This window comes from Rossellomorea sp. FM04394 (genome assembly GCF_041889765.1).
Lineage (GTDB): Bacteria > Bacillota > Bacilli > Bacillales > Bacillaceae_B > Rossellomorea > Rossellomorea aquimaris_B.
On the sequence record NZ_CP168654.1, the window covers coordinates 4,260,687 to 4,318,357 of the forward strand.

55 protein-coding genes and 1 riboswitch (2 of these 56 cut by a window edge) are annotated in these 57,671 nt (G+C 44.4%); of the genes, 2 read left to right on the top strand and 53 right to left on the bottom strand.

Features of this window, described 5'->3' with window-relative positions:
- From ACCB35_RS21280 to ACCB35_RS21300, 5 genes are all read right to left on the bottom strand, one after another.
- Nucleotides 1–792, bottom strand: the 5' end (the start) of a protein-coding gene (locus ACCB35_RS21280; RefSeq protein ID WP_374055224.1) for a DUF294 nucleotidyltransferase-like domain-containing protein. The gene continues 1,104 nt to the left of window position 1, outside the view; 792 of the gene's 1,896 nt are visible here — the first part of the coding sequence; it begins with the start codon at nucleotides 790–792; its stop codon lies off the left edge, out of view.
- A complete protein-coding gene (locus ACCB35_RS21285; RefSeq protein WP_044339976.1) occupies nucleotides 773–2,440 on the bottom strand; it encodes a sodium:solute symporter family protein in 1,668 nt (555 codons plus the stop codon). Before ACCB35_RS21285 ends, ACCB35_RS21280 begins: the two co-directional genes overlap by 20 nt.
- A gap of 45 nt (nucleotides 2,441–2,485) precedes the next feature.
- Nucleotides 2,486–2,788 carry a DUF4212 domain-containing protein gene (locus ACCB35_RS21290; protein WP_044339977.1) on the bottom strand — a complete coding sequence of 101 codons (303 nt, stop codon included), beginning with the start codon at nucleotides 2,786–2,788 and terminating at the stop codon, nucleotides 2,486–2,488.
- A 24-nt stretch (nucleotides 2,789–2,812) separates the two neighbouring features.
- Entirely contained in the window at nucleotides 2,813–2,995 is a 183-nt protein-coding gene (locus tag ACCB35_RS21295; protein ID WP_374055225.1) for a hypothetical protein, read from the bottom strand.
- Nucleotides 2,996–3,374: 379 nt separating this feature from the next.
- A complete protein-coding gene (locus ACCB35_RS21300; RefSeq protein ID WP_374055226.1) occupies nucleotides 3,375–4,307 on the bottom strand; it encodes a peptidoglycan DD-metalloendopeptidase family protein in 933 nt (310 codons plus the stop codon).
- 222 nt (nucleotides 4,308–4,529) lie between these two features.
- Here ACCB35_RS21300 and ACCB35_RS21305 point away from each other — a divergent pair, with 222 nt between their 5' ends.
- Nucleotides 4,530–4,967: a VanZ family protein gene (locus ACCB35_RS21305; RefSeq protein ID WP_374055227.1), complete on the top strand. Its 438-nt coding sequence runs from the start codon at nucleotides 4,530–4,532 to the stop codon at nucleotides 4,965–4,967.
- A gap of 42 nt (nucleotides 4,968–5,009) precedes the next feature.
- Here ACCB35_RS21305 and spoIID read toward each other — a convergent pair whose 3' ends face one another.
- The 35 genes from spoIID to ACCB35_RS21480 all read right to left on the bottom strand — a co-directional run bounded on the left by spoIID (nucleotide 5,010) and on the right by ACCB35_RS21480 (nucleotide 37,995).
- A complete protein-coding gene (spoIID, locus tag ACCB35_RS21310; RefSeq protein WP_374055228.1) occupies nucleotides 5,010–6,023 on the bottom strand; it encodes a stage II sporulation protein D in 1,014 nt (337 codons plus the stop codon).
- A gap of 563 nt (nucleotides 6,024–6,586) precedes the next feature.
- Nucleotides 6,587–7,894, bottom strand: coding sequence for a UDP-N-acetylglucosamine 1-carboxyvinyltransferase (murA, locus tag ACCB35_RS21315; protein ID WP_044339982.1), 1,308 nt, complete (start codon nucleotides 7,892–7,894; stop codon nucleotides 6,587–6,589).
- A 32-nt stretch (nucleotides 7,895–7,926) separates the two neighbouring features.
- Nucleotides 7,927–8,676: a YwmB family TATA-box binding protein gene (locus tag ACCB35_RS21320; RefSeq protein WP_374055229.1), complete on the bottom strand. Its 750-nt coding sequence runs from the start codon at nucleotides 8,674–8,676 to the stop codon at nucleotides 7,927–7,929.
- 220 nt (nucleotides 8,677–8,896) lie between these two features.
- Nucleotides 8,897–9,133, bottom strand: coding sequence for a DUF1146 family protein (locus ACCB35_RS21325; protein WP_044339983.1), 237 nt, complete (start codon nucleotides 9,131–9,133; stop codon nucleotides 8,897–8,899).
- A 229-nt stretch (nucleotides 9,134–9,362) separates the two neighbouring features.
- Nucleotides 9,363–9,767, bottom strand: coding sequence for a F0F1 ATP synthase subunit epsilon (locus tag ACCB35_RS21330; protein WP_044339984.1), 405 nt, complete (start codon nucleotides 9,765–9,767; stop codon nucleotides 9,363–9,365).
- 22 nt (nucleotides 9,768–9,789) lie between these two features.
- A complete protein-coding gene (gene atpD / locus ACCB35_RS21335; RefSeq protein ID WP_374055230.1) occupies nucleotides 9,790–11,193 on the bottom strand; it encodes a F0F1 ATP synthase subunit beta in 1,404 nt (467 codons plus the stop codon).
- 71 nt (nucleotides 11,194–11,264) lie between these two features.
- Nucleotides 11,265–12,125 (bottom strand): F0F1 ATP synthase subunit gamma, encoded by an 861-nt coding sequence (locus tag ACCB35_RS21340; RefSeq protein WP_044339986.1) that lies wholly within the window; start codon nucleotides 12,123–12,125, stop codon nucleotides 11,265–11,267.
- A 105-nt stretch (nucleotides 12,126–12,230) separates the two neighbouring features.
- The gene (atpA, locus tag ACCB35_RS21345) at nucleotides 12,231–13,739 is read right to left on the bottom strand and encodes a F0F1 ATP synthase subunit alpha (protein ID WP_044339987.1); all 1,509 of its coding nucleotides are present in this window, start codon (nucleotides 13,737–13,739) and stop codon (nucleotides 12,231–12,233) included.
- A gap of 27 nt (nucleotides 13,740–13,766) precedes the next feature.
- A complete protein-coding gene (locus ACCB35_RS21350) occupies nucleotides 13,767–14,303 on the bottom strand; it encodes a F0F1 ATP synthase subunit delta (protein WP_044339988.1) in 537 nt (178 codons plus the stop codon).
- Nucleotides 14,300–14,818 carry a F0F1 ATP synthase subunit B gene (locus ACCB35_RS21355; RefSeq protein WP_044339989.1) on the bottom strand — a complete coding sequence of 173 codons (519 nt, stop codon included), beginning with the start codon at nucleotides 14,816–14,818 and terminating at the stop codon, nucleotides 14,300–14,302. Before ACCB35_RS21355 ends, ACCB35_RS21350 begins: the two co-directional genes overlap by 4 nt.
- Nucleotides 14,819–14,981: 163 nt before the next feature.
- Nucleotides 14,982–15,194 carry a F0F1 ATP synthase subunit C gene (atpE, locus tag ACCB35_RS21360; RefSeq protein WP_044339990.1) on the bottom strand — a complete coding sequence of 71 codons (213 nt, stop codon included), beginning with the start codon at nucleotides 15,192–15,194 and terminating at the stop codon, nucleotides 14,982–14,984.
- A 72-nt stretch (nucleotides 15,195–15,266) separates the two neighbouring features.
- Nucleotides 15,267–15,980 (bottom strand): F0F1 ATP synthase subunit A, encoded by a 714-nt coding sequence (gene atpB / locus ACCB35_RS21365; protein WP_044339991.1) that lies wholly within the window; start codon nucleotides 15,978–15,980, stop codon nucleotides 15,267–15,269.
- Between the two features lie 22 nt (nucleotides 15,981–16,002).
- A complete protein-coding gene (locus ACCB35_RS21370) occupies nucleotides 16,003–16,377 on the bottom strand; it encodes an ATP synthase subunit I (RefSeq protein ID WP_044339992.1) in 375 nt (124 codons plus the stop codon).
- A 5-nt stretch (nucleotides 16,378–16,382) separates the two neighbouring features.
- Nucleotides 16,383–16,604, bottom strand: a complete 222-nt coding sequence (locus tag ACCB35_RS21375) for an AtpZ/AtpI family protein (protein ID WP_044339993.1) — start codon at nucleotides 16,602–16,604, stop codon at nucleotides 16,383–16,385.
- Between the two features lie 868 nt (nucleotides 16,605–17,472).
- Nucleotides 17,473–18,102 carry a uracil phosphoribosyltransferase gene (gene upp / locus ACCB35_RS21380; RefSeq protein WP_044339995.1) on the bottom strand — a complete coding sequence of 210 codons (630 nt, stop codon included), beginning with the start codon at nucleotides 18,100–18,102 and terminating at the stop codon, nucleotides 17,473–17,475.
- 374 nt (nucleotides 18,103–18,476) lie between these two features.
- Nucleotides 18,477–19,718 carry a serine hydroxymethyltransferase gene (glyA, locus tag ACCB35_RS21385; protein WP_374055231.1) on the bottom strand — a complete coding sequence of 414 codons (1,242 nt, stop codon included), beginning with the start codon at nucleotides 19,716–19,718 and terminating at the stop codon, nucleotides 18,477–18,479.
- 416 nt (nucleotides 19,719–20,134) lie between these two features.
- Nucleotides 20,135–20,677, bottom strand: coding sequence for a TIGR01440 family protein (locus tag ACCB35_RS21390; protein ID WP_374055232.1), 543 nt, complete (start codon nucleotides 20,675–20,677; stop codon nucleotides 20,135–20,137).
- 12 nt (nucleotides 20,678–20,689) lie between these two features.
- Nucleotides 20,690–21,133 (bottom strand): ribose 5-phosphate isomerase B, encoded by a 444-nt coding sequence (rpiB, locus tag ACCB35_RS21395; protein ID WP_044340552.1) that lies wholly within the window; start codon nucleotides 21,131–21,133, stop codon nucleotides 20,690–20,692.
- Between the two features lie 158 nt (nucleotides 21,134–21,291).
- Entirely contained in the window at nucleotides 21,292–22,584 is a 1,293-nt protein-coding gene (locus tag ACCB35_RS21400; RefSeq protein WP_374055233.1) for a methyl-accepting chemotaxis protein, read from the bottom strand.
- 24 nt (nucleotides 22,585–22,608) lie between these two features.
- The gene (locus ACCB35_RS21405; RefSeq protein ID WP_374055234.1) at nucleotides 22,609–23,046 is read right to left on the bottom strand and encodes a low molecular weight protein arginine phosphatase; all 438 of its coding nucleotides are present in this window, start codon (nucleotides 23,044–23,046) and stop codon (nucleotides 22,609–22,611) included.
- Nucleotides 23,047–23,237: 191 nt separating this feature from the next.
- Nucleotides 23,238–23,792, bottom strand: a complete 555-nt coding sequence (locus ACCB35_RS21410) for a manganese efflux pump MntP family protein (RefSeq protein ID WP_044340555.1) — start codon at nucleotides 23,790–23,792, stop codon at nucleotides 23,238–23,240.
- 171 nt (nucleotides 23,793–23,963) lie between these two features.
- Nucleotides 23,964–25,004: an L-threonylcarbamoyladenylate synthase gene (locus ACCB35_RS21415; RefSeq protein ID WP_374055235.1), complete on the bottom strand. Its 1,041-nt coding sequence runs from the start codon at nucleotides 25,002–25,004 to the stop codon at nucleotides 23,964–23,966.
- 353 nt (nucleotides 25,005–25,357) lie between these two features.
- Complete coding sequence (locus ACCB35_RS21420; RefSeq protein ID WP_044340556.1) at nucleotides 25,358–25,801, bottom strand: GNAT family N-acetyltransferase; 444 nt, start codon at nucleotides 25,799–25,801, stop codon at nucleotides 25,358–25,360.
- A 133-nt stretch (nucleotides 25,802–25,934) separates the two neighbouring features.
- Nucleotides 25,935–26,783, bottom strand: coding sequence for a stage II sporulation protein R (spoIIR, locus tag ACCB35_RS21425; protein ID WP_374055236.1), 849 nt, complete (start codon nucleotides 26,781–26,783; stop codon nucleotides 25,935–25,937).
- A 417-nt stretch (nucleotides 26,784–27,200) separates the two neighbouring features.
- The gene (gene prmC, locus ACCB35_RS21430) at nucleotides 27,201–28,079 is read right to left on the bottom strand and encodes a peptide chain release factor N(5)-glutamine methyltransferase (protein ID WP_374055237.1); all 879 of its coding nucleotides are present in this window, start codon (nucleotides 28,077–28,079) and stop codon (nucleotides 27,201–27,203) included.
- Nucleotides 28,079–29,149: a peptide chain release factor 1 gene (prfA, locus tag ACCB35_RS21435; protein ID WP_044340559.1), complete on the bottom strand. Its 1,071-nt coding sequence runs from the start codon at nucleotides 29,147–29,149 to the stop codon at nucleotides 28,079–28,081. Before prfA ends, prmC begins: the two co-directional genes overlap by 1 nt.
- 151 nt (nucleotides 29,150–29,300) lie before the next feature.
- Nucleotides 29,301–29,750, bottom strand: a complete 450-nt coding sequence (locus ACCB35_RS21440) for a hypothetical protein (protein WP_374055238.1) — start codon at nucleotides 29,748–29,750, stop codon at nucleotides 29,301–29,303.
- Between the two features lie 203 nt (nucleotides 29,751–29,953).
- Complete coding sequence (locus ACCB35_RS21445) at nucleotides 29,954–30,565, bottom strand: thymidine kinase (protein ID WP_374055239.1); 612 nt, start codon at nucleotides 30,563–30,565, stop codon at nucleotides 29,954–29,956.
- 312 nt (nucleotides 30,566–30,877) lie between these two features.
- Complete coding sequence (gene rpmE / locus ACCB35_RS21450; RefSeq protein WP_034765123.1) at nucleotides 30,878–31,090, bottom strand: 50S ribosomal protein L31; 213 nt, start codon at nucleotides 31,088–31,090, stop codon at nucleotides 30,878–30,880.
- 220 nt (nucleotides 31,091–31,310) lie between these two features.
- Nucleotides 31,311–32,573 (bottom strand): transcription termination factor Rho, encoded by a 1,263-nt coding sequence (rho, locus tag ACCB35_RS21455; RefSeq protein ID WP_044340561.1) that lies wholly within the window; start codon nucleotides 32,571–32,573, stop codon nucleotides 31,311–31,313.
- A 332-nt stretch (nucleotides 32,574–32,905) separates the two neighbouring features.
- On the bottom strand, nucleotides 32,906–33,868 hold the full coding sequence (gene glpX / locus ACCB35_RS21460; protein ID WP_044340562.1) for a class II fructose-bisphosphatase: 963 nt from the start codon (nucleotides 33,866–33,868) through the stop codon (nucleotides 32,906–32,908).
- Between the two features lie 430 nt (nucleotides 33,869–34,298).
- Entirely contained in the window at nucleotides 34,299–35,582 is a 1,284-nt protein-coding gene (locus tag ACCB35_RS21465) for a UDP-N-acetylglucosamine 1-carboxyvinyltransferase (protein ID WP_044340563.1), read from the bottom strand.
- Nucleotides 35,583–35,773: 191 nt separating this feature from the next.
- Nucleotides 35,774–36,415: a fructose-6-phosphate aldolase gene (fsa, locus tag ACCB35_RS21470; RefSeq protein WP_374055240.1), complete on the bottom strand. Its 642-nt coding sequence runs from the start codon at nucleotides 36,413–36,415 to the stop codon at nucleotides 35,774–35,776.
- Between the two features lie 179 nt (nucleotides 36,416–36,594).
- On the bottom strand, nucleotides 36,595–37,452 hold the full coding sequence (fdaB, locus tag ACCB35_RS21475; protein ID WP_044340565.1) for a class IIb fructose-bisphosphate aldolase FdaB: 858 nt from the start codon (nucleotides 37,450–37,452) through the stop codon (nucleotides 36,595–36,597).
- A 180-nt stretch (nucleotides 37,453–37,632) separates the two neighbouring features.
- Nucleotides 37,633–37,995: a response regulator gene (locus ACCB35_RS21480; RefSeq protein WP_044340566.1), complete on the bottom strand. Its 363-nt coding sequence runs from the start codon at nucleotides 37,993–37,995 to the stop codon at nucleotides 37,633–37,635.
- Between the two features lie 204 nt (nucleotides 37,996–38,199).
- Between ACCB35_RS21480 and ACCB35_RS21485 the strand changes: the two genes are divergently transcribed.
- Nucleotides 38,200–38,724: a DUF2529 domain-containing protein gene (locus ACCB35_RS21485; RefSeq protein ID WP_374055241.1), complete on the top strand. Its 525-nt coding sequence runs from the start codon at nucleotides 38,200–38,202 to the stop codon at nucleotides 38,722–38,724.
- A gap of 290 nt (nucleotides 38,725–39,014) precedes the next feature.
- Here the strand turns inward: ACCB35_RS21485 and ACCB35_RS21490 are convergent, their stop codons facing one another.
- The 13 genes from ACCB35_RS21490 to ACCB35_RS21550 form a co-directional block, all read right to left on the bottom strand.
- Nucleotides 39,015–40,001 (bottom strand): ABC transporter permease, encoded by a 987-nt coding sequence (locus ACCB35_RS21490; protein ID WP_044340568.1) that lies wholly within the window; start codon nucleotides 39,999–40,001, stop codon nucleotides 39,015–39,017.
- Complete coding sequence (locus tag ACCB35_RS21495; RefSeq protein ID WP_374055242.1) at nucleotides 39,970–41,505, bottom strand: sugar ABC transporter ATP-binding protein; 1,536 nt, start codon at nucleotides 41,503–41,505, stop codon at nucleotides 39,970–39,972. Before ACCB35_RS21495 ends, ACCB35_RS21490 begins: the two co-directional genes overlap by 32 nt.
- 16 nt (nucleotides 41,506–41,521) lie before the next feature.
- Nucleotides 41,522–42,607 carry a sugar ABC transporter substrate-binding protein gene (locus tag ACCB35_RS21500; protein ID WP_374055243.1) on the bottom strand — a complete coding sequence of 362 codons (1,086 nt, stop codon included), beginning with the start codon at nucleotides 42,605–42,607 and terminating at the stop codon, nucleotides 41,522–41,524.
- A 95-nt stretch (nucleotides 42,608–42,702) separates the two neighbouring features.
- Nucleotides 42,703–42,809: riboswitch (SAM riboswitch) on the bottom strand.
- A gap of 338 nt (nucleotides 42,810–43,147) precedes the next feature.
- The gene (locus ACCB35_RS21505) at nucleotides 43,148–44,752 is read right to left on the bottom strand and encodes a CTP synthase (RefSeq protein ID WP_044340571.1); all 1,605 of its coding nucleotides are present in this window, start codon (nucleotides 44,750–44,752) and stop codon (nucleotides 43,148–43,150) included.
- A gap of 458 nt (nucleotides 44,753–45,210) precedes the next feature.
- The gene (gene rpoE, locus ACCB35_RS21510) at nucleotides 45,211–45,777 is read right to left on the bottom strand and encodes a DNA-directed RNA polymerase subunit delta (RefSeq protein WP_374055244.1); all 567 of its coding nucleotides are present in this window, start codon (nucleotides 45,775–45,777) and stop codon (nucleotides 45,211–45,213) included.
- A gap of 160 nt (nucleotides 45,778–45,937) precedes the next feature.
- Entirely contained in the window at nucleotides 45,938–46,291 is a 354-nt protein-coding gene (locus ACCB35_RS21515) for a hypothetical protein (RefSeq protein WP_374055245.1), read from the bottom strand.
- Between the two features lie 341 nt (nucleotides 46,292–46,632).
- Complete coding sequence (icmF, locus tag ACCB35_RS21520) at nucleotides 46,633–49,899, bottom strand: fused isobutyryl-CoA mutase/GTPase IcmF (RefSeq protein ID WP_374055246.1); 3,267 nt, start codon at nucleotides 49,897–49,899, stop codon at nucleotides 46,633–46,635.
- Nucleotides 49,896–50,549 carry a TetR/AcrR family transcriptional regulator gene (locus tag ACCB35_RS21525; RefSeq protein WP_044340575.1) on the bottom strand — a complete coding sequence of 218 codons (654 nt, stop codon included), beginning with the start codon at nucleotides 50,547–50,549 and terminating at the stop codon, nucleotides 49,896–49,898. The genes icmF and ACCB35_RS21525 overlap by 4 nt, the downstream gene beginning before the upstream one ends.
- Before the next feature lie 251 nt (nucleotides 50,550–50,800).
- A complete protein-coding gene (locus ACCB35_RS21530) occupies nucleotides 50,801–51,940 on the bottom strand; it encodes an acyl-CoA dehydrogenase (protein WP_044340576.1) in 1,140 nt (379 codons plus the stop codon).
- A 181-nt stretch (nucleotides 51,941–52,121) separates the two neighbouring features.
- A complete protein-coding gene (locus ACCB35_RS21535; RefSeq protein WP_044340577.1) occupies nucleotides 52,122–53,258 on the bottom strand; it encodes an acyl-CoA dehydrogenase in 1,137 nt (378 codons plus the stop codon).
- Nucleotides 53,259–53,287: 29 nt separating this feature from the next.
- Complete coding sequence (locus ACCB35_RS21540; protein ID WP_374055247.1) at nucleotides 53,288–54,139, bottom strand: 3-hydroxybutyryl-CoA dehydrogenase; 852 nt, start codon at nucleotides 54,137–54,139, stop codon at nucleotides 53,288–53,290.
- Nucleotides 54,140–54,416: 277 nt separating this feature from the next.
- On the bottom strand, nucleotides 54,417–55,604 hold the full coding sequence (locus ACCB35_RS21545) for an acetyl-CoA C-acetyltransferase (protein WP_374055248.1): 1,188 nt from the start codon (nucleotides 55,602–55,604) through the stop codon (nucleotides 54,417–54,419).
- Between the two features lie 346 nt (nucleotides 55,605–55,950).
- A protein-coding gene (locus tag ACCB35_RS21550; RefSeq protein WP_044340580.1) for a 4Fe-4S dicluster domain-containing protein crosses the window boundary here: on the bottom strand, nucleotides 55,951–57,671 show its 3' portion. Its footprint extends 397 nt past the window's final position; only the last 1,721 of its 2,118 coding nucleotides appear in the window; the start codon falls outside the window, past its right edge — the gene reads right to left on this strand; it ends in the stop codon at nucleotides 55,951–55,953.

The window sequence follows — 57,671 nt, forward strand, 5'->3', positions numbered from 1 at the left end:
GGAGTGGTCGATCATGGCAGCGAGGGCTTCGTACAGATAGGCGTGCTGGGTGATGACGATTGGAGTGGGGGTCATGGTCCCTTTTACTGGTTGGGCGAGAGGGACGGACCTTGCAAGGCATCTGGAGACGAGGTCTCTTTCTGTCAGGATTCCTGCGATGCGATTGTTTTCCAGAACGATGACAGAGCTGACCCGGTTTTCTCCCATCTCTTTGGCGGCATCATTTAAGGAGTCCTCGCTATTGATTGTAATGACCGATTTCGTCATCACGTCACTCACCCGCTTCAGAATCGTTGTCCGCTCTTCAAGCCCGTGCGTCACTCCCACTTGCTGCGATAAGGAATAATAAACATCCTGAAGTCGTTTCGAGGTTTCTTCCAATAAAAAGTTCTTCAAATATGGTTCGTTCCAATAAGCCCGCAAACTGGTATACGGAACGAGGCAGAGCTGGCAGTCCTCCTTCGCCTTGACCTCAACCGAGGAATAAACACTCTCCTCTACCGCTGTATTCAGAACAGAGTAAAGACTCGATAAGCCGACGATTCCGTCCTTCGAAATCATTTCGAGAATCTCTTCTTTTTCCTTAGTCACAACGACTTCTACTTCTCCCTTCACAACAAGATAGAGTCCGAGACGATGTTCATAGCTTTTAAGGATGGTATGGTGTTTTCCCACTTCCAGCCGCTTACACTCAGTAAAAAGGGAAAGAGCCGTACTCCTCTCCATCCCCTTGAAGAAGGGATGAAGGAGTACAGCTTCTTGAAATGATCCGTCAGGCTTTGAAGTCGACATCGTCGTTCACCCAAACTTCTCCGTCTTTGAAGGTCATTTGTTCAGGGTAACGGAGGTCCATTACCTCTTCTTGAATCTTTTGAGAAGGTGCTTTCGTCATCAGTGATACGACGATATTGGCAATAGTGGCTGCTGTTGCACCGAACACCCCTGCACCAGTATCAATGATGCCGAATAGTGTAACACCCGATCTTGCCAGGAAGATATACGTAAGGGTTACCCCTAACCCTACAAGCATCCCTGCAATGACCCCTTGGGCGTTAGAGCGTTTCCACCATACCCCGAGCAAGAGGGCAGGGAAGAACGTTCCGGACGCCAGTGCAAAGGCCCAGGCGACGATCTGAGTGATAACCCCTGGAGGATTGAGTGCCACAATCCCGGCGAGGACCGTCGCGATGACGATCGACCAACGGGCAACGGCCAGACGATTCTTCTCTGTCGCGTTCGGTTTGAATACACGGTAGTAAATATCATGAGCAAAGGAGGATGATATCGCGATCATCAATCCGCCTGCTGTCGATAACGCCGCTGCCATGGCACCAGCCGCTACGAGACCGATGACGAATACGCCTAAATTTGCAATTTCCGGTGTTGCCATGACCACGATATCATTGGAGATGATAATTTCCTTCCACTGCAGGATTCCATCTCCATTTGCGTCTGCAACCTGTAATTTCCCTGTATCCACCCAGGATTTCGTCCAGGAAGGCAAGTCACTGATTTGGCTGCCCGCTACCTTTGTCATTAAAATAAAGCGGGAAAATGCTGCATATGCAGGTGCTGATAAATAGAGAAGTCCGATGAAAAGAAGGGCCCATGCTCCTGACCAGCGAGCTGCCTTCATCGTAGAAACCGTATAGAATCGAACGATTACGTGTGGAAGTCCCGCGGTCCCTGCCATCAACGTAAACATCAGAGCCATGAACTGCCACTTCGTACCGTTTGTGAAAGGAGCGAAGTATTCCGAGACTCCAAGCTCACGATCGAGCTCACCGATTTTCCCTACCAGTTCCCCATAGGAAATCCAGGGTGCGGGGTTTCCGGTAATTTGTAAGGACATAAAAATAACAGGTATTAAATAAGCGATAATAAGGACAACATACTGAGCAACCTGCGTCCACGTAATCCCCTTCATCCCCCCGAAAGCTGCGTAGAATGCGATGAGGACCACCCCGATCATCGTACCGACTTTGGCATCGATTTCGAACAAACGACCGATTACCACCCCTGAACCTGATAGCTGTCCAATGGAATACGTAAAACTGATAATGATCGTGCAGATGGCGGCAATGACGCGGGCCGTGTGGCTGTTATACCGGTCCCCGATGAATTCCGGTACCGTATAGCGCCCATATTTCCTAAGCTGTGGGGCAAGTAAGAAGGTTAACAGTAAATATCCTCCCGTCCACCCCATTATGTAGGCAAGTCCATCATAGCCGAGTATCATGACGGTACCAGCCAGTCCAATGAATGATGCCGCGCTCATCCAGTCGGCCCCGATGGCCATCCCATTAAAGATCGGCGGCACTCCCCGGCCTGCTACATAGAAGTCCGATGTCGCTTTTGCTTTGTTATAAACAGCTATTCCGATATATAACGCAAACGTCAACAGAATAATCGACGTTGATACTAAAAACTGAGTATCCATTTATCGTTTCCCCCTGATCTGTTCTATATATTTGGTTGAATCCATTTAATGATCTAATGTTTTCCCATAGCTGATCTGTTCATTTTTACTTTCATCAATGCCATATTTTCTATCGATTCCATCGCTTACCTTCGCATTTACATAGAGTAATATGATGAAAATGACAATGGATCCTTGAGCCCCCATAAAGTAGTGAAATGGAAAGCCATTGAGGGTGATCGTTGACAGGCTCTCGGCAAACAGGACGACTCCAAAGGAGGATACGAGCCAAATCACTAAATACAGCGCCATATAACGGTTTTTTTCTTTAAAATACTGATCCGCTTTTGCTCTATCAATCTTCTTCATTTATGTAACCCCTTTTCAAGCTCATTATTTTAAACTGAAAATAAATTTCACGGTCTCAAAGAACGGAACAGGGACCATGGCAATCTGAAAAATAAAGTAAATAAATAAAGACAAGAATGGAATGGTTAAGAAGAAAGCCCGTTTCTTTCTCAGTGCAAGAAAAACACTTCCCCCTGTTATGAGTAAAATCGCGATGAAGTAAAGCAATGTTTCACCTCCTGGTATGGTAAGCGCTCTCCAAATATCCCTTGATCATCCGACCTCCCGCCTAATAAAGATTTAATTTTCTGAAATTTTATTCATGCCCCCATTATCTTTTTTGGAAAAAGCCTGGTCAATAAAGAAAAAACGACAATTGTCCATTTAATTTTTCTATTTGAATAAAATCATTTTAGTAAGATAAAGATATTGAAAAATGAGATAGCATTAATAGATTCGTATGGCATGGAAATGCTTTTCCAGTAAAATAACGCCTTTGTCGAATTTCCGAGGAAATCTTTTATATTGATGAGGAGACAATTGGAATACACCTGAAAACAAAAAAACTGACTGGAAATCACCAGTCAGTTTTTCTTCATCTATATGATTATTCTTCGTCTTTTACGTCAGAGCCATTATTGGCTGCGTCGTCTTTTTGATCAGCATTTTCTTGTTTCGGCTTTTGCTCAGCTTCCGGTTTTTCTTCTGCTTCCGGCTTTTCTTCAGCTGCATCGTCAGTACCGTTTTCTTCAGTTGCTTTATCTTCAGTAGCTTTGTCTTCGCTAGCTTGCTCTTCTACGGCATTTTCTTCTGCTGCTTCAGCATTCGGCTGTTCACCTGAAACCTTCTTATCTTCTAATTGCGCTTCTTGAAGTGTTGCAAGGGACTTATTGAAGTACTCCAGTGGATTCACTGCTACATTTGCTTTACGAATTTCAAAGTGTACGTGAACGCCAGCTTCTTCATTAAATAAGCTCTTACCTGCTTTAGCGATAGCTTGTCCTTGATCTACTACATCTCCAACCGCGACTTCAAAGTCTTTCACTGATTGATAACGAGTAACGATTCCTTTGCTGTGCTCGATTTCAATCGTGTTTCCGAGTAGGGAATCTTCTTGAACCTTTGTGACTGTACCGCTCATGGCAGCAAGAACATCGAATTCTTTTCCATCTTTAGAGATGTCGATTCCTTGGTTCGGATAGTACATGTTACCATAAACAACAAGGGCTGCTTCCTGTTCTTCCGCTGAAGCTTCAGTATCGTAGAATTGTTTTTCGATCACTGTATCTTCTGGACTTGCAACAGGCATTACAAAGTTTTCCAATGAACGATTGACTTCTTCTGCAGGCTGGTTAAATTCATTGTCAGTAGGAACTCCATCATAGCTGTAATCCTTGGCATTCTCGTTTACATCATTTCCTGCTTGGTACCACAGAATCCCCGTGATAATGATTGCTGCACTTGCTAAATAGATTGCTGGGTATGCCCAACGTCTTTTCAAAAAGTTTTGAGAAGGTTGTTTCTTTTCTTCCTCTCTCATTTTCATCACCTCAGCAATCATTCTGAACAGAATTCAGAAAATATATACACATTGGGAGAAAAATTTTTAATTTCTTATCTTTCGACAAATGGATGGAAAGTATGTATGATTTTTAAAATAAGATGAAATTTTCTTGTTGAGAGCACGAATTACTTGAGCCCGTACTCTATCTCACCATGATACAATGATAAAATAACACCATACAGAAAGGACGAGCTGCATATGAAGAATCTTCTTAGGTATGTGCTGACAGCCGCGCCTTTTCTCTATATGATTCTTATCTGGATTATGTCGAGTAATCCGGATGATGCCGTCATTCGTTTTCCTGATAATCAGTTGGATCGTTTCATTAAGGAATCTCTCCATTTAGTCGAATTCGGTATTTTATATGGGTTATTTGTAGTCGCTCTGTTGGCACACGGAAAGCTTCGGTTCACCTTGAATTTCACGGTTGCCCTTATTAGCATCTTTTATGGATTTGTGGATGAGATTCATCAGTCCTTTGTTCCGTATCGGTCTGCAACACTGATTGATGCCGCGAAGGATTTGATCGGGGTCACTATCCTTTTTTGGATTGTGAACCGGACCTATTTTAAAAAGCCCGATCATGCATTGACGAAAAAGATGAAGAAGTTCGAAGCTTATGTAAAAAAGGATTGAGCCTTTACTGGTCTACTAGACCTGAAGACTCAATCCTTTTTATTATCTTTGCGCCGTTACTTTCTGGAGGAGCTTATCGGATTCCGTTATTTTGACATCTTTATAGTAATGGGTGACGATGTCTTGATAATTCTTGCCTTCCTTCGCCATCCCGTTTGCTCCGTATTGGCTCATTCCGACTCCGTGTCCGAACCCTTTCGTGGCAATGACAATATGATCATCTTTCAGATACCATGTAAAGTCTGAAGATCTGAGTTCTAATTTCTCCCTGATCTCCCTGCCGGAGAATCCTTTACCGTTAATTTCAACACTCGCTACCCTTTTGCCTTCCGTTCTTGATGTGATCGTTCCAACCGAGCCATCCTTTGGGAGTGTTACACCCAGTTTCTGCTCAAACTCTTTGATCGGGATGATCTTTTGATCCTCGAATCTTGGTGACGCGGAGTCCCAAGGGCTTTCGACACTTCTTAAGTATGGATATTCATTTGGCCAATAAGCCTCAGAGTTTTCTGTGTAACCATTGCTCGTTGAGAAAAAGGCTGCGGTGATCGGCTTACCATCATAGGTCAGCACCTGCCCCATCGTTTCAAGGACCGCTTCGGAAATCTTTTTGATTTTCCAATCATATTCGGCTCCCCAAAGACCTGCAAGCTCCTTCTGGTTCTTATACACCTGATGGGAGACCGTATCTGTCACATCCGCGCCCTTCGGAACAGAGGAGTCCTCAAGTAGAAGCTGATTCACAATATACGTCCGTGCTGCAAGGGCTTGTGCTTTTAAGGCTTCCTTTTCAAAGTCTGCAGGCATTTCACCAGCCACTACCCCTACTACATACTGCTCCAAAGGAAGTTTCTCGATCAAATTCTGGTTGGAGCGATAGACAGCTACCTCAACTGAGTTCGCCAGTTCTTCGACGGATGGCGGATTTTTCAGCTTTTCGTCTAAGTTTGCCGTTTCCTTTTCTGATGAAAATGGGAGCACGAGAAGAGTAGGGACAATAAAGATGATGCTGATAAAGATTGAGAAGATGATCAGTACTGGTTTCAAATGCTTCATGTTCGCGGCCTCCAATGAAAGATTAAATAGGAGAATGTCCTAGCACAATTCTCCACTCTCTTTCATATGTATGGTAGTGGACAAGCAATTATGAATCTTTTAAGAGTGATTTTGATGGTGAGAGATGATCGAGATCCGTGAACATAGAAGTAAAGATGTTTCTTGCGGAGAGGATGCATTTTTGAAAATAAAATCTGAAATTTGAAAATAAATGTGCAGGATTTGAAAATAAAAGTGATTTCTTGAAAACAAATACTGCATAATTGAAAATAAACGACTTTTCCATATCGGCTAAAGCTACTTTTCTACCTATTTAACGATATTTAAAAGGTGTCCATCGCAAATCCAGCGGTTTTCGCTGATAATCCAGCCGTTTTCGGATAGAATCCGGCCAATTTAACGAAAAATCCAGCCGTTCCTGACAAAAATCCAGCCGAAATCAACAATAATCAAGCCATTTTACTTATTTTACCAAAACATACGCTCAATTCACAGATCCTCTCTGTCCAAACAAAAAAGGCAAGCTTTTCTATAAAAGAAAAGCTCACCTTTCTATCTAATACTTACGCATCCTTGATCATGTCTTGCTGCTCAGAAACAGGAGTTTCTTCCACTTCTTTCACACGCTCGATATCGGCACCCAGGCCTGCAAGCTTCTGATGGAAGTTCACATATCCACGATCTAAATGCTTTAGTTCTGTTACTCGCGTATACCCGTCTGCTACCAGACCAGCGATTGAAAGGGCTGCTGCTGCACGTAAATCCGTTGCAGCCACTTCTGCCCCTTGAAGAGGTGTTGGTCCGTTCATGATCACAGAACGGCCTTCAATCTTAATGTCTGCTCCCATACGACGGAATTCTTCAGCATGCATGAAACGGTTTTCGAAAACTGTTTCAGTGATGACGCTAGTGCCGTCAGCTGCTAATAGCAATGCCATCATTTGAGATTGCATATCTGTTGGGAAACCAGGATGAGGCATTGTTTTGATATCGACTGATTTCAGTTTCTCCGGCCCGATGACACGAAGCCCTTCTTCTTCATCGATGATCGTTACGCCCATTTCTTCCATCTTCGCAACTAAAGAAGATAAGTGTTCAGGGATTGCGCCCTTTACAAGGACATCACCTTGAGTGATGGCAGCAGCCACCATGAATGTTCCTGCTTCGATACGGTCCGGAATGATGCTGTGCTCGACACCGTATAGACGGTCAACACCTTCGATACGGATCGTTCCAGTACCTGCACCTACTACGTTTCCTCCCATTTTGTTCAGGAAGTTAGCTAAGTCGACGATTTCAGGCTCTTTTGCGACGTTTTCAAGGATTGTTGTCCCTTCTGCAAGAGCAGCAGCCATCATGATATTTTCTGTTGCCCCCACACTTGGGAAGTCCAGATAAACCTTGGCACCCTTCAATCTTCCATCTACTTCAGCTTCGATAAAACCATTTCCTACCTTCACTTTCGCTCCCATTGCCTCGAAGCCTTTTAAGTGTTGGTCAATCGGTCTTGATCCAATGGCACATCCACCAGGAAGCGCAACACGTGCCTTACCTGTACGTCCGAGTAGTGATCCCATTACAAGGACGGATGCACGCATTTTTCGAACATATTCAAACGGTGCTTCTACAAACAACTCTCTTGATGCATTCACGATGACTTCACCATTGTTAAACTCTACATCTGTATTTAAATGACGTAATACTTCATTGATCGTATATACATCGGAGAGTGGTGGTACATTTTTAATTACACTTTTTCCTTCACTTGCTAATAATGTAGCAGCGATGACTGGTAAAACGGCATTCTTTGCTCCTTCAACTTGCACTGAACCGCTTAAACGCTGACCGCCGCGGACGATAATTTTTTCCAAGAGTATTCCCCTCCGCGTCCAATTTCTCTATATTAATATTCAATCGTTAGGATGGGTGTGCCAATCACAAAGGTTGTCTTAGCGCCCATTCCGCTTTTCCGTAGACCTAGTTGTATATTCATATCATCATTTTTTGTTGGTATAGTCCGTGACATTTGTTCCGAGTAAGCTGAAATGGAATAAAAGCCTTCTTCTTTAAGTGATTCCAATTCTTTTGCGTCTAATTTCGACATTAATTCGACAGCCTGATTCGACAAAACTTTCTCAAGCTTATCATTGAATTCGCCTTTTATACAAGAGAAAATCAAAGGTTTAGTAGTAAAAATGATTTCCATATTTGGGATGAATTGAGTCTTGATATAATGCTTCGTCTTTTCTCCCAACGCTTTCTGAGTACCGCGCATTTCATACATAATATACGAAACAGACTGCTTGTTTGTGAGGGTGTGCTGGAACTTAATGGTTTCTTCCCCGTGAGACGTCTGACGTTGTCCCACAACCATTACCTCTTCAGCTGACTTTTTCGTCACCCACTCAAAATCAGAAAATCTTTCTTGCATAGTAGTACTATATTTGGCAAATCCTTTATCCGTGAAGCTTTTTTTGTTTTCTCTTGCATATAGAGACCATTCAGTTACCTGACCTTGAGAATGAACAATGGCCTGATCAAGCTTTTCAATGTCTAATAAATGATTGGCTTCGATAGTGTTGTTCCCATTAAAAACAGGAAGAAAACCTAATCCAACAAAAAAGATTAAAATAATGTAAAAATACCGACCCATTTTCCATTCCTCCCCTTACCTAAAAGTCTGTCCGAATAGGAGAAGAACATACTTGAAAATTGTCGTCATCTTTTTACAATTATTGAGGCTTTCATGCTGTTAAATGAAAAGGGTTTCACTTTGAAACTTTTTCACAAAGGCAAGAGCACAAAATTAATATTACTCAATACAGGCTTTAATGAAAACATGCAGGAAGACCTATTTTTGGCAGTAGCTCTATTTATTCAAAGAAAACAGGCAGTTGCTGGGACCATAGGTAGTAATCCAGTAAGAATTGGCTCACGGCTGAGCCGATCGCAATCGTTAGCAGAATATACAGTAGTCTCCCTTGAGCGACTCGATTTTTCTTAAGGAGCTTGTCTAACTGGATGGATTGCAAAGACCAAAATGTGATCCCGAATACGAATAGATGCACGAGCATGCTGATCAGGGCCTGCTGGCCAAAGCTTTCTACCACTTTTCTCACTCCTAATAATCATTTCGACGCACATATTCCATTTTATCACATTACGTTCGCACAACATATGATATTTATATTAAAAATATGTCCATTGCGTTAATGAATATATTCTCCTGATACGTTTTAGTTCAGGCTGGTAATAGTGTTTGAAATTCCAGCAGCTTACAAAGGTCCGTCCCTATAAAAAACCACCCTTCCACAAGGAAAGGATGGTTTTGGTGTTTCATTAGAAGTTACGTTCGGAAACGTTAATTCTGTTCATGGCACGCTTCAGAGCGAGTTCGGCACGACGGAAGTCTACGTCGTCGCGTTGTGCCTGCATGCGGTCTTCAGCGCGGCCTTTTGCTTCTTTAGCGCGTTGTACATCGATAGCTTCTGCTGTTTCAGCAGACTGTGCTAGAATTGTCACTTGTTCAGGACGTACTTCTAAGAATCCGCCACTGACAGCTACAAGCTCAGTGTTGCCACCTTTTTTCAGGCGAACCGCACCGATTTGTAGTGGAGCAACCATCGGAATGTGTCCAGGTAAGATTCCAAGCTCACCGCTTTGAGCTTTCGTGCTCACCATTTCCACTTCTGAATCGTACACTGGGCCATCGGGAGTGACAATATTGACTTTTAATGTCTTCATTTTCTTCCCTCCTGGTCCCTAATTATACCTCTACGCCCATTTCTTTAGCTGCTGCTAATACATCCTCAATCGGACCTACTAGACGGAACGCATCTTCAGGAATGTGATCGTATTTACCGTCAAGGATATCTTTGAAACCTTTAACAGTGTCTTTCACTTCAACGTAAGAACCTTTTTGTCCAGTGAACTGTTCTGCAACGTGGAAGTTTTGAGATAAGAAGAATTGTACACGACGTGCGCGGTGTACAGTCAGCTTATCATCATCAGAAAGCTCATCCATACCAAGGATCGCAATGATATCTTGAAGTTCTTTATAGCGCTGCAATGTTTGTTGAACATTACGAGCGATGCTGTAGTGTTCTTCTCCTACGATTTCAGGAGAAAGAGCACGGGAAGTTGATGCCAATGGATCTACCGCAGGATAGATACCCATCTCAGAAAGTTTACGCTCAAGGTTCGTTGTTGCATCCAAGTGAGCGAAAGTCGTTGCTGGAGCCGGATCCGTGTAGTCATCGGCAGGTACATAGATCGCTTGGATCGATGTTACAGAACCTACGTTCGTTGACGTGATACGCTCTTGCAATTGACCCATTTCAGTAGCAAGTGTCGGCTGGTAACCAACGGCAGATGGCATACGGCCTAGTAGGGCAGAAACCTCTGAACCTGCTTGCGTGAAACGGAAGATGTTATCGATGAACAGAAGTACGTCTTGACCTTGTTCATCACGGAAGTATTCAGCCATTGTAAGACCCGTCAAGGCAACACGCATACGCGCACCTGGCGGCTCGTTCATTTGTCCGAATACCATCGCTGTTTTCTTGATAACCCCAGAGTCGCTCATCTCGTGGTAAAGGTCATTTCCTTCACGAGTACGCTCTCCAACACCGGCGAATACAGAGATACCACCGTGCTCTTGAGCGATGTTGTTGATAAGCTCCTGGATTAATACGGTTTTACCAACACCGGCTCCACCGAATAGACCGATCTTACCACCCTTGATGTATGGTGCAAGTAAGTCTACTACTTTAATACCTGTTTCTAGAATCTCAACTTCTGTAGAAAGCTGCTCGAATGTAGGTGCTTGTCTATGAATCGGGTCACGACGGATACCTGCTGCAAGAGGCTCGTCTAAATCGATTGATTCACCCAGAACGTTGAATACACGACCTAATGTGATATCCCCTACTGGTACAGAGATTGGTGCTCCTGTATCAAGCGCTTCAGCTCCACGTTGTAATCCATCTGTGGATGCCATCGCGATTGTACGTACAGAATCATCACCTAGGTGAAGGGCAACCTCTAATGTAAGTTCAGCTCTATCTGCAATTTGGACCTTTAATGAGTTGTAGATATCAGGAAGTTGGCCATTAGCGAACTTGACATCGACAACTGGACCCATTACTTGAAGAACGTGTCCTTTGTTCATCTCTTTCCCTCCTAACTAGCTTTTGACGACAAAACTATGTTGTAATCCGGGACTAAGCCGGAATTTCGTTTCTATTCGAGTGCTGCTGCCCCGCCGACGATTTCCGTGATTTCTTGGGTAATCGCTGCTTGACGCGCACGGTTATAAGAAAGTGTAAGGCTGTTAATGATGTCTTTCGCATTGTCTGTTGCGTTTCTCATTGCTGTCATACGTGCAGCGTGCTCACTGGCTTTACCATCAAGTAACGCTCCGTAAATCAAGCTTTCAGCATATTGAGGAAGCAACACTTCCAAAATTTCTTCAGCATTAGGCTCAAACTCATAAGAAGTTAATTTCGATGAAGAAGAATCAAGCTCCGTTAAAGGAAGAACCTTCTTCTCGGTAACATCTTGTTGAATGGCACTGACATAGTGGTTGTAGTACATGTAAAGCTCATCATAAGCACCATCTGAGAACATGCTGACTGCCTTGTTGGCAATGTCTTTAATGTCTGCAAAGTTTGGCTGATCTGGTAGCCCTACAATACCTTCCACTACATTATCGCCTCGCTTTTGGAAGAAGTCCCTTCCAATACGACCTAACGCAATAATGGCGTATTCATCTTTTGAGCTGTGACGCTCTTTAATCGCATTACTTACAGCACGAATGACGCTCGAGTTATAAGCCCCCGCCAAACCGCGGTCAGATGTAATGACCAAGTAGCCGGTTTTTTTTACGGGGCGGGAGACTAGCATCGGATGCGTTACATCTGTGCTACCAAGGGAAATGGAAGCAACGACTTCCTGAATTTTTTCCATATATGGAACGAAGGCTTTCGCATTCGTTTCAGCACGGTTCAATTTAGAGGCAGAGACCATTTCCATTGCTTTCGTAATTTGACTGGTTTTCTTCGTAGATGTAATACGAGTTTTTATGTCGCGTAACGATGCCACTGGTTCTCACCACCCTTTTAAAATGTTAGTCATATTCACTAGAACCAACTAAATAATCGAATAATCAGCCGGTGTCATCAGAATGAACACCGACATCATATAAAATTACTCAGACTTTACAAATGTCTTCTTGAATTCGTTGATCGCAGCGACCATTGCATCGTCTTCAGGAAGACCTTTTGTTGTGCGGATATGGTCTAACAGTTCTGTATGGTTGTGATCTAACCAGCTTAGGAATTCACCTTCGAAACGACGAATATCTGTTACTGGAATATCATCTAAATGACCTTTTGTTAATGAATAGAAGATCATAACTTGTTTCTCAACATTAAGTGGTTTGTTAAGATCCTGCTTCAGTACTTCAACAGTACGCGCTCCACGGTTAAGTTTCGCTTGTGTCGCTTTATCAAGATCTGATCCGAACTGAGCAAATGCTTCAAGTTCACGGTATGCCGCTAAGTCAAGACGCAGTGTACCGGAAACCTTCTTCATCGCTTTGATTTGTGCGGATCCACCAACACGTGATACGGAAAGACCTGCATTGATCGCCGGACGAACACCGGAGAAGAATAGGTCAGATTGTAAGAAAATCTGTCCGTCAGTGATGGAGATAACGTTTGTTGGAATGTAAGCGGAGATATCTCCTGCTTGTGTTTCAACGAATGGTAATGCTGTGATGGAACCTCCACCTTTTGCATCACTTAGCTTCGCTGCACGCTCAAGTAAACGAGAGTGTAAGTAGAATACGTCACCAGGGAATGCTTCACGGCCTGGAGGACGACGTAATAATAGTGAAAGCTCACGGTATGCAGATGCCTGCTTAGAAAGATCATCATATACAACAAGAACGTGCTTGCCGCTATGCATGAATTCTTCACCCATTGTGATACCAGCGTATGGCGCTAAGAATAGCATTGGAGCTGGTGAAGCAGCTGAGGCTGTTACAACGATTGTGTAATCAAGGGCACCGTGCTTACGAAGCGTTTCAACTGCATTACGTACAGTTGATTCTTTTTGTCCGATCGCAACATAGATACAGATCATGTCTTGACCTTTTTGATTTAGGATCGAATCGATCGCAACAGATGTCTTACCTGTTTGACGGTCCCCGATGATTAACTCACGTTGACCACGACCGATTGGAACTAGAGCGTCAATCGCTTTGATACCAGTTTGAAGTGGCTCGTGTACGGATTTACGATCCATTACACCAGGTGCTCCACCTTCAATTGGACGTGTTTTCGTTGTCGCAATTGGACCTAATCCATCAACTGGTTGTCCAAGTGAGTTTACAACACGACCTACTAATTCTTGTCCTACTGGAACTTCCATGATACGTCCAGTACGACGAACCTCATCGCCTTCACGAATGTCTGTAAATGGTCCGAGAATGATGATACCTACGTTGTTTTCCTCTAAGTTCTGCGCCATACCCATGACACCGTTAGAAAATTCAACAAGCTCTCCAGCCATGACATTGTCGAGGCCATGAGCACGAGCGATACCGTCACCGATTTGGATAACTGTACCTACATCGCTTACTTTCATCTCAGACTGATAGTTTTCAATTTGCTTTTTTATCAGCGCGCTGATTTCTTCCGCCTTGATGCTCATGAATTTCACCCCTCATTTATACGAAAGTTAACGAACAAGTTCACGCTCAAGACGATCTAACTTACCGGCAAGTGTTCCGTCATAAATACGGTTGCCGATACGGACCTTAAGTCCGCCAAGTATGTTCTCGTCTATCACATTCTCAATTCTTAATGATTGTTTACCAATTTTCTTAGCAAAAGAAGCTGAGATTGCTGTCTTCTCATCTTCTGTTAAAGCACGTACGGAGTACACCTTTGCTTCTGCAATCCCTCTAGCTTCATTAGATAGCTCGATGAATGCATCGACAACGCCCACTACCTGATCTTCACGATGACGATCAGTCATAAGAAGCAGTGTATTCAATACTGGAACTGAAACAGCAGAGAACGCTTCTTTCAACATTTCTTTCTTCTTATCCGTCGAAAACTTCGGATTTTCCAAAAGAATGCTTAATTCTTTATTTTGGATAAAAACGGATTTCACTGCACGAAGCTCTTGTTCAATCGCTTCTAATTGATTGTGTTCTTTGGCAATATCGAAAAGAGCTAACGCATAGCGTTTTGCGACTGTAGAGTAGCTCATCGCTCTTCTCCTGCCTCTTTAATATAATCGTTGATTAACTTCTGTTGATCTTGAACAGAAAGTTCTTTTTCAATGACTTTCGATGCAATCAGAACAGATAGTGAAGCAACCTGCTCGCGTAATGCTGCCATCGCTTGTTCTTTCTGCGTCTCGATTTCACGTTTCGCAGATTCTTTCAAGCGCTCAGATTCCTGACGAGCCGCGATGATGATTTGTTCACGTTGCTCATCGCCCTGCTTTTTAGAGTTCTCGATCATCGCTTGCGCTTCTTGACGAGCCTCTTTTAAAAGTTGACGCTGTTCTTCTAAGCTCTTATTTGCTTCTAGACGGCTTTGTTCAGCCGCTTCTATTTCGCCTGCAATGTGATTCTCACGCTCTTGCATGATGCCCATCAAAGGACCCCAGGCAAACTTCTTCAGTAACGCAAGAAGGATAAGGAACATAGCAAGCTGGAATACGATATCTCCACCTGTGAAGCCGCCACCAGCTCCAAGGACTAATGCGTTTGTAAGCACGAGGTTTCACTCCCTTCAAGAGTCAATGCCTTCCATAAAGAAAGCTTTACAATAACGGCAAACGCCGTATCATTCATAGTCAAATGTTCATAAGTACTAAACATAAAGGAATGGCGAAGGTTCTTATCGAATGATCTTCGCCATCTTGAACTTTCAGTTACTATTATTGACCCATTACGATGAATGCGATAACTACTGCGATGATAGGAATCGCCTCTACTAACGCAACCCCGATGAACATTGTAGTTTGAAGCATTCCACGAGCTTCCGGTTGACGAGCCATACCTTCTACCGTACGTGAAACAATAAGACCGTTACCAATACCTGCACCTAGTGCTGCTAAACCGATTGCAATTGCTGCTGCTAAAAGACCCATTCTGAATTTCCTCCTTTAAATGTATGAAAAAATGTTTTGAGTAGTTTTGTTCAATTTTGAACAGGGTATATATTAATGGTCGTGGCTGACTTTGTGAGCCATATAAACCATCGTTAACATAACGAAAATAAATGATTGGATTGCGCCGACAAAGATTGAGAAGCCTTGCCATACAATCGTCGGGATGATGGCACCCAGTAATCCGGCTGCTCCCATGTGTGCCAGGCTCCCTACCAGTAAAGTAAGCAGGATTTCCCCAGCGTAGATGTTACCGTAAAGACGAAGACCAAGCGTTAGTGTGTTGGCAAATTCTTCAATGATCTTCAGCGGGAATAAGAACGACATAGGTCTGAAGAAGTCTTTACCGTATTCACCGAAGCCTTTCATCTTGATCGCATAATAGTGTGTCAACACAACGACCATAACTGCAAGGGTCATCGTGATAACTGGATCCGCTGTTGGTGACTTCCACCATAATTCGTGGTCAATGACTACCGAAAACGGAAGCCCTAACATGTTCGATACGAAAATGTACATGAGTAAAGTAAGTCCAAGGAGATGGAAACGACCACCTGTTTTCCAATCCATATTACTTTTCACGATATTTTTGACAAAGTCCATGACCCATTCCATAAAGTTTTGCACTCCGGTCGGTTTCATGGCCAGTCTACGAGTTGACAGAACGGCGATGAGGAATACAACGGCACTTGCCACTGTGATCATCAGTACGTTCGCCAGGTTAAAAGTTAACCCTAGAAACTCGGCTGTAGGATTTTCATGATGCAATGAAATTCACCTCTCTTCCCCGCTATTTATGAGCTAAAAGCTGCTGAATAAAATAATCTATCATAATGACAAGGTATATTGTCATTAATCCCATAATGACGCTCAGGAGATGAAAATGTTCAGGATATTCCGTTGCAATGATCACTGCAAAGGCTGCACCTGCCATTCTTGAGAAGGTCCCTAAAGATCGAACCTTTTGACCAGCTTCTACTGCATCACCGAATCGCACGGTTCTCCTCATGATCAGCCAGTGACTAAACAGACTGATGCCTGTCCCCAAAATAAGCCCAAGGAAAATAGACTGATAGGAAGTAAAACCCCAACCGAGGACGTAAAAGGAAAGGAGGAAAAATATGTACTTACGATGCCTGTTAAACACTTGCTGAAGTTCTGGCATTTACATTAATCTCCCGAATTGAAATGTTGGACTGTACGGAGCATGGTGTAGATTCCTGTTGCGAGCCCAAGGAGTAGTCCAATAATTAAGAAAAGTGGTGTGGTGTTCCATATTCCATCTAACCATCTCCCGCCGAAGATCCCTATTAAGATAGAACCAACAAGCTGGGAAAGAATAGCAGAATACAAGACCATCGATTGATACGGGCGTCGATCATTTTGACGCATTTTTTTCATCTCCACACATGTGATTTAGTGGAAAATCATTAACACTGTACAAATGATGAAAAACCGTTTTCATACGGGCTCAACCCTTGTGAAAACCTTATCATTTTATACCCTTTGTAAGCATACAATAGGGCTTTATCTATGTCAATGCGTTCAAGTTAAAAAGTTCACAACCTATCCACGCGTTCCCAAATTGTTCACATTTTCAACACATTTACAGAAAAGCGGAGGCGGGTTGGTCAGGCCCGACAAGCACAACTGGGAAATCCCTAAAGGCGCTCTTTGCCTTTTGGGATTTTTCAGTTGTGACCTCGAGGGACTACCCGCCGGAGCTGGACATATCGAAAAGCGGAGCCGACTGGTCAGGCCCGACGAGCATAAGATGAATATGCCGGAAAGGCGTTCTTTGCCTTTTTGGCATATTTAGCTTATGACCTCGAGGGACTAGAAGGCGCAGCTGGACATGTCGAAAAGCGGAGGCGGGTTGGTTGGAGGCGACAAGCATAAGGCGAACTTACCGGAAAGGCGCTCTTTGCCTTTTTGGTCAATTTAGCTTATGACCTCGAGCCCCAAGCCCCCGCAGCTGGACATGTCGAAAAGCGGAGATCGTTTGGTATGAGGCGACAAGCATTTTCGCTTAAAAAACCCGACAAACGTACCTCTTTCGCCCCCAGTTGATAACTTTATTAACAAATCCATAGATTCTATTTTCACATGCCCCTTCATTATATAGAAGATTCTATTTATGAGTAACCCTTGAATTTAATGTAAATACTTCCAACTAAATTACAATGGTTTTTTTGGGTTATATAAATATGAAAGCCGGATTATCACGTGTCGATAATCCGGCTTTCTTATTTGCTTCAAATTATTTCGTACCGTATAAGCGATCTCCCGCGTCCCCTAAACCAGGAACGATGTATCCTTTTTCATTCAGCTTCTCATCAAGAGCCGCGATGAAGATATCAACGTCAGGGTGCGCTTCCTTGATTGCGTCTACCCCTTCAGGACAGGCAACAAGGCACATGAATTTGATGCTTACCGCGCCGCGTTTTTTTAAAGAGTTGATAGCTTCAACAGCAGATCCGCCTGTTGCAAGCATCGGATCGACTAAGATGAAGTCACGCTCTTCCACATCACTTGGTAGCTTTACGTAATATTCAATCGGTTTAAGAGTCTCCGGGTCACGATATAAACCAACGTGGCCAACTTTTGCAGCCGGGATCAGTTTAAGAATTCCATCTACCATGCCAAGGCCGGCACGCAGAATTGGAACAATTCCTAATTTTTTACCTGCAAGAGTCTTGGCCTTTGCGTTGCTTACCGGCGTTTCTACATCAATATCCTCTAATGGTAAATCGCGGGTGATTTCAAACGCCATTAGTGTTGCTACTTCATCAACAAGTTCACGAAATTCCTTCGTACCTGTTTGTTTATCACGAATAAACGTTAATTTGTGTTGGATTAACGGATGATCAAATACATATACTTTGCCCATTCGACTCTCTCCTTTAAGTTCGATTTTATGTAAAAATAGTTTGTCCACTTCATTTACACCTCAGACTATTGTACATAAAAGACAATTTAAGAGCAACAAGAGATGGGAAGTGTAATGGAATCGTTAGAAATCATCCGGGGTGCATGAGAATGAACATGTAAGCTGGTGTGATTGCCGGTGGTTTTTGGTTAATTATGTTAATCGGCTGGATTTTTATGAAAAGCCGCTGGATTATCGCGAATAACGGCCGGATTACCATTTAAGTCGGCCCTCACCCCCAGTATTTAGAGCTTAAAACCGATAAATAATCTACTTTTCTACTAAAAAACCTCTCCACCAGGGAGGTCCGTCCCTAGTGAAGAGGTCAACATCTATTATCTTTCTGGATATAATTCAAATTTGCTTGTCAGGTCGATGACGCGTTTGCGTGCTTCTTCCAGTTTCGCTTCATCTTCATGGTTTTTAAGAGTCAATGCCATGATTGAAGCAATTTCGTCCATGTCTTCGAGCCCGAAGCCTCTTGATGTAACAGCTGCCGTACCGATACGGACACCGCTTGTTACGAATGGGCTTTCCGGATCGAACGGAATCGTGTTTTTGTTTACTGTGATACCAATCTCATCAAGTACTTTCTCTGCGATTTTTCCAGTCAGTCCTAGTGAGCGCAGGTCGATAAGTAATAGATGATTATCTGATCCACCTGATACAAGGTTGATTCCTTCTTTAACAAGACCTTCACCTAAACGGTTGGCATTGTCGATGATGTTTTGCGCATAGTCTTTGAAAGAATCCTGAAGCGCTTCACCGAAAGCAACAGCTTTAGCTGAGATCACGTGCATAAGTGGCCCGCCTTGAATTCCAGGGAAAATAGACTTGTCTATTTTCTTAGCAAACTCTTCTTTACATAGAATCATTCCGCCACGAGGTCCACGTAATGTTTTGTGAGTCGTTGTTGTCACGAAGTCTGCATAAGGAACCGGGTTCTGATGAAGACCAGCTGCTACAAGACCAGCGATGTGAGCCATATCCACCATTAGGTAGGCTCCCACTTCGTCTGCGATTTCACGGAATTTAGCGAAATCGATCGCTCTTGGGTATGCACTTGCTCCAGCTACAATCAGCTTAGGCTTGTGCTCTAATGCTTTTTGTCTAACATCTTCATAATTGATAAGATGCTTTTCTTCATCCACACCATACTCTACGAAATTATATTGAATACCACTGAAGTTGACGGCACTTCCGTGAGTCAGATGTCCACCATGAGATAAGTTCATTCCAAGAACCGTGTCACCTTGTTCGAGGATCGTGAAGTAGACTGCCATATTGGCTTGTGCTCCTGAGTGAGGCTGAACGTTTACATGCTCAGCTCCAAAAAGTTCCTTTGCACGATCGCGAGCTAAATTCTCAGCTACATCGACATGCTCACAGCCACCATAATAGCGACGACCTGGGTACCCCTCTGCATACTTGTTTGTCAGAACGGAGCCTTGTGCTTCCATAACCGCTTCACTGACAAAGTTTTCAGATGCAATTAACTCGATTTTCGTTCGTTGACGCTCTAATTCATCTTGAATCGCTGCATAAATTTCCGGATCTTGCTTGGCAATCTTACTCATACATATCCCCCTTTAATTCATAGGCCCAACTGCTCTAGGTGCCTCATTGATTCATTCAATCTCATTCTAACACGATTCAGCAAAACGCGAAATAAAAACCTCTAGTCAAAACGTAATGTTCGTGTTTAGAGGGACGGACCTCATGTGATATGGTTCACAAGTGGCTCGATCTAATACATGTCTGCCCCCCACGAGTAGCATTATGCCTATATTTGTCGAATGATTGTGAAATTTTCATAATCGTTAGTGATATCACTGCCATGGTTTTAAATCTCCCATTCCACCCATTTATCATAATCATAATCTCCCTAATTCCCTTTATAGTTCGGGATTCAAAACAGGCTTAAGGTCTAATAACAGAAAGCTACAATAAAGGTCCGTCCCTCGACGATGAGAAACGGACCTTCAAGTGTGTATTATTCGTATACGGCTCTGACTCCGCCGATGAGTTTAGGTCTGGTTTTGGCGAGTGTGACGTGGGCTTCGCCGAGGCTTTTCTGTGATACCCGGATGGGGACGGCCACGTGTTTCAGGTGCATGCCGATAAAGGTATCCCCAATGTCGATGCCGGCGTCGCCTTTTATATGCTCTACCATGACGGGATCTTCAAAGGAGTGATACGCTTTGGTGGCCATCGCTCCGCCTGCTTTTCGCACAGGAATGACCGTTACCTCATCCAAGCCTCTTCTTTCTGCAGCGTCTCTCTCCAAAACGAGTGCCCGGTTCAGATGCTCGCAGCATTGAAAAGCGAGTGAAACGCCAATGGAATCAGCCCAACCCTTCAGCTCATCAAAAATCATTTCCGCTACTTCTATGGTTCCTGATGTCCCGATCCTCTCCCCCATCACTTCTGATGTGGAGCAGCCGACAACAAACACTTGTCCTTTTTTCATCGGAACCTGTTCGCTGAAATCTCGGAGGATCGTTTGCAGTTCTTCTTTTAATTGAGCGATTTCCATGAAATCAACTCCCTACTGTTTGTCTTCGTATGCCGTGATTTTCCCAATACGATTGGCATGACGGCCACCCTCGAATTCCGCACCCAGCCATGTTTTGGCGATTTCACGTGCAAGACCCGGACCGATTACGCGTTCACCCATGGCCAGCATATTGCTGTCATTGTGCTCGCGAGTCGCTTTTGCACTGAATACATCATGTACAAGAGCACAGCGGATCCCCTTGACCTTATTAGCAGAAATGCTCATACCGATTCCTGTACCACAAATCAGGATGCCACGATCAAACTCACCACTCGCCACTTTTTCTGCAACAGGAACGGCATAGTCCGGATAGTCAACGGACGTTCCACACTCACAGCCGAAATCCTCATACTCGAGGCCCAGCTCTTCTAATAATGATTTGATTTCTTCGCGGATATTTACCCCGCCGTGATCGGATGCAATTGCAATTTTCATCGTAATCCCACTCCCCATATGACTAGACTTTGTTAGGTTTTATTTTGCCACATACTCTTCATTATATAAAGTTTTTGAGATCATTTTTAAAAGAAGGAGCCGAAAGTCACTCATCAAAAAAAAACGAACATGAGGTCCGTCCCTCATGTCCGTCTATTTTACAAATGAAACCGAGTAATCGTACTCTTCAGTGATTCCGCTTGTTCTTTGAGGTTCAATGCCAATTCCTGTACGTCACTCATTACAACCGCTTGTTCTCTAGTAGATTCCGACACTTCTTCCGCCCCCGCGGAGGTTTCTTCTGCAATGGCCGCTACCTCCTGGGATTGCTGGGAAGTCAGTTGGATGCTTTCCATCTGCTGATCTACAAGGATTGAAATGTTCTGAACGGCTTCTGCTACTTCATGGATCGTCTTCGTCATCGTTTCGATCATTTCATTTGTCTGTGTTCCTTTTTTCGCTTCAGAATTTGCAGAGTCAACTTGAGCAGTGATCTGTCCAACGACATTTCCAACCTCAGCCTGAATGTTCTTGATGAGTTCGGAAATGCCTTGGACTGCCCTGCCGCTTTCGTCTGCCAGTTTTCGGACTTCCTCGGCGACAACGGCAAATCCTTTACCGTGCTCTCCTGCCCGTGCCGCTTCAATGGAGGCATTCAAGGCGAGAAGATTGGTTTGGTTTGCAATATCCCCGACCAACTGAATGATCTTCTCCACCTTTTTCGCATTGTCTTCCAATCGGTGCACGGCGTCCAATGAATCTTCATTACCTTTTGCAAGCCGGTTGATACCTTCTACCAGGGAATGAATGACTTCCTTGCTCCCTTGAAGCTCCGTCACCATATTCTTGGACAATTGCTCAGATGATTTGGAGTGATTCTGTACTTCCTGTGCGATTCGAATCACGTCCTCAACAGATTCAGCCGTCGTTTGAATGGCCAAGGCCGAGCTCTCGGCACCCGCTGAAATTTCGCTGATCGTTTTGGAAATGGAATCCGCTTGAGTAGAAGCTGCTTCCGATGCTCTCGACAGCTCAATCACATTCGAATTTGTTTTAGTGAAATTCTCGTCAATACTCGATACCATGTCCCGGAGATTGTGGAGCATGCGATTGAAGGCCAATGCGAGTGATCGGATTTCATCATCCGACTTCGGCACAACGACTTCCACAGCAATGTCCCCTTGTGCTGCTTTCAACGCCGCCTGCTCCAAACGCTGAAGTGGTTTGACGATGAATCCCGCTGCAAAAAAGGCAAGCACACCTGACCAGAAAACACCCATTCCCAGTGTCAGGCTCGTAAATAAAAGCTCGTTCATATCAGGTGCAAAAATAGGTTTGATAAAATAAATAAAAAGTGCACTCGTTGAATACGTCACCACTGCAAGAAGCGTGATAAAGAAGACTAATTTCTTTCTTAGACCCGATTTATAGCTTCTTCTCTCTTTCCCCATCCTTTTTCTCTCCCTGTCTCGACCTTAATCCAGCTTTTTGATTAACTCCCCAATCAATGAATCCAGCTCTCTGTATGTATGTCTATAGATGTCCACACTTCCCCCATACGGATCCGATACGTCCAAATCAGCAGGATTTTCAAGGACAAACTCCTTTAATGTGAAAATTTTGTCCGCCACATGTGGATACTGATCCACAATCGCCCGCTTATGATTCGATGTCATAGTAAAAATATAGGAAGCCCAGTCCAGGTTCTCCCTCGAGAGCGAACTCGATTGGTGTCTATGTATTATATCGTTCTCTTTCAGCACTTCTTTAGTCTGAAATGAAGCATCACTTCCGTCCATGGCAAAAACCCCTGCAGACTTCACATCAAACTTCTCCGCACCCTTATGCTTCAAAACTGCCTCCGCCATAGGACTACGGCACGTATTTCCCGTACAAACAAATAAAATATTCATCACGTCATCCTCCTTACAGCCTATTATAAAATATTTTCCAATCTCCCCATAGCCCATTCACAATATATACAAAAGAAAAGCGCAGGGGGCTTGCTCAGGCCCGACTAGCATAAGATAAACCACAAAAAAAGCCCACCCAAGAGGGACGGACCTTCGTCTATAAAACTCCCAATCTACCATCACCAGCTTTATTACAACGGCAGCAAAAGCTTAATCCCAAACGCAAACAAAATGCTTCCACCCAGAGCCTCACTATATGTACCGAGTACCCCCTGGAATTTCCGCCCTATCAATAAACCGGCCCATGTCAAAACCGTCGCCGCTATTCCGAAACAGAAAAGGGCGACCGCGGTTCTCGCACCGAAAATCCCCAGAGTCAGTCCAACGGAAAAGCTGTCCAAGCTTACACTCAAGGCAAAGAGCACCAATCCAAACCCCACTGGAGAAATGAGTGTCGATTCCTCTTCCTTGAAGCTTGACATGAACATTTGGATTCCCAATACAATCAAAAGTAGTCCGCCAGCATACCCTGCAAATGCACCGAACGTTTCTGATAAAAACTTCCCCGTCATCATCCCGAAGAGGGGCATCCACACATGAAAGATCCCGACGACCAATCCTATATATAAGATTTGCTTTAATCTCAGCTGAAACATACCCATCCCGATCCCGATCGAAAAGGCATCCATCCCAAGAGCAAATGCCATTAACATCAGCGTAATCAATTCTCCAATAATCGTTGTCATCTTTGTTTTCCCCCTCCGGACATGCCTACAGAACAAATTTATGCACGTCCAAGGGAAAATAGAATGAGAAATGGACAGGAGCCTGGGTATAATTGTAAAAACCTACTGCTAAAGTGAATATCGGCGCTACAAAAAACCCCTATGGTCCCATCAAACCATAGGGTCAAAACATCATCCTTTAACCACCCGATACCCGGCGGCTTTCTGAAGTCGGTTCATAATCGCCAGTCCTACTCCTTCTTCGGGAAACATTTCGGCAAAAATGATATCTACATCGCTTTTATTAAAAGCACGGAGCGTATCGTAGAGACTCCGAGCGACTGTTGTCAGGTCCTCTCTTCGTCCAACCGAGAGAATGACGTCTGCCTCGAAGTCATCCATGAATTCTTCCGTTGTTAACACACCCACTTTGAGACCTTCTGCTTTTTTGTTATCCACCAATTTCTGAAGGTCCTCCCTCGTACCATCCACTAAATATACAGGAGCATCAGGGGCGTAATGTGTATATTTCATGCCCGGGGATTTCGGAGCTCCCTTTCCTTCTTTTAAAGAAGGGTCCACTTCCACTAAACCGACCACTTCTTCCAGCTGTTCCTTGGTGATTCCTCCGGGACGTAAAATGATAGGCCTTGGTCCCGTACAATCCACAACGGTCGACTCGACACCTACACCCGTTTCACCTCCGTCGACCACGCCTGCAATCCGGTCTTCCAGATCATCGATGACATGCTGAGCCGTTGTCGGACTTGGTTTCCCTGAGCGGTTCGCACTTGGTGCCGCAATCGGCAGTCCAGACGCTTCAATGATCGCCAGAGCTACAGGATGATCAGGCATCCGGATCCCCACAGTCGGTAATCCCGCTGTTACTTTTTGAGAAAATACGTTTTCCTTATTATTAAAAATAATCGTTAATGGACCCGGCCAAAAAGCATCGATGAGGTTCGCTGCATCACCAGAAACATCCTCCACCAGTTCTTCCAGCTGATCTTTATTTGATATGTGGACAATCAGTGGATTATCCGATGGTCTTCCCTTCGCTTTGTAGATTTTCCCCACAGCGGTATCCGATTTCGCATTGGCCCCCAGACCATAAACCGTCTCTGTCGGGAACGCAACCACCTCATTTTGTTGAAGAATCTTCGCTGCATCCACAATATGTGGATAACTTTCACTGTTATCCACATCTCTTTCCACAATCCAATGTTTCATCATTTCCGTCATCCACCTTTTTATTTCAACAATCAAACTCTGTATATAAATACTGAATTAACAAGCGTTCAACTATCGTACTCTTTTGAAAGTATAAAAGAAACCCCACAAATTCTCAAGTCTTGTCCACAAAACGTGAATAAAACTCTACAGACTGTGGATAAACCTGTGGATGATGTGAATAATTCTGAAAAAAGAGATATTTACGTTAGCAAATGGCACCTCACGTATTTTGTCGAATTTTACACATAAAAAAACTGAATCATTTTTCTATAAAAATGATTCAGTCTACTAGCAGACTACTATCGAACAATAATATCTTTTAGTGGAAATTTGTCGAAACCTCTCATTTCACCCTAAAGTTCCAACTTCATCGTAATGCAGTTATCCACTGTGGATAACTTTTTGGCGTGAACGAAATTCTTCAGTTCATCCACAAAAGGCTCTTTTTCCTGTTGAAAACCTAACAGGTCAAAGAAATTCAGCGATGCTTTTCGATTAGAGATTAAGTAAAGGCTCGTAAGTTCTTTTTCTTTCGCCAATTTTAAAATCTCTTGAAAAAGAGCAAATAATTCTTCACTTTCAAAAGAAGAAGTCACAACGAGTGAGCGCAGAAGGCCTATTTTCTCCTGAACTTCAATCCCAAGCGTCCCGATTAACTGCTTCTCTGAGTCTTCCACTACTAAAAAACAATCAACACTATTTTTAATGCCTTCTGTACTTAAACCCGCTTTCATTAAGAAGGCTACAACTTCATGGATATCTTCCTGTGTTGCCTGGCGAATCACTTTTAACATCATTTCTTCCTCCCTTTTCTATCATCCCCTAGTGTTAATGTATGAGGAGAAAGAGAGAATAGAACAAGTTGTTGGGAAAAATAATAGAAAGATAGACATAAAAAAGCTCCATCTCTGGGGGATGAAGCTCTACGTTTTACTTATTGAATAATCCTTTGAAAAGATCTACCACGAAGAAGCGCACCTTTACTTCTTCCTCTTCTCCTTCTTCAACGAAGACTGGCTCTGCTTCCACGCTGTTTTCTTTTACTAGAAGCTCTTCTTTAACCGGTTCTTCTTCAGACAATGTTTCTTTCGTCATTTCCGCTTCCACTGCTTCCAGCTCGACTTCTTTATAAGCTACCACATCTTCCATTTCTGTTTCAGGAGCTTTCATTCCTTCTGCATCTGAGTCCAATTCATCTGCCTGATCTTCAGGATCTACTTCGGTGATTTCATTTCCACTGGCCTCCACTTTCGTTTCAAATCCAGGACTTCTTACCGCATTTCCAGTCGAGAAATCAAGGAAGCATAGAGGTGGATAAAGGACACACCACCAGTTCGCTCCTTCCCCTGCACCCAGAGTAATCAACACTGCTTCATACTCACCTGCCGGATATAAATATTGACCGTATAATTTAGTAGGAAACTCAACTTTTCCAAAATCAACTTTCACCGATTGATCTAAGCCTTGCTCCGCGACAACCTCTTCAGCAATTTTCTGCAGCTCCGGTAATCCCGCTTGAATCACTGACTTTGCCTCGTCTTGTGATGTAAGAGTCGATACCCAATTCGTTATCTCCTTATTTACTTCATCACGTACGAGTCTTTTCACGTTCTGGTCCTGCTCCATATCACTGTTTGCCAGAATCCGGAGTCGAATCGCTTCTTCCGGAATCACCATCGTCTCCTGAGCCGCCATTTCCTGCTTTGGTATATATAAACTTAGAATCGTTCCTAATGATAGAATCAAGATATACAATAAAACCGTATGTTTTGTTTTCATTTCCTCTCCCCCTCAGTAAAACAGTCTAGTCAAAAAGGGGAAATCTTAAACTAGTAAAATAACATTTTTGTTTTGAAAATATGCTGAACTCCGATTTTGAAAATAAAGGCTGTATTCGTAAACTTTGTTGCTTTTAAAAAAGCGAGTGCTAGTTGATTTCCGCTCCAGGTGCTCGCTTTCCGCGGGGCGTGAGTTGAGCCTCCTCGGGCTTTGCCCTGTGGGGTCTCAACTTTCCCGCTATTCCCGCAGGAGTCGAGCACCTTCCGCTCCAATCAACTTTCTGAGAATCTCTCTTTCACAGATATAAATCATGAAAACAACTTTTTATATTCAACCAGACAATTTCTGCATTCATCCCACAACAGTCTCTTTTCCACAAAAAACACCCCCGATTACTAAAATCGAGGGTCAACATCCTTATTTTTTCTCACAAAACACCATTCGATCTTTCCTGTTGATGTCATGTACTACTTCTACATGGGCAGCAGGAAACGTATCCCGCAGCAGGTCTGCAACGGTCTCGCCCTGTCCGACTCCTACTTCAAATCCGATCAGACATTTTTCCTTCATCACCAATGGCAGTTCATCCATAAATCTCTTGTACAGATCATATCCATCTTCCCCGCCAAACAAAGCGAGTTCAGGTTCATGTTCAATGACGACATCTGATAGAGTTTCACGATCCGTCAATGGAATATATGGAGGATTCGATAAAAGGATATCGAGCTTCACATCTTCTTTGATCAAAGGCTGCAATAAGTCTCCTTCAAAAAAGCGAACATCCGCACCGAGTTTCTCACTATTTTCCCTTGCAACAGCCAATGCCTCCGGTGAAATATCCACAGCCATCATATCAATAGGTGACCGGTCCGCTTCCGCTTCGAGCTTCAATGTAATTGCAATCGCGCCGCTGCCCGTTCCTACATCGGCAGCCCGCAAAGGAGTTTCCGCTTCAGAAAAAAGTTCCTTCATTTTTGCCAATCCATAATAGATCAGTTCTTCCGTTTCAGGTCTCGGAATCAGCACATGCTCATTCACCACAAACTCCCGACCATAAAACTCTTCAACCCCGATAATATGCTGAATCGGCACCCCGCCGACATGCTCGCGAATCCCATCCTGGAATTCTTCCCACTTCTCCCCCGGGACGGACCTCCGCTGTTCCGCCAGCAGTTGCGATCGGGACATTCCCATCAGATGGCGCAAATAGATCTCTCCCACATTTTCATCACGGCCATTCTCGACTAAAAAAGAAGAAGCCCATTTTAGGGCTTCAAATATGGTAACAGACGTCATTATTCTTCCAGTCTCTCAAGAAGTTTGGATTGATCTTCGATGATCAACGCATCGATGACTTCATCCATCTTCCCTTCAAGAATTTGATCGAGCTTTTGAATCGTCAATCCGATTCGGTGATCCGTGACGCGGTTTTGTGGGAAATTGTACGTACGGATACGTTCTGAACGATCACCTGTACCAACGGCTGATTTACGGTTTGCATCGTATTCAGCTTGGACTTCACGTTGGAATTTATCGTAAACGCGTGCACGCAATACTTTCATTGCTTTCTCTTTGTTCTTGATTTGCGACTTTTCATCCTGACATGAAACGACTACACCTGTTGGCAAGTGAGTCAGACGGACCGCAGACATGGTTGTATTAACACTTTGTCCTCCCGGGCCACTGGATGCGAAGGTATCGACACGGATATCTTTGTCGTGAATATCCACTTCGACTTCTTCCGCTTCCGGCAGGCAGGCAACCGTTGCCGTCGACGTATGGATACGTCCGCCTGATTCTGTTTCAGGTACACGTTGCACACGGTGTGCCCCATTTTCGTATTTCATTTTGGAAAATGCGCCATTTCCGTTGATCATAAAGATGATCTCTTTATATCCACCAACACCAGTGGAGTTTGCTTCCATCACTTCGGTCTTCCAGCCTTGGGATTCTGCATAGCGACTGTACATACGGTATAAGTCACCAGCAAACAGGGCTGCTTCATCTCCACCTGCAGCTCCGCGAACCTCCATGATTACGTTCTTATCATCGTTCGGGTCTTTAGGGATCAATAATATTTTCAGACGGGCTTCCAATGCTTCAATTTGTTCTTCAAGCTCGGAAACTTCTTCTTTCACCATTTCACGCATATCAGCATCAAGCTTATCATCCAGCATTGCCTTAGCGTCTTTATACTGCCCAGTAAGTTCTTTATATTCTCGATATGCTTCTACCGTTGCTTGGATGTCTGATTGCTCTTTTGAATAATCTCTTAGCTTCTTTGGGTCATTCACAATTTCTGGATCACTCAATAGTTCATTTAACTTATCATAGCGATCTTCCACTGCTTGTAAACGATCGAACACAGCTATTCACCTCAATTTTAGTCCATAACAGTCTAATTATATTATATGGTGTATGTAAACACAAGGAGGATCGGGATCAGTCAGAAGGCATAAAGTGGTGGATTTTATGTAGAAGGCAAGCAGATCAAGTGACAGACCTGCTTGCATATTTTTATCTTTCGGTGATTTTCACATTTACATTGAACCTTGGGATGGCTTTTTCCAATCTTTCTTTTAACATTGCTTCTTCTTTATCCGTCTCAGCCATACTCATCTCTTTCTGTGTATGGGCCGTCACCCACATTTGTTCGCCATTGATCCAGACTTCATCTGGTTCAAAGTTGGAATACTCCCTCACAACTTCACGGGCTTTGTCTTCATACACACCTGTTGTCGTCGATGTTGTGCCGGGTGAGTTCGTCAGGTTTGGAAAGTTCGGGTTTTCATTTGTCGTATTTCTGACGCTTCTATCTTGACGATCATTGACCTCTTTTCGATTATCAATGAATCGTGTCCCATTTTCATCTTCGTGCATACCGTATTCCGATTCCTGATTTACCCCACAAGCGGTGATTAAAATGAAGAATACAGTAAAAGATAAAGCTAACAGCAGTTTTTTCATGCTTTCACACCTCCTGTTTTTAGGATTTCCTACAGGAAAGTGCTTATGCATATAAAGATTGGAGTGCTTCAGTCTTAAGCGAAACATCCCCCTAACTATCAAGCACTCACTGATTCTCAGAGCATTTGATGAGCCTGCGCTATATACACCATCGTTACGAAAAGAGCCAAATAAAAAAAGCCCCAAACAAAGGGCTTCATTTACTATAATTCCTTCACCATATCAGGTGTGACACTGACTCCAGTCGGAACTTCATGGTGATGGCGGCATCTTGGCTCATAAGCTTCAGAGGCACCCACCAGGATGACGGGATCATCGTAGCAAGCTGGTTCGCCATTGATTAATCGTTGCGTTCGACTTGCAGGAGAGCCGCATACTGCACAAACAGCTTGGAGTTTTGTCACTTGTTCGGCGATGGACATTAAATCAGGCATTGGTCCGAATGGTTCGCCGCGGAAATCCTGATCAAGTCCTGCGAGGATGACACGATATCCACTGTTTGCTAATTTCTGAACGACCTCGACAATGCCTTCGTCAAAAAATTGAACCTCATCAATAGCTACTACATCTACCTCTGGATTCAGGTCATCGAGGATAACAGTAGATCCCTCGACTGCTTTGGCGATTACAGAGGTACCGTTATGAGATACAACCGATTCATCGCTATAGCGATTATCTAGTTTTGGCTTATACACAGCAATTTCTTGTTTAGCAAATTGAGTGCGTCGTACCCGGCGGATCAGTTCCTCGGATTTCCCTGAGAACATGCTGCCGCAAATGACTTCTACCCAACCCGTTTGTTTCATGACATACACGAAAGCGCCTCTCCTTCCTTACTCATTATTTTATATTAAAACAGTCTGACTGTTAGTAAAAACGGACTACTCTTTAGTATAAAGCATTCCTTTATGTACGGGAATAATGCTTGATTTTCAGTAATTTGGCAGAAAAAAAGAGGCACAGCTCAATTGGAACTGCCTCTATTTCTTCAACCATTTGCTTTAAAGAGAATAAAAAACAGGCAAGCATGAAGATCCTTGCCTGTTTTTCTAATAGAAGAGAAGTGACAATCTCAAATATTCATGCTTTACGCACAAAGAAATTCGATATGACCTTCCAGCTCTTCATTATTGTTGTTGATTTTTAAGACCGTATTTTTTGTTGAAACGGTCAACACGTCCACCAGCGTCAGCGAATTTCTGACGTCCTGTGTAGAATGGATGGCATTCAGAACATACCTCAACGCGCATTTCTTCCGCTACAGAACCAGTTTCAAATTCGTTACCGCAAGCACAGCTAACTTTGATCGTGTTGTACTTAGGATGAATTCCTGATTTCATTTCTTTCATCTCCTTCCGCCCTGAATCATCTGAGACAGAGTAATTTATTACGAAGATATATGTGATATGAGCATAAGCATGAGAGTTATAGCCAGCCCCTTACCACATCCATTTTTTAAAACACATTGACACTATTATAACAAGGACAAGCGATATTTGCAACCTGTAAAATTGGAAGTTACAGACATCCCTCTCCTCAAAAAATCATTCGATTACTAGATTAACGCTTCTTCGACTCTTCTGTCAACACATTGAAAAACTCTTCATTCGTCTTCGATTGTTTGAGCTTGCGCATAAGCTTCTCAGCGAAATCAGGCTGATCGGACATCGCTTTACGAATCGCCCACAGCTTTTCAAGATGATCCGGTTTGATGAGAAGTTCCTCACGACGCGTTCCGGAACGACGGATGTCGATGGCCGGGAAGATACGTCTTTCAGCAAGAGAACGGTCAAGATGAAGTTCAAGGTTACCTGTTCCTTTGAATTCTTCATAGATGACATCATCCATACGGGAACCTGTATCCACTAATGCCGTTGCCAGGACCGTCAAGCTTCCGCCTTCTTCAATGTTACGTGCCGCACCAAAGAATCGTTTCGGGCGGTGGAACGCAGCAGGATCGATACCTCCGGAAAGAGTTCGTCCACTTGGCGGGATGACGAGGTTATAAGCACGTGCCAAACGAGTGATACTATCCATCAGGATAATTACATCACGCTTATGCTCCACTAAACGCATCGCACGCTCAAGAACGAGTTCTGCCACTTTGATGTGATTTTCCGGTACTTCATCAAATGTAGAGCTTACGACTTCTGCTTCTACAGAGCGTTCGATATCCGTTACTTCCTCCGGGCGCTCATCGATAAGAAGGATGATTAATTCCGCTTCTGGATGATTGGTTGTGATCGAGTTTGCGATCTCTTTGATCAGCATCGTCTTACCAGCTTTAGGTGGAGCTACGACTAAACCACGTTGTCCAAAGCCGACAGGCGCGATGAGATCCATGATGCGCGTGGAGATTTTATTTGGTGTTGTTTCCAGCTTCATTTGACGGTCAGGATATAAAGGCGTCAAACCTGGGAAATGTACACGTTCTTTCGCAGATTCAGGCTCTTCTCCATTGACCATTTCAACATGAAGGAGTCCGAAATAACGCTCGTTTTCCTTCGGCGGACGCACTTTCCCTGATACTTTATCCCCGTTGCGAAGGTCGAAACGGCGGATCTGTGATGCAGAAATATAAATATCCTCAGAGCTTGGAGAATAGTTGATTGGTCGTAAGAAACCGAAGCCCTCTGATTGGATGATTTCAAGAACGCCTTCCATAAAGAAGAATCCTTCTTGTTCTGCACGGACTTTAAGGATAGCGAAAATCAGTTCTTTTTTTGTTAATTTACTATAATAAGAAACTTTGTATTGTTTGGCTAGCTCGTAAAGCTCTTTAAGCTTCATATTTTCTAAGCTAGAGATTGTTAACTCTTCCATTATGACACCACGCTTTATTAATTTGTCCTACCTAAAATATAAAAAAAAGAAGGGTAGATTTTTCTAAAAATGAAGAAATATGTTGAAGCATAAACTAATAGAAAAAATGCTGAAGATAAAAACCTTATCTATTGTAACCATACTTTTAATCAAGAATCAATGACTGGATAAAAAAAGGAAGGTAATTTTGTAGATAGGCAGCATTTTTTCACCTATGAAGAAAAAAAGTGAGTGATAAGAGTGGTGATGGGCAGAAATGTAAGATACTCTGCCCATCCCTGATCTCTAATAAGAAGAGTTTGTTTCTCTCTCTATGTTTCAATGTCTATTTATTATTTCATAACGAGGTTTGGCTTTTTCTGAAGACTGTGACGTCCGTCTATGAAGCGGACGGTTCCAGACTTCGCACGCATGACGACGGAATGAGTCAATCCGTATGTCCCTTTAAGCTGAACACCTCTTAACAGTTCGCCGTCCGTCACACCTGTTGCTGCAAAGATCGCATCGTCACCGCATACGAGGTCTTCCATTCGAAGAACCTTGTCCACATCTAGCCCCATGCTGATACAACGCTGCAGTTCGGCATCATTCTGTGGAAGCAGCTTCCCTTGGATTTCTCCACCCAGGCATTTCAACGCAACGGCAGCAAGCACTCCCTCTGGAGCTCCGCCAGATCCGAATAAAATATCGACACCCGTATGATCGAATGCCGTGTTCATAGCTCCTGCTACGTCACCATCATTGATCAGTTTGATACGAGCTCCCGCTTCTCTCAGCTGCTGGATGATATGCTCATGACGAGGACGATTCAAGACGGTAGCCACTACGTCTTCGATGTCCTTATTCTTTGCTTTAGCCACTGCTTTCAGATTATCGATAACAGAAGCGTTAATATCAATTTCACCAACCGCTTCCGGTCCAACTGCGATTTTATCCATATACATATCAGGTGCGTTCAGTAGGTTTCCGTGGTCTGCCACCGCGAGGACCGCCAGTGCATTCCAGCCTCCGGAAGCAACGATATTCGTTCCTTCCAACGGATCGACGGCCACATCTACACGCGGACCATAGCCTGTCCCTAGTTTCTCACCAATATATAGCATTGGAGCTTCATCCATTTCACCTTCACCGATGACAACTGTACCCTTCATGGGTACTGTATCGAATACATCGCGCATGGCTGAGGTTGCAGCATCATCTGCTTCATCCTTCTTACCGCGACCCATCCAGCGAGCCGATGCAAGAGCAGCCCCCTCTGTTACTCGAACAAGCTCCATTGATAAACTTCTTTCCATGTATATAGCCTCCCGTAATCCCTTTTGTTTTACAATATTCTTTAATTGTATAACATATTAACAGATTTATTGTAACACATTAAAGAGGGTGGAGAGACTTTTTTTCTAAAAAAGTAGGACACAATGGGTCATATAGTCGAAAAAGAACTGGTCACATTGGAAATATTTAAGGAAATTAACAAAAAGCGAGTAGTTGTTGATTTCCACTCCAGGGTGCTCGCTTTCCGCGGGGCGGGCGGTGAGCCTCCTCGGCTTCGCCTGCGGGGTCTCACCTGTCTAACTCCGGCGGCTAGCCCCCTACGCTTTTCGTACTGTCCCGCTTCTCCCGCAGGAGTCGAGCACCCTTCCGTTCCAATCAACTTAGTTTTAAATGTTTTACCATTACTTCTAATGGAAACAATCATCCTTACAATAGTACAGCTTTAAGAAACTACGACTTCATCTGTTCCAATTCTTCAGCTGACATTTTTTCACGCCAGATTGTCGCTCCAAGGCCTTCGAGTTTGGCAACGAGGTCGCTGTATCCGCGATCGATGTGCTCGAGACCGGTTACTTCAGTGATTCCTTCTGCCATTAAGCCGGCGATGACAAGGGCTGCTCCTGCGCGCAGGTCACTTGCTTTCACTTTGGCGCCTTGTAATTGTACAGGTCCATTGACGATGGCTGAGCGTCCTTCCACCTTTATCGTGGCATTCATTCTTCTCAGTTCATCAATATGCTTGAAGCGGGCGGAATAGATGGTATCCGTTACGACGGCAGAGCCTTCTGCACGGTTTAATAACGTGGTGAAAGGCTGCTGCAGATCTGTCGGGAAACCTGGATACACCAATGTTTTCACATCAACGGATTTGAGCTTGTCCGCCCTGCCGATAAAGATTTGATCGTCATTCGTTTCAACAGGAACGCCCATTTCACGGAGCTTGGCAATGACGGATTCCATATGTAATGGGATAACGTTGTCAACAAGCACACCTTTACCGACTGCTGCTGCAAGAATCATGAACGTTCCTGCTTCAATACGGTCAGGGATGATTGTATGACGGCAGCCGTGAAGCTCGTCTACACCATCAATGCGGATCACATCGGTTCCTGCCCCTTTGATCTTCGCACCCATATTGCTTAGTAAGGTAGCTACGTCAATGATTTCAGGTTCTTTCGCCGCATTTTCAATGATCGTTCTGCCTTTTGCACGTACAGCGGCAAGCATGATGTTAATGGTCGCTCCTACACTGACGACGTCAAGGTAGATGCGGGCACCTTTTAATTCATCGGCACGTAAATAGATCGCACCCTGTTCATTCGTCACTTCTGCTCCAAGAGCCTCGAAGCCCTTGATATGTTGATCGATCGGACGTGGACCAAGATGACATCCACCCGGTAATCCGATGACCGCTTTTTTGAAACGTCCAAGCATCGCTCCCATTAAATAATAGGACGCACGAAGCTTTTTCACCTTTCCGCTTGGTAAAGGCATGGACACCATTTGACTTGGATCTACACTCATATCCCCATCTTCCAACGTGACTGAACCACCGATCTCTTCTAATAGATCCTTCAGTGTTCTTACATCAGAGATGTCTGGTAACCCTTCGATTGTGACTGGTGAATCAGCAAGAATGGTTGCCGGGATTAAGGCTACCGCACTGTTTTTGGCCCCACTGACTTTAATGGTTCCTTCAAGGGGGTAACCCCCTGCAATTTTTAGCTTTTCCATATTAAACTCCCTTCCACTGTTCATTGATGGGTAAGCCCCAATGGCTATCGGACTCCGCACACCAAGAACAAAAAGGATTATTTTTCCAAAAGAAGACGTTCTAAGAAGTATTGTCTACTAGTTTATACATAATTCGTCAAAACATGTATAGGATAATCGAATTTTTTTCGCTTAGACCGATTGACCTAAGATCAACGGTTGTTCCAGTCATTCAGGAATGCTTCAATCCCTTTATCCGTCAGTGGATGATGGAACATTTGCTTCAACACTTTCAGAGGAACTGTCGCAATATGCGCCCCTCTTAAGGCAGCCTCTGTAATATGCTGAGGGTGACGGGTCGAAGCCGCAATGATTTCTGTTTCCAGACCATGAATCGCAAAGATTTCTGCAATCTTGGATACAAGCTCAAGACCATCATGGCCGATATCATCTAATCTTCCTAAAAAAGGCGAAACATACGTCGCTCCAGCACGAGCCGCTAAAAGCGCCTGGTTCGCACTGAAAATCAGCGTAACATTTGTCTTAATTCCTTCTTTAGCAAAAGTAGATGTCGCTTTCAAACCATCCGGTGTCATTGGAAGCTTAACTGTAATGTTAGGCGCGATCTTCGCAAGCTCCCTGCCCTCTTTGATCATTCCTTCAGCATCTGTCGCGATGACTTCAGCGCTGACAGAACCAGGGACTAAATCTGTGATTTCTTTTAATCGATCTTCAAATGTCACGTTTTTTTCTTTCGCGACAAGCGACGGATTCGTTGTCACTCCTGAAAGGATACCCCAATCAAATGCTTCTTTGATTTCACTCATGTTTGCTGTATCTATGAAAAATTTCATTTCCTCTACCCCGTTTTCGACAAAATTTTCAATCATCTTTTAATGAACGGAAGGGACTGACCCAAAAAGGTATCAACCCTCTCCTGGTGCCAGTCCCATCCTACAGCTTCATTCTTTTACTACCACATACGGAAAGCCCGTAATCTATCACGAAAGACTTTCCAGACATTATCTATCTATTACGCTTGGTTGGAAGAACCAAATTCGCGCATTTTACCAGCAACTGTCGCTTTGATTGCTTCACGAGCCGGCCCCATGTATTTACGTGGATCATATACTTCTGTATCAGCAGCAAGCACTTCACGTACTGCTTTAGCAGAAGCGATTTGGTTTTCAGTGTTCACGTTGATTTTAGCCGTTCCGTAAGAAATCGCTTTTTGGATATCTTTTGTAGGGATTCCAGTACCACCGTGAAGTACTAGAGGTACTCCAGTCGCCGCTCCGATTTCTTCCATTTCTTTGAATCCAAGGTTTGGTTCACCTTTGTAAGGACCGTGAACAGAACCAAGTGCAGGAGCAAGCGTATCAATACCAGTGCGTTCCACCAATTCTTGGCACTCCTTAGGATCTGCATAGATAACGCCATCTGCCACTACGTCATCCTCTTGTCCACCGACAGTTCCAAGCTCAGCTTCAACAGAAACACCTTTAGAGTGAGCATATTCAACCACTTTAGAAGTGATTTCAATGTTCTCCTCGAAAGGACCGTGAGAAGCGTCGATCATAACAGAAGTGAATCCTGCATCGATTGCTTCTTTACATTTGTCATAGCTTGAACCGTGGTCCAAGTGAATCGCAACAGGAACTGTGATGTTTAAGTCTTCCATAAGACCTTCAACCATTTTCACAACTGTTTTGAAGCCGCTCATGTAACGTGCTGCCCCTTCAGAAACACCAAGGATGACAGGTGATTTTTCTTCTTCGGCCGCTTGCAGGATCGCTTGAGTGAACTCAAGGTTATTCAGGTTGAATTGACCTACTGCATAGCTGTTTTCTTTCGCTTTAATTAGCATGTCTTTCATTGAAACTAAAGGCATAGTAATTTCCTCCTTTTATTCAGTCAGTGAACCATTCTAGTAGAAATGGCGGTGTTATTTATAGCACCATGTGACATTGTTTACAATTTCACTTGTATCATACCAAAACAGAATTGATTTTACCAACTGAAGAGGCGAATTGTTAAAAATACTACTATTTTCACTATTCAAATAATACCACTAAGCTGGAATATATTGTTTCACCGCTTGTCGGATGTCGTCGATATCAAACGGCTTCGCAAAATGAGTAAGCGCTCCCAAGTCCTTTGCTTCCTGAATCATGTCGAGTTCCCCGTACGCTGTCATGATGATGACGCGGATATCAGCATCCTTCTGCTTCATTCTCTTTAAGATTTCGATCCCATCCATACCCGGAATCTTCATATCCAGCAAAACTAAATCAGGGGAATGCTTATCGACAATTTCAAGCGCCTGGATTCCGTTCGCTGCCTGAAATGTTTGATAGCCTTCCTTTTGTAACACTTCATTTAATAGAATCCTGATACCGAACTGATCGTCTACAATAAGAATTTTCTCGTTCATCCATCCCAATCCCCTTCGTATTAAAGTAAATTATGTACTGCTTCGCTAAATATCCGGCTAATAATTGTATATTTATTACTAATTCTCTTTTTCCTGTAAAAAATCCTGCTTCTAATCAAGATTTTACTTAAGACCTTTTTCCCCTTTATAATAAGCGTTACGATGACAAATGTCGAAGCTGAATATATAAGGAGAGTTCATTCTATGATAAAAATGTTTACAACACAGTTAACTGGACTGTTCAAACGCATTTATGATAAGCAGGAGTTCGAAATTGAAGACGGTGCCCGCCTGCTGGCCCAAGCTGCCATCGGACAAGGAAATATTTACATAAAGGGCTACGGGGAAATGGAAGCTGTCACAGCCGAGGCTTTGTTTGGAGCAGAGCCGCTTCCTTCTGCTAAAAGGTATGAAGATTCTACCCAATTGACGGAAGCTGATCGTGTATTGGTCGTCAGCCGTTTTTCAACTGATGAGGATGCTGTGGAGCTAGGGAAAAAACTGGCTGATGAAGGTGTGCCATTCGTTGCTGTTTCTGGATTGGTCGAGGGTGAAGAGAACCTGGTGGACTTAGCCGATGTTCACTTGGATACAAAAGTGATCAAGGGCATGCTTCCCGGTGATGAAATCGGTGAGCGAGTGAGCTTCCCTTCCAGCATGGCTGCCCTTTATCTTTACTTTGCCCTGGGGTTTGTGATCCGTGAGATGTTGGAGGAGTATGAAGAGTAATGGATTGGCCCGTTCCTGGTTGGGGACGGGTTTTTTGGATTGATATTTTCTGTGAGTCGCACTCCACGAAATTTGTCGTTCATTGGGGAACGGTCGATATCTTGAAAATAAGGTTGATATAATGATAGAACGGTTGATAAAACGCTATGAAGGTCGATATATTCAATTGAAAGTTGATAAATCCGAATAACGGTCGATAACCTCCCCCATACACGTTTCTACTGGAATCCACGTGGGCCTTTTCATCAGAGAGAGAGGCACCATAAAAAGTCCCCTCCCCCTCAACTCATTCAAGCCCCGCGCTTCTTGGCATGCACATACGTCACAGCCAATGCCAATACCAGGACGCTTCCTTTAATAATTTCAAATGCATAGTACGGCAGATTCATCATCGTCAATCCATTCAGCAGGACCCCGATCAAGGCTGCTCCAAAGAAGGTTCCAAGGATATTCGGTTTTCCAGCACCCAGGACGGAAAAGCCGACAAACACAGCGGCGACTGCTTCCATCAGGAGCGGGGCACCGGCATCCATCTGTCCTGACCCGACACGGGCCGTGAACAGGATTCCTCCAATCGATGCAAATACACCTGAGAGAACGTAGGCAATCAATTTTACCCGGGTCACCCTGACACCCGATAAGCGCGACGCTTCCGCGTTACCACCTGTCATATACAAAATGCGCCCCCATCTCGTGAAATGCATGATAACATAGACGATTCCGACCAACACGAGCATGATCCATACCGGTACCGGCAAACCGAGCCACTTTCCCTGGCCGATCCAGAGGAACGCTTCTGAAAATTCCCCCGGGGCAGTCCCGCCAGTCGTCATCGGCATATTATTGTAAATCGAGTATCCTTCTGTATATGTCCGATGAACACCTGAAATGATATACATGGCCCCTAAAGTAGCAAGCAAATCAGGAATGCCAAACTTCACGATCAATAACGAATTGAATAACCCCACTCCGGCTCCCACCAACAATGGAACAAGGAGCACGATCCACAGCGGCGCTTCATACCAGACCATCAATGAAGCCGTCACAACGGTAGACAGGGAGACCGTCGATCCCACCGATAAGTCAAAGCCATCGACGACGAGAGTAAAGGTTACCCCCAATGCCACCAATGTGACGATGGAAATCGAGCGCAGAATATCTGATAGATTTCCGTATGTGAAGAAAAACGGATTATAAAAACTGAAGAAGATGAGAATGACAGCCATCAAACAGATAGCCCCGTATTTAAATAGTAAGTCGAGTATTTTGCCTTTCATGTGCTTCCGTCCCTCCTGAAGCATAAAACAATATAAGTTCTTGAGTTGCTTCTACTTTCGTCAGTTCTTTGACGATCCGGCCATCGTACATGACGAGGATGCGGTCCGAGATCGCCAGGATTTCTTGTATTTCACAGGAAAAGTAGAGGATGCCCCTCTCTTTTTCTGCAAGGGATTGAATCAGGGAGAAGATCTCCTTCTTCGCTCCGATGTCCACACCCTTCGTCGGTTCATCAAACAAGAACACTGTGGCTTCATCGGATAGCCACTTTCCGATTGAAACCTTTTGCTGATTACCTCCACTTAAAAAGTTGGCCTGGATCCCTTCATGAGCGGTTTTAATTCCGAGGGATCGGATTTTTTCACGAGCCAGCTGACGTTCTTTCCTTCCGTTGATCCATAGCCAATTGGAGACATTCCCCAAGGAGGGGAAGCTTAGGTTGTGCTGCACGGATTCATGAATGAACAATCCTTCTTTTCGTCTTTCCTCAGGTACAAGCGCCAGGCCATTTTGTACTGCATCTCGTGGAGAATGAATACTGAGCTTCTTGCCTTTCAGAAGATGGTCACCCGATACTACCTGAGATGCTCCGAATAGGGCTTTGGCGAGCTCGGTTTTCCCTGCCCCCACGAGTCCGACCACTCCGACTACTTCACCTGCCTTCACGGATAAATGGATATCCTTCAGCTTTTGTCCGTCCGCAAGTCCTCTCACTTCGTAAAGCGTTTCACCAATCGGCAGCGTTCTTTTCTGAAACTCTTCTTTATACGTGCCTCCAAGCATCGCTTCAATGATCTTATGGGAGGTTGTTTCGTTTGTTCCGTACGTTCCAACCGTCTCTCCGTCCCTCATGACTGTGATGCGATCCGAAAGCTGAAAGACTTCAGGGAGCCTGTGAGAGATGAAAATGATCCCTACTCTCTCTTTCTTTAAATCTTCTATGACACGGAATAATTTCTCTGTCTCGGAAGAGCTTAAAGGGGCCGTTGGTTCATCTAAAATCAGTACTCTCGCTTTTTGAAGCAGGCTCCTGGCAATGAGGACCAGCTGTTTTTCAGCGAGACTTAAGCGTGACGCAGGCTGCCCAAGGGGGATGGTTTCTGCCCCGATCCGTCTAAGCGCCTCCAACGCTTCTTTCTTTAATGACTTCTTGGTGATAAAAAAGGAGCCTTTTTGTGAAAACTGATCAAGGACGATATTTTCGGCTACAGAAAGTTCAGGGACAATGGCCGTGTCCACTTCCTGGTACACGCAGTGGATGCCATGCTCCTTCGCTTCTTTCGGAGATTGATAGTCTCTTTTTTCAGAGTGAAGGATGATGTCTCCGCTGTCTTGCAAATAGGCTCCCGATAAAATCTTCATCAGTGTACTTTTTCCTGCACCATTCGCCCCCAACAGGGCATGGACCTCCCCCTCTTTCACATCGAAGCTTGCAGTCTTAAGGGCTTTCACTCCTGAGAAGGTTTTATTGATATTAATCATTTCCAACAGTGGAGACGTCATCTCTTCTAACTCCTTTCTACTCTGTGAACGATCCTTCAAGCTTTTTCAATTCATCTGTATAGCCTTGCTCACTTGCTCCCCAGCCATCTACATGCTCGTGCAATTGATCTGTGGTGATCGTTTCTTCAGGCAATGCTTCTTTTTCAATAAAGACCGGCTCAAGCTTTACTTTCTCAGGCGTTTCTTCGCCATTTAGCTTTTGATATAAGAAACGGACCTGTACACGGCCGATATCTTTCGGGTCGACCGCTGCCGATGCCACCCACGGGCTTCCATCTTTTTGGATGATTTGGAGGTCCTCATCACTCATATCGATACCATATACTTTGATTTCATCTCTCCCTGCCGCTTCGATTGCCCGAACGGCGCCTTTTGCAAATTCATCCCAAGCAGCCCAGACAGCATCGATGTCACCTTTGTTCGGATACTGTTTCAATATGGCCTCCATTTGAGCCTGTGTATCCAGTGCTGTATTCTGGGTAGCCGCTCCAAATGCTGCCACTTCTTTAATATCAGGATTTTTTTCTAAAAATTCCTGATATGCCACCTGGCGTCTTTCCATCGGGGCAAAGCCTGCAACCCAAATCTTCACGATCTCACCTTTGCCGCCAAGTTCATCTGAAAGCTTCGTCAAGGTTTGTTCAGCCATTTGCTGATCGCCTTGCTCGAGGACCGTCACCCCTTCTGAAGCAACATCCGCATCAAATACGACAACGGGAATGTTTTGTTCCTTCGCCTTTTCCACCCCTGATTGCAGCGCTTCTTTCGTACCATGATCGATGAGGATCCCATCAAATTTTTGATTGATGGCCGCATCCAGGTTGGAAGACATTTTTGCCAGATCTCCTTCAGATGTAAACACTTGAACTTTACCGCCAAACTTCTCTACCTGCTCTTTGACACCTTCTATGTATTGAGCGGAAAATGTCCCTAAATTGATCTGCATAATAAGGGCGATCTTTTTATTGGCCAATGGATGATCGGACACTGCTTCCTCCTTTTCTCCACTATCCGCGTCAGCCTCCTGTGATACCTTTGGCTGACAAGCCACCAAACTGAAAATGAGTGCGAGTAATACGAGTAATGATGCCGTTTTTTTCATCTTTCTTTTCTCCTCCCGAGGTCATATGCCTCAATTTTTCAAATAAAAAAACCCCTTTTCCCAAGAGAAAAGAGGTTTATGTATAAATAAACGTACTCTTATCACTCAGGAAATTCTTCCTGCAGGTCTTAGCACCTTTCCGTGTGTACGGTAGGTTGCCGGGCGTCATCGGGCCAGTCCCTCTGCCAACTCTTTATAAGAGATTATGAAATTTTATTGTGTTCGATTTTGCTATAATCGCTATATTAACGATATGTGGGAATATTGTCAATATTCTTTTTAGGGAATTTTCTATAGAGGATTAAAGAGGGTAGAGCGAAATTTGTCACTATTTGTAGAACGGTCGATATCGTGAAAATTAGGTTGATAAATTGAAAATACGGTTGATAAATCCGATTAACGGTCGATAATTTTGGATTTCGGTTGATAAATCTCAATAACGGTCGATAAATCCCGATTCCCCTTAAAAATCGGCCACCCCAACCCTATATAACAAAAAAACCGCCCTCCCAAACCAGGGAGAGCAGTTCCAAATAAATCTTATTTCTCACCATACGCAAGTGACGCTTCCACGAAGTCTCTGAATAGAGGCTGCGGGCGTGTCGGGCGTGATGTGAATTCAGGGTGGAATTGAGATGCGACGAACCATGGGTGGTCGCTTAGCTCGATGATTTCCACTAGACGGCCATCCGGGCTTGTGCCTGAGAAGATGAAGCCGGCTTTTTCCATTTGCTCACGGTAGTGATTGTTGAATTCGAAGCGGTGGCGGTGACGCTCGTAAACCACTTCTCCATCGTAGGCTGCATAGGCTTTTGAACCTTTTGTCAGCTTACACGGATAGAGACCAAGACGCAGTGTCCCGCCTAGATCTTCGATATCCTTTTGTTCTGGTAAAAGGTCGATGACCGGGTATGGCGTTTCAGGATTCAGCTCAGCCGAGTGAGCTCCTTCAAGACCAAGAACATTACGTGCATATTCTACGGATGCAAGCTGCATACCAAGGCAGATTCCAAGGAAAGGAACCTTGTTTTCCCGGGCATATTGAGTCGCAGCGATTTTCCCTTCCACTCCACGGTCACCGAAACCGCCTGGTACAAGGATTCCATCTACGTCTGCAAGTTTTTCTGCTACGTTTGCGTTGTCGATGAGCTCAGAGTTCAACCATCTTACTTCGATGTCGCTATCGAAATGATAGCCGGCGTGACGAAGGGCTTCTACTACTGAGATATACGCGTCCTGTAATTCAACATATTTCCCTACCAAGGCGATTCTTGTTTTACGAGACAGGTTTTTCACGCGATCAACGAGTTCATTCCACTCTGTCATATCTGCTTCGTGGCAGTTCAGCTTCAAGTGCTGACATGTGATTTCATCAAGCTTTTGATCCTGTAGCGCAAGTGGCACAGAGTATAGTGTATCTGCATCCATTGCCTCGATTACAGCATTTTTATCAATATCACAGAATAACGCGATTTTGTCTTTCATGTCTTGAGTCATTGGCATTTCTGTACGCACGACGATGACATTTGGCTGGATACCAAGACTGCGAAGCTCTTTTACGCTATGCTGAGTCGGTTTTGTTTTCATTTCACCCGCTGCTTTAATGTAAGGTACAAGCGTACAGTGGATATACATCACATTGTCACGGCCTACGTCGCTCTTGATCTGGCGAATCGCTTCAAGGAATGGCAGGGATTCGATATCCCCGACCGTACCACCGATTTCCGTGATCACGACATCTGAATTGGTTTCGCGACCGGCACGGTAAACGCGCTCTTTGATTTCATTAGTAATGTGTGGGATAACTTGTACCGTTCCACCAAGATAATCACCGCGACGCTCTTTCTTCAGTACAGTTGAATAGATTTTCCCCGTCGTCACAGAGCTGTATTTCGTCAGGTTAATGTCAACGAAACGCTCATAGTGACCTAAGTCAAGATCCGTTTCCGCACCATCATCTGTTACGAATACTTCACCGTGCTGATATGGACTCATCGTTCCCGGATCCACGTTGATGTATGGATCAAACTTCTGGATCGTGACGCTCACTCCACGGTTTTTCAATAGTCTTCCAAGGGACGCTGCTGTGATCCCTTTCCCTAGTGACGACACTACGCCGCCTGTTACGAAAATATACTTAGTCATGTATATGTCCCCCTTCAAAGTAAGTTTGTTTCAAAAAAAGTAGAGGGTGTCTCTTATGTAGTCATGTCATGAATTTATCTTGTTCAAAGAAGGACAAGTCCATTCCCCAAAAATAAATTCATCTGCATAAACAGCTAAAAGACAGCCTCTCATTATCAATATACATAAAAATGTAAGGGGTCTTTAAAAGATAGATCCGCTACACAAAAAGGTTTAGGTTAAACCCCAGTATGTCAAAGCATTCTTTTTAAAAAATAAAAAACGCCCCGCTTACAATCATGTAAGGGGAGCGTGATATACGTTATTCGTCCCTTTTTAGGGAGCCCAAATAAAATACTACCTTCCTGTGAACAATAAGTCAAGCACTGAATAAGGATAGAATTTTCAATCATTTCGAGCATATAAAAAAGCGCCCCGAAGGCAAAAAACCTTTTGGGGAGCCATTCTGGTCGAAGAGATTATTTCTCTTCCTCATCTTCTTCAAGATCCTCTTCGTCTTCATCATCATCGACTTCATCAAATTCATCGATTTCGAGTTCTTCTTCGTCTTCATCGATATCCAGATCTTCGTCTGCATCGTCAACGACATCCACATCGTCGTCATCATCTGTCAGATCATCGTCATCGTCCGTGTCATCAAGATCATCGTAATCAAGGTCTTCATCGTCCAGATCATCAAAATCATCCAGATCCAGATCGTCATCGTCTTTTTTCTTCGCTTTTTTCTTCTTGCTGGATTTCATCGTTGGAACGGTTTCTTCCTCGATTTGATCAACCGGGTACCATTCTCTTAGTCCCCAACGGTTATCACCCATGGCAATAAAGCGTCCATCGATATTCAGGTCCGTGTAAAATTGAAGTAAACGGCTGCGAACCTCTTTATCAGAGATTTCAAGCAAACCTTTGATTTCGCTCACTACTTCTTCGAATGCTATTGCTTGCTTTTTCTCTGCTAAAATTTCATGTGCCAACTCAATGAATGATGTTTGACGTAATTCTTCTTTGGATAACTGCTTAAGACTCACTTTACGCACTTCCTTTCTCTATTTCACACTCTACTAAGTAGAGTAAAAAAGGGCAAAAATTCTCCATTATCAATTTTAACCATATTAATCATTATAAACAATATAAAAGACTTTATGCTATACCTATCTAGTTTTTCTCGCATTTTTTTCACAACTGGCGTCAAGATGGCCTTCCACTTTCCCATTCTTCTTCTTTATCACCATTCCTGATCACACGGAACGCTTCATAGAAAAGATAGAAAGAGAGTAGAAAAAAAGGAATCGCCCCTAATTGCAATTGATATAGAAGTACAGCTGCGAATATGATGATGGCCAATAGTATATAACGAAAAATGGTCTTCACAGTCTCACATCCAAACGTATGTATCGTTCTTATCCATTCACTTATCTGACAATTCTCATTATATAGGAAATGATACACGACTACTATTAAGATCGTGTTAAAAATTGGTTGATTTTGTTTTAAGGATAGACGATTTGATGAGTTTTTAAACTCATTTCGTTTTTTTGGCATGTGCTCTGTATTTAATATATTCTTTTCTTAAACTTTGTTGCTATTTAACCATGAGCGAGTAGTGGTTGATTTCCTCTCCAGGCACTCGCTTTCCGCGGGGCTGGCGGTGAGCCTCCTCGGCTGCGCCTCCGGGGTCTCACCTGTCCAGCTATTCCCGCAGGAGTCGAGTGCCTTCCGCTCCAATCAACTTAGTATATTAATCCACAACTGATAAGACAGGTCCAAGAAATAAAAGATCTTTCCCGTTGAGAATATGTCCATTCACCTTCATTTAAAAATGCCCACCAGAGAAAAGAGACCACTGCACCCCCACAGTAGTCTCACCTTCTTCATGATTTGTATTACATATTACGACGGTACTGTCCGCCAACTTCGTATAGGGCGCGTGTGATTTGGCCGAGGCTGGCTACTTTCACCGTTTCCATGAGCTCTTCAAAGATGTTTCCTCCGTTTACGGCCGCTTGTTTTAAGCTGGTCAGTGCTTCTTCTGATTTATCTTTGTGCTGTGATTGGAAATCTCGCAGATTATGAATTTGTGTTTCCTTTTCTTCCTTCGTCGCACGTGCAAGCTCCATGCTGTCCATTTCTTCCTCTGAAGGTGGATTCGGGTTCAGGTACGTGTTCACTCCCACGATCGGAAGTTCCCCGGAATGCTTTTTCATTTCATAGAACATGGATTCCTCTTGGATTTTCCCGCGTTGATACTGGGTTTCCATGGAACCAAGTACCCCGCCGCGGTCATTCAGGCGATCAAATTCCGTCAGGACCATTTCCTCAACCAGATCGGTCAGTTCTTCGACGATGAACGATCCTTGAAGCGGATTTTCATTTTTTGATAGTCCGTGCTCTTTCGTGATGATCATCTGGATCGCCATGGCACGGCGAACGGATTCCTCTGTCGGTGTCGTGATGGCTTCATCGTAGGCATTGGTGTGCAGGGAGTTACAGTTATCCTGTAATGCCATCAAAGCCTGAAGCGTTGTACGAATATCATTGAAGTCAATTTCTTGGGCATGAAGAGAGCGACCTGATGTTTGAATATGATATTTCAGCTTCTGACTGCGTTCATTGGCACCATATTTATCCCGCATCACCGTTGACCAAATGCGGCGGGCCACACGACCGATCACCGTATACTCAGGGTCCAGCCCGTTTGAGAAGAAGAAGGATAAGTTTGGTGCAAAGGCATTGATATCCATTCCGCGGCTCAAATAGTATTCCACATACGTAAATCCGTTCGCCAATGTGAACGCAAGCTGTGAAATCGGATTGGCTCCCGCTTCCGCGATATGATAGCCGGAAATCGATACAGAGTAATAGTTTCTTACTTTGTGATCGATGAAGTACTGCTGGATGTCACCCATCATGCGAAGGGCAAATTCAGTCGAGAAGATACACGTGTTTTGTCCCTGATCTTCTTTTAAAATATCTGCCTGCACGGTTCCACGCACGACTTGTAGCGTTTGCTCCTTTACTTCCACATATTCTTCCACCGTCAGCACACGGCCCAGTTCTTCTTCTTTCATACGGATCTGCTGATCGATCGCTGTATTCATATACATAGCCAGGATGATCGGTGCAGGTCCATTGATCGTCATGGAAACGGACGTAGAAGGAGCACATAAATCAAAACCGGCATAGAGCTTTTTCATATCTTCAAGGGTACAAATGCTTACGCCGCTCTCCCCTACTTTTCCGTAGATGTCAGGACGGTGGTCCGGATCTTCACCATATAGCGTTACAGAATCAAACGCTGTACTCAGGCGTTTCGCATCATCATCTTTAGATAGATAGTGGAAACGGCGGTTCGTCCGTTCAGGAGTCCCTTCACCGGCAAACTGACGCTTCGGATCTTCCCCTTTTCGTTTAAAAGGAAATACTCCTGCTGTATAAGGGAATGAACCTGGAACATTCTCTTTATACACCCAATCCAAAATTTGACCATAATCTTTGTATTTCGGTAGGGATACTTTTGGAATATCAAGTCCCGATAAGCTCTTTGTCTTTAATTCAGTGACAATTTCTTTATCACGGATTTTTGTGATGAACTGATCTTTGCTGTAGGTTTCCTTCAAAGAGTCCCATTTCTCTAAAATCTGTTTGGATTCTGCTGTTAATTTGTTTTCGACTTCATCTTTCAACGTCTGAAGGGAAGTGACGACCCCATCATTTGTTTCTTTTTCGCTGACGGCTTCGATTGCCCCTTCCAGCTGGAACAGTCGGCGGGCCAGGTTCACTTGCTCTTCTGCTTTTTTGTGATAGTTCCGGACCGTTTCCGCAATTTCACGCAGATAGTAACGGCGATTGTTTGGAATGATGACGTTTTGCTTTTCAACATCCACGTCCTTGGAGAAGCTTGTTTTCCAGTCCAGCTCCATTTTCTTGTTCACCGTTTCGATGATCGCCGCAAACAGGGCATTCGTACCCGGATCGTTGAACTGACTGGCAATCGTCCCGTAGACCGGCATGTCATCCAAGTCTTTATCAAAAAGCAAGTGGCTGCGTTGATATTGCTTCTGAACCTGACGTCTTGCATCCTCGGATCCTTTGCGCTCAAATTTATTGATCACGATCAGGTCTGCGAAATCAATCATATCGATTTTCTCAAGCTGTGACGGAGCCCCGAATTCACTTGTCATGACGTACATGGACATGTCACAGATTTCAGCGATTTCCGCATCCCCCTGCCCGATCCCGCTCGTTTCAACTACAATCAAATCATAGCCTGCTGCTTTGACCACATTGATCGCGTCTTTGATGGCGAGTGAAAGCTCTGTTTTCGATCCACGGGTTGCAAGGCTACGCATATAGACGCGCGGATTGAAGATCGCGTTCATACGGATACGATCCCCGAGAAGGGCTCCGCCTGTTTTTTGTTTCGTAGGGTCAATGGATAAAATCGCGATTTTCTTTTCAGGAAGTTCGTTGATGAAACGACGGATCAGCTCATCCGTCAAGGAGCTCTTCCCTGCTCCACCTGTACCCGTGATTCCCAGTACTGGTGCTTTCTTCGCTAAACTCTTAATTTCCGAGAATACCGTTTGAGCCGTTGCGGCGACTTCTTCGTTCGCGCCCACTTGATATTCAGCGAGTGAAATCAGCTTGGAAATCGTGTTTACATTACCAGAAGAAAGCTTTTCAACCTCTTGGTTCACGCTTCCTTTAATCGTTGGGAAATCACATTCCTCGATCATGTTATTGATCATTCCTTGAAGACCATGCTTTCGACCGTCTTCAGGTGAGAAGATGCGGGCAATGCCGTATTCATGGAGTTCCTTGATTTCACGAGGAATGATCACGCCCCCGCCTCCGCCATAAATACGGATATGGGACGCCCCTCTTTCTTTCAAAAGATCGTACATGTATTTGAAATATTCAACGTGTCCACCCTGATAGGACGAAATCGCAATTCCCTGTACATCCTCCTGAATGGCAGCATTGACGACTTCCTCAACGGAGCGGTTATGCCCCAAATGGATAACCTCCGCTCCACTTGCCTGGATAATCCGACGCATTATGTTGATCGACGCATCATGTCCGTCAAATAGACTCGAAGCCGTGACAAAACGAACATGGTGCTTTGGTTTATAAATTTCAACCGTGCTCATATTACTCCCCCTGTTCTCCCTTGTTTTTCAAACCCTATGACGCCTGCAAATAGTAATTCGATTTGAAGATTGATGTATTCATCGAGTGTAAAACGCTTTTGCAGTGCCCAGCGACGGAATCCCCACATCTGTCCCTGGACGAATACGTTTTGTGCCAGCATATGGATTTGATCTTCATCAAGCTCAAGCTTTCCGCTTTCCACGCATCCAATGATGAGGTCTTCCACCATCCCCACCATTTCAAGTTCCTTACGCAGGACATATGGAAGGGCATCCTTCGATAAAGATTTCGCCTCCTGATACATGACCAGGACTTCATCCTGCATCCGGTCCATCACTTGAAAATAGTGAGCAATCCCGAGCCTTAAGCTCTCAAGTGTCCCTTTTCCGACATCAAGCTCCTCAAGCTCTAACCGAACCTGCTCATAAATGCTGTCACACACTAAATACAAGACATCTTCCTTTGTCCGAATATACTCATATAGCGTTCCGATACTGAATCCGGCGGCCTTCGCGATCTCTCTTGTCGTGGTGCGATGAAACCCCTTTTGTTTAAATAGAGAGACGGCCCCGCGAATCATCTGATCACGCCGCTTTTCCACTAAACGCTCATCCTTAACCGAAGCATGAACTTCCCTCTTCTTATTCAAAACAACCGACCGCCTTTTCTATCCGATTCTCCCATTGACCCCATTACAACACCACCTGCCTCATCCCCCAACAAAGCAGATGGCTTCTATCTCTCTAACCCCATATCTTCACATACCGGGTCTGGCACCCTTACGACGCTTTCAATCATACAAACCCCTTTACGCTACGAAGCATAGTAGAACCTATCGGGTGCCTGACACGCTTCAGAACGACCAGGAAATCCTCACCAAAAATCCCCTCATTCAAATCCCTACTTCGTCACCATCCGCGAAATAACCAATCTCTGAATCTCCTGTGTCCCCTCATAAATCTGAGTGATCTTCGCATCACGCATATAACGCTCCACCGGATAATCCTTCGTATACCCATACCCACCAAAGATCTGAACCGCTTCCGTCGTCACCTTCATCGCTGTATCCCCGGCCATCAGCTTCGACATCGCCGATTCTTTTCCATATGGAAGGCCTTCTGACTCAAGCCACGCAGCTTGATAGGTTAATAGACGGGAAGCTTCGATGGACGTCGCCATATCGGCAATCTTGAATGAAATCCCTTGGTTCGCTGCAATCGGCTTCCCGAATTGCTCACGCTCTTTTGCATACTCCACAGACGCATCCAGGGCACCTTGGGCAATCCCGACTGCTTGAGCGGCGATTCCATTACGGCCGCCATCAAGTGTCATCATCGCAATCTTGAATCCATCGCCTTCGTTTCCAAGCATGTTTTCTTTAGGTACCTTACAGTCTTCGAATACAATCTCAGTCGTTGGAGATGAACGGATTCCGAGCTTTTTCTCTTTCTTCCCTACAGAGAACCCTTCAAAGTCTGCCTCTACGATGAACGCACTCGTTCCACGCTGACGCTGGGAAGGATCTGTCAATGCAAACACGATATACGTATCGGCGATTCCACCGTTCGTGATGAAAATTTTAGAGCCGTTCAATACGTAATGGTCACCTTCTAAACGAGCCGTCGTTTTCATGCCTCCTGCGTCAGAACCTGAACCCGGCTCAGTCAGACCGTAAGCACCGATTTTCTCACCTTGGGCCATCGGGCGAAGGTATTTCTGTTTTTGTTCTTCTGTACCGAATTTGTAAACCGGCCAGCCTGCTAACGATGTATGAGCGGAAAGGGTTACCCCCGTTGACGCACACACTCTTGATAACTCTTCAACAGCGATACAGTACGCTAAATAGTCACTTCCGATTCCACCATACTCTTCAGGCCAAGGAATCCCCGTCAGCCCAAGCTCAGCCATCTTCTTGAATAAATCCATATCAAAGCGCTCTTCCTCATCACGCTCAGCAGCAGTAGGTGCCACCTCATTCCGCGCAAAATCACGCACCATCTTACGTATCATTTCATGCTCTTCCGATAACTTAAAATTCATCTCAATTCCCCCATCTATTTAACTTGAATGTAATACATACCGGGTCTGGCACCCTTACAAGTCAATCGATGCCACAAACCCCTTTACGCCACTAAACATTCCAATCTATCTAGGGTGCCTGACACGCTTCAGAATGTATGCCCAAAGACACTCCACCAAGACTTCAAGCTACCCGCTCCAACTAAACCAACAAATTCTTCCCAATCACCATTCTCTGAATCTCACTCGTACCCTCATAAATCTCCGTCACCTTCGCATCACGGAACAAGCGCTCCACTGGATATTCTTTCGTATATCCGTATCCGCCATAAACCTGGATTGCTTCCGTCGACACTTCAACAGCCGTTTTAGAAGCAAACAGTTTTGCCATGCTTGCTTCTTTTCCACAAGAGATATTGTTCGAACGAAGGTTGGCAGCACGGTATACAAGAAGCTTCGATCCTTCAACAGCCGTTGCCATATCCGCCAGTTTAAACCCTATACCTTGTTGTGCAGCGATCGGTTTCCCGAATTGCACACGCTCCTTTGCATAAGCGGTAGAGTATTCAAAAGCAGCTTCTGCAATCCCTAATGCCTGGGCTGCAATCCCGATCCGTCCAACATCGAGGTTCGCCATGGCGATCTTGAAGCCTTCTCCTTCCTGACCAAGAAGGTTCTCAGCCGGGACCTTCATATCCTCAAAGGTCAGCTGAACCGTTCTTGAACCGTGAAGGCCCATTTTATGTTCGTCTTTTCCAATCACGAGACCAGGCGTATCTTTTTCTACGATAAAGGCGGATACCCCGCGGCTCCCTTTTGACGGGTCCGTTGCTGCAAAGACAATATACGTATCCGCTTCGCCACCATTTGTAATAAAGACTTTTGATCCATTTAAAACATAATGATCGTCACGTTTTTCGGCTTTCGTTTTCAAGCTTTTCGCATCCGATCCCGCACTCGGTTCCGTTAAGCAGAAAGCCCCTAAGTATTCACCTGTCGCAAGCTTTGGAAGATATTTTTGCTTCTGTTCTTCATTACCGAAATAAAGAATCGGATTCGTGCCCACCGAAGTATGCACTGACAGGATGACCCCGATGGTTGCACTAACTTTTGACAGCTCATGAATCGCGATGATATACGAAGTGAAATCCATCTCGGAACCGCCATATTTCTCTGGGATCGTGATCCCCATCAGGCCAAGTTCAGCCATTTTATTTAAAATCTCTCTCGGGAATTGTCCTTCTTCCATCTTCTCTACAAACGGCTGAATTTCCGTTTCAGCAAAATCCCGTACCATCTTTCTCATCATCTGTTGCTCTTCCGTGAATCGTAACTCCATGAATGATTCCTCCCTGATGTTCGTCGTTATTACTCGTATGAATAGAAGCCGCGGCCCGTTTTACGGCCCAACCAGCCTGCTTTCACATATTTCCGGAGAAGCGGACATGGACGATACTTGTCATCACCAAAGCCTTCGTGAAGGGTTTCCATGATGTATAGGCATGTATCCAGTCCGATGAAGTCTGCCAGAGTAAGTGGACCCATTGGGTGATTCATCCCGAGCTTCATTACCTCATCAATCGCCTCTTTACTCGCCACTCCTTCATAAAGCGTATAAATCGCTTCATTGATCATCGGCATAAGGATACGATTGGAGACGAATCCAGGGAAGTCTTCCACTTCAACCGGTACTTTTTTAAGGGATTTCGTCATGTCTTCGATTACTTGATACACTTCATCGGTTGTCGCCAGTCCGCGAATGATTTCAACTAATTTCATGACCGGTACCGGGTTCATAAAGTGCATTCCGATTACTTGCTGGGGACGCTTCGTCGCTGCAGCAATTTCTGTAATGGGAAGTGAAGATGTATTGGAAGCAAGGATCGTGTGCTGTGGTGTGATCTCATCCAATTGAGCAAAGATCTTCGTTTTGATATCCATATTTTCAACAGCTGCTTCGATGACAAGGTCCACATGCTTCGCGTCCTGAATATCGGTTGAAGTCTTTAATCGGTTGACTGTCGCTGTCTTATCTTCTTCGGACATTCTTCCTTTTTCAACGGAGCGTGTGAGATTCTTCGTAATCACGCCCATCCCTTTTTGAACAAATTCTTCTTTCAGGTCGTTCAGGTATACGTTGAATCCCGCCTGTGCGCACACTTGAGCGATTCCTGAACCCATTTGCCCTGCACCGATGACCATTATATTTTTGATGTTCATTTTGTTCTCCCCTTTGTTAACGCTAGTAATATAGTTGGTTTATTTTGAAAAGCTGTGTTGATCAGCCGTTGATTTGTTAGATTATTTCAGCTGCTGATTTTATTCAAAATTCAACAGCTGAACGCTTATTGTTGGCTGGCATACCAGACCCACAATTCTGCTCCTTGCCACTTTGTACCAGGTACATTTCATACTTTTTGTACCAGGTACAATCCACCCTTAATGTACCTGGTACAATCAACTCAATTTGTATCCGGTACAATCCTGTACAAACTCCCTACTGCTTTGCCACTTCGATCATGATCGCATCCCCTTGACCCCCGCCACTGCAGATTGACGCAATTCCGATTCCGCCTCCGCGACGTTTCAATTCATAAGCCAGTGTCAGGATGATACGCGCTCCACTTGCTCCGATCGGATGACCAAGGGCAACTGCTCCACCGTTCACATTGACTTTTTCAGGATCTAATCCAGCGATTTTCCCGCTTGTCAGGGCAACTGCTGCGAAGGCTTCGTTAATTTCAAACAGGTCGATTTCTTCAAGTGATTTCCCTGTTTTCTTCAGCAGCTCATTGATGACGAGTCCAGGTGTTTGCGGGAAGTCCTTTGCTTCCACGGCGATTGCTGTATGTCCAAGGATGGTGGCAAGTGGCTGCTTCCCTTCTTTTAGAGCCCTCTCTTCGCTCATGAGTACCATGGCTGCCGCTCCGTCGTTGACCCCTGGTGCGTTCCCTGCTGTGATCGTTCCTTCCGATCCGAAGACAGGACCTAATTTAGCCAAAGCCTCGATGGACGTTTCTTTTCGTGGAGCTTCATCTTTATCGACAACAACCGGGTCCCCTTTTCGCTGTGGAACTTCAACCGCAACTATTTCTTCACCCAGAACGCCTGCTTCTGTCGCTTTCACTGCACGTTCATGGCTTCTTAGTGCCCACTGATCCTGCTCTTCTCTAGATAGTTCAAACTCTTTCGCTGTTTCATTTCCGTACGTTCCCATATGGACATTGTTGAAGCTGCACGTCAATCCGTCGTGAACCATTAAGTCCTTCACCTGTGAATCACCCATCTTGAAGCCCCAGCGAGCTTTCGGTAGGATGTAAGGGGCATTTGACATGGATTCCATTCCGCCTGCCACGATGACTTCACCGTCGCCTGCACGGATGATTTGATCACCCATTGTCACGCTTCGCATTCCTGAAGCACATACCTTGTTGATGGTTTCCGTTTTAACGTTCCACGGTAATCCGGCATGACGGGATGCTTGTCGGGAAGGAATTTGTCCCTGTCCTCCTTGCAAAACAGACCCGAGGATGACTTCTTCTACTTGTTCACCACTTACACCCGAACGTTTCAGGGCTTCCTTCACCGCGAAACCACCCAGCTCTGAAGCTGTAAAACCGCTTAAGCTTCCGCCAAATTTACCAAAAGGAGTTCTCGCTCCATCTAAAATAACCGTTTTTCCCATCTCAATCGCTCTCCTTTATATTTGAATGATTTGATTCGGCAAAATTGTATACGCTTTCATATATGTTTAAAAAAATTCGGCAACAGGTGACCTGCCCTTAAACGACTGAACGCTCGCTCAACCAGTCCCCATAAGAGAAGGGACAGTTTTTGTCCCTTATATACCTTTATTGTACTTCATATTCGGTTAGAACGTAATGATTTTTTTGAAAGTTTTTATTTTTCTATTAAATTTATTATTGTGGAAAAACAATAGGAGTGAAACGCAGGTTGAGGCTTTGGTTTCACTCCTAGATGTTCAACTGCTGAGAAGCGGACTTTTCATTATCAAACGGATAATATTCTTTTTACGAAGCAGCCGGCTGATCTTTTTGATCGCCGCATACCGCTTTTTCAAGGATTTCTGCCACATCCTGAGTAGATACGGTTTCTTCTACTTCCTTCGCTTTCGTTCCATCCGAAAGCATTGTCAGGCAGTATGGACAACCCGAGCTGATGACTGACGGACTCACTTCAAGTGCCTGCTCTGTACGGGAGACGTTCACGCGGTGACCTGCGTCTTCTTCCATCCACATGAGTCCTCCACCAGCTCCACAGCACATGCCTTTTTCACGGTTACGTTCCATTTCAACCAATTTCACGCCGGAGATTGATTTCAGGATTTCACGTGGCGGATCGTATACTTCATTGTAACGGCCCAGGTAACAGGAGTCGTGGAAGGTGATTGTTTCGTTCACTTCGTATTTCGGCTTCAGACGCCCTTCTTTTACCAGGTCATATAGAAGTTCCGTATGGTGGTACACTTCTGCTTCCAACCCGAAGTCCGGGTACTCATTTTTGAAAATGTTATATGCATGCGGATCGATCGTAATAATTTTCTTGATTTCGTTCTTTTCAAATTCGGCGATGTTTTGACCTGCAAGCTCTTGGAATAAGAATTCATTTCCGAGTCGACGTGGTGTATCGCCGGAATTCTTCTCTTTGTTTCCTAAGATCGCGAATTTCACGCCTGCTTCATTCAGCAGCTTTGCGAAAGATAACGCGATTTTTTGGCTTCTGTTATCGAATGAACCCATGGATCCAACCCAGAATAAGTACTCGAAGTCTTCACCTGCTTTTTTCATTTCTTTCACCGTAGGAATGTGAACGTCTTCTCTCGCTTCACGCCAGTTTTCACGTTCTTTCCGGTTCAGCCCCCAAGGATTTCCCTGACGTTCGATGTTCTGCATTGCGCGCTGTGCGTCCGCATCCATCTTTCCTTCAGTCAGGACCAGGTAACGGCGAAGGTCGATGATTTTATCTACGTGCTCGTTCATGACCGGACATTGGTCTTCACAGTTACGGCACGTTGTACATGCCCAGATTTCTTCTTCTGTGATGACGTCTCCGATCAAGGAAGGACTGTAGGTAGCTCCAGCTGCTGCCTCTTCTGCTGCCTGAGTGGCGCTCGCCATTGCCAACTGATTCCCTTTCGTACCATTGAAAGCAAATGTCGGTACCCAAGGCTTTTTCTGCGTAACGACCGCACCGTGATTGGTCAGATTATCACGCAGTTTCACAATTAAATCCATTGGGGAAAGCATTTTCCCTGTTCCTGTAGCAGGACACATATTCGTACAACGACCACATTCCACGCACGCGTAGAAATCGATCATTTGATGTTGGGTGAACTCTTCAATTTTCCCTACCCCGAAGCTTTCGGCTGACTCATCTTCAAAGTCGATGGGTTTAAGCTTTCCAGGGTTGTCTAAACGATTGAAGTAAACATTCGCAGGACCTGCGATTAAGTGAGCGTGTTTGGATTGTGGAACATATACCAGGAATGCCAGTAAGAATAGTAAGTGAATCCACCATGCTACATAAAAAATGACGATGGAAGCTGTTTCCCCGATGGCTCCAAGTGCTCCTGCAATGAGTGACGCTACAGGCTCTGTCCAGGCAAGCTCTTCACCGTGCCAGATCAGGCCCATTCCGTTCCCTACAAGTACCGATAGCATTAATCCCCCGATGAAAAGGAGAACCAATCCTGATTTAAATCCTCTTTTTAGACGAACCAGCTTCTCCACAT

Excerpts from the sequence above, each read along its gene's own strand:
- spoIID (WP_374055228.1), bottom strand. The coding sequence starts at position 6,023 with ATGAAGCATTTGAAACCAGTACTGATCATCTTCTCAATCTTTATCAGC.
- ACCB35_RS21545 (WP_374055248.1), bottom strand. The coding sequence starts at position 55,604 with ATGGGAAAAACGGTTATTTTAGATGGAGCGAGAACTCCTTTTGGTAAA.
- ACCB35_RS21305 (WP_374055227.1), top strand. The coding sequence starts at position 4,530 with ATGAAGAATCTTCTTAGGTATGTGCTGACAGCCGCGCCTTTTCTCTAT.
- ACCB35_RS21420 (WP_044340556.1), bottom strand. The coding sequence starts at position 25,801 with ATGATGTTAAAAGTGATTCGCCAGGCAACACAGGAAGATATCCATGAA.
- ACCB35_RS21515 (WP_374055245.1), bottom strand. The coding sequence starts at position 46,291 with ATGCCAAAAAAACGAAATGAGTTTAAAAACTCATCAAATCGTCTATCC.
- rho (WP_044340561.1), bottom strand. The coding sequence starts at position 32,573 with ATGGAAGAGTTAACAATCTCTAGCTTAGAAAATATGAAGCTTAAAGAG.
- rpmE (WP_034765123.1), bottom strand. The coding sequence starts at position 31,090 with ATGAAATCAGGAATTCATCCTAAGTACAACACGATCAAAGTTAGCTGT.
- fsa (WP_374055240.1), bottom strand. The coding sequence starts at position 36,415 with ATGAAATTTTTCATAGATACAGCAAACATGAGTGAAATCAAAGAAGCA.
- ACCB35_RS21495 (WP_374055242.1), bottom strand. The coding sequence starts at position 41,505 with ATGACGTCTCCACTGTTGGAAATGATTAATATCAATAAAACCTTCTCA.
- ACCB35_RS21375 (WP_044339993.1), bottom strand. The coding sequence starts at position 16,604 with ATGCGTCAAAATGATCGACGCCCGTATCAATCGATGGTCTTGTATTCT.
- glyA (WP_374055231.1), bottom strand. The coding sequence starts at position 19,718 with ATGAGTAAGATTGCCAAGCAAGATCCGGAAATTTATGCAGCGATTCAA.
- atpE (WP_044339990.1), bottom strand. The coding sequence starts at position 15,194 with ATGGGTCTTTTAGCAGCAGCAATTGCAATCGGTTTAGCAGCACTAGGT.
- ACCB35_RS21505 (WP_044340571.1), bottom strand. The coding sequence starts at position 44,752 with ATGACTAAGTATATTTTCGTAACAGGCGGCGTAGTGTCGTCACTAGGG.
- ACCB35_RS21440 (WP_374055238.1), bottom strand. The coding sequence starts at position 29,750 with ATGAAAAAACTGCTGTTAGCTTTATCTTTTACTGTATTCTTCATTTTA.
- prmC (WP_374055237.1), bottom strand. The coding sequence starts at position 28,079 with ATGACGTCTGTTACCATATTTGAAGCCCTAAAATGGGCTTCTTCTTTT.
- ACCB35_RS21415 (WP_374055235.1), bottom strand. The coding sequence starts at position 25,004 with ATGATGAAACATTGGATTGTGGAAAGAGATGTGGATAACAGTGAAAGT.
- fdaB (WP_044340565.1), bottom strand. The coding sequence starts at position 37,452 with ATGCCTTTAGTTTCAATGAAAGACATGCTAATTAAAGCGAAAGAAAAC.
- atpD (WP_374055230.1), bottom strand. The coding sequence starts at position 11,193 with ATGAACAAAGGACACGTTCTTCAAGTAATGGGTCCAGTTGTCGATGTC.
- ACCB35_RS21320 (WP_374055229.1), bottom strand. The coding sequence starts at position 8,676 with ATGGGTCGGTATTTTTACATTATTTTAATCTTTTTTGTTGGATTAGGT.
- ACCB35_RS21530 (WP_044340576.1), bottom strand. The coding sequence starts at position 51,940 with ATGAATTTTAAGTTATCGGAAGAGCATGAAATGATACGTAAGATGGTG.
- atpA (WP_044339987.1), bottom strand. The coding sequence starts at position 13,739 with ATGAGCATCAAGGCGGAAGAAATCAGCGCGCTGATAAAAAAGCAAATT.
- ACCB35_RS21390 (WP_374055232.1), bottom strand. The coding sequence starts at position 20,677 with ATGGAAATCGCTCAATTAAAAGAAGAACTGCAAACGATCCTCCGAGAT.
- ACCB35_RS21490 (WP_044340568.1), bottom strand. The coding sequence starts at position 40,001 with ATGAAAGGCAAAATACTCGACTTACTATTTAAATACGGGGCTATCTGT.
- ACCB35_RS21535 (WP_044340577.1), bottom strand. The coding sequence starts at position 53,258 with ATGGAGTTACGATTCACGGAAGAGCAACAGATGATGAGAAAGATGGTA.
- ACCB35_RS21285 (WP_044339976.1), bottom strand. The coding sequence starts at position 2,440 with ATGGATACTCAGTTTTTAGTATCAACGTCGATTATTCTGTTGACGTTT.
- rpiB (WP_044340552.1), bottom strand. The coding sequence starts at position 21,133 with ATGAAAATTGCAATTGCATCCGATCACGGCGGGGTAAATATCCGCGAA.
- ACCB35_RS21465 (WP_044340563.1), bottom strand. The coding sequence starts at position 35,582 with ATGGAAAAGCTAAAAATTGCAGGGGGTTACCCCCTTGAAGGAACCATT.
- ACCB35_RS21400 (WP_374055233.1), bottom strand. The coding sequence starts at position 22,584 with ATGGGGAAAGAGAGAAGAAGCTATAAATCGGGTCTAAGAAAGAAATTA.
- ACCB35_RS21410 (WP_044340555.1), bottom strand. The coding sequence starts at position 23,792 with ATGACAACGATTATTGGAGAATTGATTACGCTGATGTTAATGGCATTT.
- ACCB35_RS21405 (WP_374055234.1), bottom strand. The coding sequence starts at position 23,046 with ATGAATATTTTATTTGTTTGTACGGGAAATACGTGCCGTAGTCCTATG.
- ACCB35_RS21290 (WP_044339977.1), bottom strand. The coding sequence starts at position 2,788 with ATGAAGAAGATTGATAGAGCAAAAGCGGATCAGTATTTTAAAGAAAAA.
- ACCB35_RS21350 (WP_044339988.1), bottom strand. The coding sequence starts at position 14,303 with ATGAGCTACTCTACAGTCGCAAAACGCTATGCGTTAGCTCTTTTCGAT.
- ACCB35_RS21300 (WP_374055226.1), bottom strand. The coding sequence starts at position 4,307 with ATGAGAGAGGAAGAAAAGAAACAACCTTCTCAAAACTTTTTGAAAAGA.
- ACCB35_RS21540 (WP_374055247.1), bottom strand. The coding sequence starts at position 54,139 with ATGAACATCAAAAATATAATGGTCATCGGTGCAGGGCAAATGGGTTCA.
- upp (WP_044339995.1), bottom strand. The coding sequence starts at position 18,102 with ATGGGCAAAGTATATGTATTTGATCATCCGTTAATCCAACACAAATTA.
- ACCB35_RS21370 (WP_044339992.1), bottom strand. The coding sequence starts at position 16,377 with ATGCCAGAACTTCAGCAAGTGTTTAACAGGCATCGTAAGTACATATTT.
- ACCB35_RS21330 (WP_044339984.1), bottom strand. The coding sequence starts at position 9,767 with ATGAAGACATTAAAAGTCAATATTGTCACTCCCGATGGCCCAGTGTAC.
- spoIIR (WP_374055236.1), bottom strand. The coding sequence starts at position 26,783 with ATGAAAACAAAACATACGGTTTTATTGTATATCTTGATTCTATCATTA.
- ACCB35_RS21480 (WP_044340566.1), bottom strand. The coding sequence starts at position 37,995 with ATGAACGAGAAAATTCTTATTGTAGACGATCAGTTCGGTATCAGGATT.
- ACCB35_RS21500 (WP_374055243.1), bottom strand. The coding sequence starts at position 42,607 with ATGAAAAAAACGGCATCATTACTCGTATTACTCGCACTCATTTTCAGT.
- glpX (WP_044340562.1), bottom strand. The coding sequence starts at position 33,868 with ATGGAAAGAAGTTTATCAATGGAGCTTGTTCGAGTAACAGAGGGGGCT.
- icmF (WP_374055246.1), bottom strand. The coding sequence starts at position 49,899 with ATGAGCACGGTTGAAATTTATAAACCAAAGCACCATGTTCGTTTTGTC.
- ACCB35_RS21485 (WP_374055241.1), top strand. The coding sequence starts at position 38,200 with ATGATAAAAATGTTTACAACACAGTTAACTGGACTGTTCAAACGCATT.